Consider the following 54286-nt stretch of genomic DNA (forward strand, 5'->3'; position numbering starts at 1 on the left):
ATGGACCGGCGGCAGGGCCCGGTGCACAGCCTCCAGCACGCTCTCATATTGCTGCGGGCCCGATATCGAGAGCACGCCCGGATAGGCCGCCTCGATCTGCTCGGGTTCCGCGCCCATGCAGCCGGTGACGATGACCTTCCCGTTCTCCGCCATGGCCTCGCCGATGGCGCCGAGCGATTCCTGCTTGGCGCTGTCGAGGAAGCCGCAGGTGTTGACGATCACGATGTCGGCGCCGTCATGCTTTCGGGCCAGCTCATAGCCTTCAGCGCGTAGCCGGGTGATAATGCGCTCGGAATCCACCAGCGCCTTGGGGCACCCAAGCGAAACAAAGCTGATCTTGGGCGCAGCGGCCTGTTGCATATCTAAATCTGCCTGATTGATGAGCACGAACTAGTCCCAATTGTCCATAATTACAAGGCTTTGCGCCGGCTTTTGACGTGCTATGGATGCTCGGCCGGGTTAAGAGTTGATCGATGAGCGCTGAGTCATCGCCGAAAATCGTGATTGTCGACGAAAGCCCGATCCGGGCCGCGATCCTGGAAGAGGGGTTGCGGGAGGCGGGCTTTACCGGCGTCGTGCATATCAGCGAAATGCAGAGCCTGCTGGCGCGGATCTATGCGCTCGACCCCGACGTGATCCTGATCGACCTGGAAAACCCCAGCCGCGACGTTCTGGAACAGATGTTCCAGGTCAGCCGCGCGGTGCGGCGGCCGATCGCGATGTTCGTCGACCAGAGCGACGCGGCCTCGATCCAGGCCTCCGTCGATGCCGGAGTTTCCGCCTACATCGTGGACGGCCTGAAGAAGGAGCGGATCAAGCCGATTCTCGACCTCTGCATTTCCCGCTTCAATGCCTTCTCCAAGCTGCAGGACGAGCTCGATCGCACCAAGTCGGCGCTCGAGGAGCGCAAGGTGATCGATCGCGCCAAGGGAATCCTGATGAAGGTGAAGGGCCTCACCGAAGAGGAGGCCTATGTGCTGATGCGCTCCACCGCGATGCGCGAAAAAAAGAAGATCGGCGAGATCGCGCAGTCGATCCTGACCGCGTCGGAGTTGCTGAAATGACCACACCGCTGCATATCGGCTTCATTCCGCTGGTCGACGCGGCCGCGCTGATCATCGCCGTCGACAAGGGCTTTACGGCCGCTGAAGGGCTCGACGTCACGCTGGTGCGGGAAGTGTCGTGGTCCAACGTTCGCGACAAGCTCAATATCGGCCTGTTCGATGCGGCGCATCTGCTGGCGCCGGTGGCGATCGCCTCGAGCCTGGGGCTGGGCCACGTCAAGGTGCCGATCGTGGCGCCATTCAATCTCGGCCTCAATGGCAACGCGATCACGGTATCGCCGGCGCTGCACGCCGCGATCATGAGCGAGATCGACGGCGACCCGCTCGATCCGATGGCCACGGCACTGGCGCTCGCCCGCGTCGTGGCCGCCAGGCGCAAGAGCGGCGCGGAACCGCTGACGTTCGGCATGACGTTCCCGTTCTCCACCCATAATTACCAGCTCCGGTTCTGGATGGCGGCGGGTGGTGTCGATCCTGACGAGGACGTTCGGCTGGTGGTGCTGCCGCCGCCCTACATGGTGGACAGCCTTGCCAATGGCCATGTCGATGCGTTCTGCGTCGGCGCGCCCTGGAACTCGGTTGCGGTCGATCTCGGCGTCGGCCACATCCTGCATTTCGTCTCGGATATCCTGGTGCGCGCGGCGGAAAAGGTTCTCGCGGTCAGGCAAAGCTGGTCGGAGAAGAACCCGAAAGTGCTGGCCTCCCTGATCCGGGCGGCCGCCCACGCCGCCGAATACATCGAGGATCCCGGAAACCGTGCCGAGGCTGCCCATGTCCTGGCGCGGCCCGAACGGCTCGGCGTCGGCGCCGAGGTGATCCAGCGCACCCTCGACGGCCGACTGAAGGTTTCACCCGACGGCCAGCGGCGCGAGAGCGGCCGCTATCTGCTGGTCGGGCGCGAAGGGGCGGGCCGGCCCGATCCGGCGCAGGCCGCCTGGCTTTATGCCCAGATGGTGCGCTGGGGACAGACTGAGATGCGGCCTGACGCGCTGCGGACTGCCATGGCGGTCTTCAGGCCCGAACTCTATGACGCCGCCATGGGACGTCCGGGGGCGGCTTCCAATGCACATGGCGCCATCGGTGCCTTTGCCGGCCCCGCGTTCGACCCCGGAGACATCGCCGGGCATCTGGCGGCGTTCAAGATTGGGCATTGGAAGCCATAAGCCGATCGATTGAAGCGATATTAGGCAATTCTCTAGCCCGTCTATTTTATAGGCAGTCTGCTTAGCAATCATCTATGAAGCAGGCTTCATAGCTTCGAGCTCCTGCTCGGAACAGATTGAAATTTCGAAAGATTCCTCGCGACGCGACCTGGCACGCAACTTGTATGGTGCAGTGCGGTCGACTCGTCGCTGATGCCTGCCGACCCACGTCCAAGATGGATTTCCGCAGCAACGAAGCTGGTCGGACCGAATACAGGAATCTGAGCCGGCGCGACGCCGGGCCGATTCCTGAGCGGTCCACCCCATTCGTTGACGCCACCGACCGTGGCCGCAGGAGTTTCGTCCCGCATGAAAATCGAACCGATCGCAGTCGACTTTACCGACGAGCAGAAGCGCTACCTCGAAGGCTTTACCGCGGGCTTGCAGATAAGCCGCGTCGGGCGCGGCCTCGGTAACGCGGGAAAGGCGAATGCCGAACCGACGGGTCCGGATGCCGCCCATATCAAGGCGCAGGACAAGGTCACGGCCTCCGGCAAGAGGCTCGCCGACCAGGAGAAGTTCAAGCGCGAGGAACATCCGTTCGACGCTTATCCGCGGCTCAAGCAGCAGGCGCTCGATAACGCGCCGCCTAACCCTGCGGACAATTTCCGCTGGCGCTATTACGGCCTGTTCTACGTGGCGCCGGCGCAGGATTCCTACATGTGCCGCCTAAGGATCCCGAACGGCATCCTGAAGCACTGGCAGTTTGCGGGACTGGCCGATCTGGCCGAACGGCTGTGCGGGCCGTTCTGCCACGTCACCACGCGGGCAAATCTGCAGGTGCGGGAAATTCCGCCCAAGCATGCGGTGGCGTTGATCGAGGGCATTCAGGATCTCGGCCTCTGCTCGCGCGGCACCGGCGCGGACAACATCCGTAACGTCACGGGCACCCCGACGGCGGGGATCGATCCGCAGGAACTGATCGACACCCGCGAATATGCCCGCGAGTGGCACTACCACATCCTCAACGACCGCTCGCTGTACGGTTTGCCGCGCAAGTTCAACGTCGCCTTCGACGGCGCCGGCAAGATCGCCGTGCTGGAAGACACCAACGACATTGCATTCACGGCGGTCGAGGTGAGGGACGGCTTTGGTGCCGAGCCCGGCATCTGGTTTCGGCTGGGGATCGGCGGCATTACCGGTCACAAGGATTTTGCAAAATACACCGACATCATCGTCAAGCCGGCCGATGCGACCAAGGTCGCTGACGCGATCGTGCGCATCTTCATCGAACTCGGCGACCGCACCAACCGCAACAAGGCACGGCTGAAATACGTGCTCGACGGAATGGGGCACGAAAAATTCCACGCGCTGGTCGAGGAGCGGCTCGGCAAACCTTTCACCCGCGTGCCGCCGGAAGCACTCGCGCCGCGACCGGCGTTCGACCGCATGGCTCATATCGGCGTGCACAGGCAGAAGCAGGTGGGGCTGAACTGGATCGGCGTGTCACTGCCGCTCGGCAAAGTCACCTGCGAGCAGATGCGGGGGCTAGCCAAAATCGCGCAGGATCTCGGCGACGGCGAAATCCGGCTGACGGTGTGGCAGAACCTGCTGATTCCGGGCGTGCGCGACGAGAACGTCGAGCTTGCGGTCGCTGCTATCAAGGCGATCGGGCTTGCGGTCGAGGCTTCGCAAATCCGCGCCGGGCTGATCGCCTGCACCGGCAATGCCGGCTGCCGATTTGCGGCGGCGAATACCAAGCGCCATGCCGCTGAAATCGGCGACTGGTGCGAGCCGCGCGTCAACATCGAGACGCCGATCAACATCCACGTCACCGGCTGCCATCACTCCTGCGCGCAGCACTACATCAGCGATATCGGCCTGATCGCCGCGAAAGTGGATGTTGGCGAGGATGTCGATCCCGTCGAGGGCTATCATCTCTTCACCGGCGGCGGCTTTGGACCCGACGCCGATGTCGGGCAGGAGGTCTATCGCGACCTCAAGGCCGAGGATGCGCCGCGGACGGTCGAGAAGCTGCTGAAAGCCTATCTCACGCATCGCACATCGCCCGACGAGACGTTCCTGACATTTGCGCGCCGCCATGACGGCGAGACGCTGCGCAAGCTGGCCGATGCTGAGGTCGCTGAAGCTCAGGTGTCCGCATGAACCAGATCACGCCTCCGCCCAAGGTCGAGATCATTCCCTCGAACGCGCCGTTCTCCGAAGCGCAGCGCTCCTGGCTGAACGGGTTCTTTGCCGGGCTCCTGTCCGATGCGACGCCGTTGTCGGCTGAACACGGCGCTGAAGTCATGCAGGACGCGGCCGGCGATGGCGATGACGGCGAAGCGCCGTGGCACGACCAGACCATGCCGATCGCCGATCGCATGAAGCTGGCCGAAGGCCGGCCGCTGCGGCGGCGGATGATGGCGGCAATGGCACAGCAGGATTGCGGCCAGTGCGGCTATGACTGCCACAACTATTCCGAAGCGATCGCGAACAAGAGCGAGGCGCGGCTCAACCTCTGCGTCCCCGGCGGCAAGGAGACCGCGCGGATGTTGAAGTCGCTCTATGAGGAGATCGACAAGACTCCGGCAGCCCCGTCATCGGCGCCTGCGGCAGCGCCGGCTGCGGTTACAACGAAGGTCGCAAGCGAACCCGGCCGCTCGCGCGACAATCCCGCGAACGCAAAATTCCTGTCGCGGCGATTGCTCAACGGCAAGGGCTCGGAGAAGGAGACCTGGCATATCGAGTTCGATCTTTCCGGATGTGACCTCGACTATGTCGTCGGCGATTCGTTCGGCATCTTTGCGCGCAACGACATCGGCCTCGTCGATCAGATCATCGCACTGTTGGGCGCATCGCATACGACGGAGGTGAGGGGAAAGACGCTGCGTGAAGTATTGCGCGACGACGTTTCGCTGTCTCCGGCGCCGGACTCGCTGTTCGAGTTGATTTCGTATCTGACCGGCAGCGCGTTGCGCGAGAAGGCCCGCGCGCTGGCGCAGGGCGAGGATCCCGATGGCGATGCGGCAACGCTCGACGTGATGGCGGTATTGCAGAAATTCTCCCGCGTCCGCCCACATCCCGAGGCGTTTGTCGAGGCGCTGGAGCCGTTGCAGCCGCGGCTCTATTCGATCTCGTCGTCGCACAATGCGACGCCCGGAAGGCTATCGCTGACGGTCGACTGCGTGCGCTATGTGGTCAACAAGCGACGACGTTTGGGATTGGCCTCGACATTCCTTGCCGAGCGCATCAATCCCGGCGACGAGGTCAAGGTCTATGTGCAGAAAGCCCATGGCTTCGCGCTGCCGCAGGATCCCAAGACGCCGATCATCATGGTCGGTCCCGGCACGGGAATCGCGCCGTTCCGCGCCTTCCTGCTCGATCGCCGCGCCACCGGGGCACCCGGCAAGAACTGGCTGTTCTTCGGCCATCAGCGCAGCGATTGCGATTTCTTCTATGCCGACGAACTCAACGCAATGAAGACGTCGGGCCTCTTGACGCGGTTGTCGCTAGCGTGGTCACGCGATGGCGAGAAGAAATTTTACGTGCAGGACCGCATGCGCGAGGTTGGCCGCGAGGTATGGACCTGGCTTGCAGAAGGCGCCCATGTCTACATCTGCGGCGATGCCAAGCGGATGGCCAAGGACGTCGAGCGCGCGCTGGTCGACATCGTCGCCCAGTTCGGCGCCCGAACCACCGACGAGGCCGTCAGCTTCGTCGGGGAACTCAAGAAGAAAGGCCGGTTCCAGCAGGACGTTTACTAATTCGGGTTCCCGCTCGCTCAAATCGGCCCGAATAAAATTCTCGCTCTGGTCGGGAAGAGGGGAAATTTCCCCTCGAAATCGTGCTGCCGGAGCGCCCATATCGCTATTTTCGGTGGACATCTTGCGTCCGGACGCGATCGATATTCCATATGCAGCCCATGCCGCGTTGGAGATCGATCATGCGCGAACTATCGGCGGAAGCCCGCCTGCACCATTACGCACGCTCGGTGTCCCGCCGTTCCAGCACCGGCTTTCACACCGCCGCGCTTTACAGCGCATTCGCGCTCATTGCCGCCATCGTGTTCGGCACGTTGTCGGTGCACCCGTTCTGAGATCAACCCGCCGTCTTGAACGGCGCCACCGTAATCCCGGCATCCTTCAACGCCTGACGCACGCCGCGTGCGATATCGACTGCACCCGGCGTGTCGCCATGAATGCACACGGTGTCGGTGCGCATCTTGATCACCTTGCCTGTGACTGACACGACTGCGCCGTCCTGCACCATCCGCACCACGCGGTCGGCGATTGCTTTCGCATCGTGCAGCACGGCGCCCGGCTTCTTGCGCGACACCAGCGAGCCATTGTCTTCATAGGCGCGGTCGGCAAACACCTCATGCACCATCGGCAGGTTGGCGGCTTCTCCCGCCTGCACCAGTTTGGAATTGGCGAGCACGACGAAGATCAGGTTGGGATCGACCGCCTTGATCCCGTTGGCGATGGCTTTTGCAGTCATGTCGTCCTCGCAGGCGACGTTGGAGAGCGCGCCATGCGCCTTGACGTGGGTGACCTTGTACCCGGCGGCCGTCGCAATCGCCTGCAAGGCGCCGATCTGGTAAGCGATGAGATTTTCGATCTCCGAAGACTTCAGGCCCGGGATCGGCCGCCGGCCAAAGCCGTGCAGGTCGCGATACCCTGGATGCGCGCCGACCGAGACGCCGCGCGCTTTCGCAAGCTCAACTGTGCGGCGCATGATGTCGGCATCACCGGCATGAAAGCCGCAGGCGACGTTCACCGACGTCGCCAGCTCGATCATCGCGGCGTCATTGCCCATTTCCCACGCGCCAAATCCTTCGCCGAGATCGCAATTGAGGTCGATGGTTGTCATGTTGTCCGTCCGCTTCTCGTGAGTGGATTGGTAGTCAGTCCGGGCCCGCTATGTCGACCATCGATACCGCGTGCCAGGTTCCGGCATCGACCGCGCTGACGGCATGGCCTGCGACATTGGCATCGTGCAGCGCGTCGATGTTGAGATCAACGCTTTCGATGGCGCGCAGCCGCTCGGGCAGGGTGCGCAGCAGTTCTGCAAATTTGCGCGCCTCGGCTTGTGCTTCCGCCATGCTGATGGCGCGAAAGCGAAAGGCGTGTCCGGCGGGGATCTGCGCCAACCGCCCGAGATCGGCGGAAATCACCGTCGCGATCTTCGGATAGCCGCCGCTGGTACCGCGGTCCGGCATCAGCACGATCGGCTGGCCGTTGCCGGGCACCTGCAGGCTGCCGTTGACGGTGCCGTCGGAGACGATGTTATGGCCGTGGAGGTGCTTGAGGATGGGGCCTTCAAGCCGGTAGCCCATGCGGTCGCTGGTCGCCGATATCTTCCATTCGCTGTCGACGAACAGCTTTCTGGTCTCATCGGTGAATTCGTCGTCCTGCGGACCCCAGACTATGCGGATCGGCGCGTCGGTTGCCGTGGGCAGCTCGATCCGCCGCTCCGGCGCGCCGCTTGCGGTCTTCGCCGGCAGTTCATCGCCGGATTGCAGCGGACGCGCATAGGGGCTGCCGAGGCCGGCGCGAGCGTTGACGGCCAGGCTGCCGAACATCGGCTCGCCGATAACGCCGCCTTCGATCGCGAGATAGCTGAATGCGCCGCCGCGGGCAAAGCCGAGCGTCAGCGTCTCGCCATCGACGAGGGTTGCTGAAGCATCTGATGTCACGGCGCGGCCGGCGATATCCGCATTGCGCGGGGCTCCCGTCAGCGCGATGCGCACGGCGCCGCCGCGCGCCGTGAACTTTGCTCCGAACGGACCGATTTCGACGGCTGCCATGAACGGTTCATTGCCAACCAGCGTGTTGGCGGCCGCCAGCGCCAGCCGATCCATCGCGCCGCTCGGCACAAGGCCATAGCGCTGGGCGCCGGGACGTCCGCCGTCCTGTACCGAACTGGCCGGGCCGATCGAGGCGATGACGAGCTTGCTCATGAGGCGATCTGCTCGGCAATGAATGCGCCGGCTTCGGCGGCGCGATCCTGCTCCGCAAACGTCTTGGCATCGACGGGCGTGAAGGTGACGTTGTCGCCGGGCTCCAACAGGAAGATCGGATCGCGGTGAAGCTGGTAGGTGCGGACTGCCGTCCGTCCCAGAAGGTGCCAGCCGCTCGGGCCGGCGAGGCACTGCACGCCGGTCTGGACGCCCCCGATCGAGATGGTACCGGCCGGCGTCAGCAAACGCGGGTTCTGCCGCCGCGGCATGTGCAGGCTATCCGCAAGCCCGCTGAGATAGGACCAGCCGGGCGTAAAGCCGATCATGGCGACCCGGTAGTCGCCGGCGACATGCCGCGCCACGATCTCGTCGGGCGTCGTGTTGAGGGTTTTGGCGACGTCTTCTAGGTCGATGCCGTGCTCGCCGCCATAGACGACCGGAATGCGCCAGCGCCGGGTCTTTGTCATTGCCGGTACCGGCCGTTGCGCGCGCGCGAGAATCTTTTCGCCGAGTTTGTCGAAATCGATCTCTACGGGGTCGTAATGCACCAGCAGTGAGCGATAGGTCGGAACGGTCTCCGTGACACCCGCGATGGGATCAGCAGCCAGCGCGCGGTCGAGCGCCAGCACCCGCCGGTTGGCGGCATCGTCGATGTTGCGGCTGAATTCCACCGTGATGGCGCTGTCGCCACTCGGCAAAAGGCGGGGCGGGGGTAGCGTCGCGGCCATGGCCTCTAAACTGTCTCGCAGCTCTGGCTTTGTTTTTGAGCATGATCTCTTCGGAAAACCGGTGCCCACTTTTCCGGATCATGCTCGTGCTGGGTCGAAGCTGTAGCGTGTTTTGGGCGTGAGTGGAATTCGCTTCGCGCGAAATCCGCCAGTAAGTTCAATAAATTAATCTGCATTCCGATGATAAGATGTTGTGATCGCGCTTCTTTCCACCGGCCCTTGACGCGATGTCAGCGCTTCGCAAGATGCGCTACCTTTCATCCATCCTCCGGAGCCTGCATTCCAGATGTCCCTGTCCCCCGAAGCCATCGCAACCCTGTCCGGCGTGTCCACCGCCACCATCACTACCGTTCTTCTGAAGAAGGGCCTGCGAAACGTCTGGATGCGCGGCACCAAGCCGCTGCGGCCGGGACAGCCGCGGCTGGTCGGACCGGCCTTTACGCTACGCTTCGTGCCCGCGCGCGAAGATCTCGCCACGCCGGAATCCTGGTCGTCGCCGATTTCGACCCGCACTGCGATTGAAGCCATGCCGAAAGGCTGCATCGCCGTGGTCGATGCCATGGGTGTCGCCGATGCCGGCATCTTCGGCGACATCCTCTGCGCCCGCATGGTCAAGCGCGGCGTTGCTGCGTTGATCACCGATGGCGTGGTGCGCGATGTCGAAGGCGTGCTCGGCACGAACCTTCCCGTCTGGTGCGATGGCTTTGCTGCGCCACCATCTGTCGCGGGGCTGACCTTCGTCGGCTGGGGCGAGCCGATCGGCTGCGGCGGGGTTGCGGTATTTCCGAACGATATTGTTGTCGCCGACCAGGACGGCGCCGTGCTGATCCCGCAGGCGCTGCTCGACCACGTGCTGGCCGAAGGGCCGGAGCAGGAACGGATGGAAGCCTGGATCGTCAACGAGGTGAATAAGGGCGCGGCATTGCCCGGCCTCTATCCGATGAATGCCGAGACCAAGGCGCGCTACGCCGCGACGAAGAAATAACTTCAACAGGCAGAGGCAACTCCATGGAAATCCATCTCGCGGGCTCCCGGCCGACGCGCCGCGCGCCGACTGAATATTTCACCGGCACGGTGCTGCAGGACCCGATCATCCAGGCCGAGGCGCCGGCACGGTTGGCCTCGACGCGCGTCTCCTTTGAGCCCGGCGCGCGCACGGCGTGGCATACACATCCGCTGGGCCAGACGTTGTATGTGATCTCAGGCGTTGGCCGCGTGCAGGCCAAGGGCGGACCTATCCGGGAAATCCGGCCCGGCGACGTCGTCTGGATTCCGCCGGGCGAGAAACACTGGCACGGCGCCTCGCCGACCAACAGCATGACCCACGTCGCCATGCAGGAAGCGCTCGACGGCAGCTACGTGACCTGGATGGAGCACGTGACCGACGCGGAATATTCGGCGAAGGTGGGTTAGAGCGTTTTCCAGCGAAGTGGATACCGGTTCGCGTCAAGAAAACGCGTCAAAACAGGAATCTAGAGCCCGGTTCTGATTCAATCAGAACCGGGCTCTTGCCCGCAGCCTCAAATCCGCTGCGCGGTCCAGGTGCCCGAGCACAGAGCGGCGCGCCATGTGCCCGATCCCGTTGTGCCCGCGAGTCGGCCGTAACCGACGGCCCGCTTCATTCCGCTCGCAAGGGTGACGCGGATGGCGCCGGCCTCGGCGACGCGGCCGGAAGCCGTTACCGCCGCGCTGTTCGAGGCGACCTGGCCGTTGTTGATACCGATCGAGACCGACGCGCTGCTGCTGCAAGCGGCATTGGAAGAGGTGATCTGTACATTCCAGTCGCCGTCGAATGTTGCGGCTGCGGATGGCGTCGCAAAGCCCAGCGCAGCAAGCAGCGAAACGGCGACCACGGATTTCCGAGACTTTACCATGACGTGCCCCTTTGATTTGGACACGACCACGATCTCACAGCGGTTCCGTGACGACTGTGATTGCCATCACGCGTCAGGATTCCATGAAAAAGCCCCGCGCAGCGGCGGGGCTTTTGTCGAATGCGCAGCGGTTCCTGCTGGTCAGTTGACGCGGGTCCAGGTCTGGCCGCCGCAGAACATGCCGCCGAAGGCGCAGCCCTGAACGCGCAGACTGTCAGTGCCCTTGAGCGCGATCGTCGAATCGTAGGTGCTGCCGGTATTCGGATCGAAAATCCGGCCGCTCCACTTGTCCTTGCCGGGCTTCATGTTGATCAGGACCTGCTCGCCGTTCTGGTTCGACTTCTTGTCGACGGAATAGCCGCAGAGATTTGGGCCACACGGTTCGATCCGCACCTTGCCTTCCTTCTCCTCCGTCAGCCAGACGCCAAGCGGTGAGTTCGCAGGCGGCGCCGCCGAAGCTGCCGGAGCCGCAGCCTGCTTCTGTTGCGGCGGCGGTGACGCTGGCGCGGCAACGGGAGCTGGTACTGGCGGGACTGCCGGTGCGGCGTTCTGTTGCACCGGGGGAGCAGCGGGCGCTGCCGCCGCAGGCGCGGCGGCGTCTGCCGGTGCAACGGCAGCGGTCGTGCTCGAGGGTGTTGCTGTTGTAGTGGCGGGAGCGGCTGGAGCAGGAGCAGCAGGTGCCGGCGCAGCCGCAGGGGCAGCCGCTTGCTCAGCCGGTGCCGGGGCGGGCGGCGCTGGCGCAGTCTCGGGGGCGGCCTGCGGCGCGGTCTTTGCCTGCTGCGGGGCCTTCCTGGTCGGACGATCGAGATCGCCTTCCTCGCCACGCGCGCGTTTGGACTTCTTGCCGGTATTGTCGTAGACGCCGGGAATGGAAACGGTGCCGCGATCGGGATCGATCGTAATGGTGCGGCCGCCATACTCGAAAGTGTACTGCGCCTGCGCAGCGGTAACGGTGCCAGCCAGCAAGAGCGCGGCGATAGCAAGGCACTTCTTCATTATGACGACCTCCTGAACAGGGAATCCGGATTTCCCGCAGCTACTACGCAGCGGCAGCCTCACTCAACGTGATCCAGATCACTTTCAAACTATGAGTCGTGTACTAGCGGCTTTGGTTCAATTCGGCCGCAGCAGTCTAAATTGTGCCCAATGGGCGGTCAATTTCATCGAAAAATACGCTCGTGCAACCGAGAATCCATCGAGCCAGGCGACATAAATTTTCCTGAAGCTTCCGTCCTGGATAGCAACGTGCAGCCATTGATCGACAAAGGCCTTCTCGGCAAAGTCGAACGGGGCTTGTGCGGATGCACCGCGCAGAGCACGCCGGCGTGCTGCTTCTGCTCGTAGCGGGTCTCCAAAGCGTCCGGCATCATCGGCCGATCCGCAGCGTGCCGAGCTCAACCACGCAAGTTACGCCTCGCCGCTCTCCTTGCGGGCCAGATTGCCGGCGGCGCTGCGTCCGGTCATCTCGCTCTTCAATTGCGCAAAGCGCCGGCGCGCGTCGCTTTCGCGATCGTCCACCATCTGGATCGCGGCTTCCCGTGACATCGGCCCCGTGACGATCGGCGTGGAGTTCTCCCCGATGGTCTCGTCGACATAATAGTCGCCATTGTCGAGCCGGACCGTCCATTTGAAGCGGATCGCGGTCATCGGGCCGGGTCCGAACTTGCAGTAGCCGTGAGCCTCGATGGGCGGAGGAGATGTCGGGAGGGGCGGAGGGACCACCGGCATCTGCTCCGCGACCGCGGGCTTTTCGGGTTCGCGACGGTTTTCCGGCGGGTCAAGAATGCTGGCGATGGTCGCCAGGGCGTTGTCGGTCGGGTCGCTTTGGGTCACGATTCAGCCTCCGGATCGAGCCCGTTTGCGGAATCAGTATCCATCGCCGCCCAAGGCTCTTGCTTTGCTTCCGAATAAAGCCAGGCTTTGTCAATCCGTGGCTTTTTTGGGGCGTAGCTAGGCGCGTACCGGCGGTAATTTGTTCTTCCAGGGGCGCACCTGTTCAAGCTGACCGGCCAGCCGGAACAGGGTGGCCTCGTCGCCGAACCTAGCCGAGAGCATCATGCCGAGCGGCAGTCCGGCCTCGTTCCAGGCCAGCGGCACCGACATCGCCGGCTGCCCGGACATGTTGAACATGGAGGTGCCGGGCATGTAGCGGCGCAGGATCGGGGCGATATGCGACAGATCGTTTGACATGGTGTTGAGCTCGCCGATGCGTAGCGGAGGCGCACACAACGTCGGACACAGGAAGACGTCGCATCTCTCGAAGAAGGTAGCCAGCGAACGCGAAATCTGGAAGGCGGCGAGTTGGGCGGCCACGTAGTCGGTCGCCGAGCTCCTCGTCGCGTTGCGCGAATGCGCCAGCGTCAATATCTCGAGATCATTCTCCGTCATCTCCCGCCCGAGCCGCTGCTCGATCAAGCGCACCGTCAGCGCGGTGTTGCCGCTGACGATGGTGGTCATCACCGCGGCCGGATCGGCGGCAAGCACGGGCGCCCGTTCCTCGACGTGATGGCCGAGCCCGGCCAGTAGGCTTGCGATCTCACGAACGGCTGCCGCGATTTCGGGATCGATCGCGTCGCCATACGGCGATTTATCGGTGAAGGAGATACGAAGCTTGCCCGGGTCGCGGCCGACTTCTTGCGAAAACGGCCGCTCCGGCGGCGGTGCGACGTAGGGACTCGACGGCTCCGGCCCGTGGATCGCGTCCATCATCACCGCGCTGTCGCGCACGCTGATGCTCACGACATGGCCGCAGGAAAATCCGGCCCAGCCTTCGCCGCGATCGGGACCCAACGGATTGCGCGCCCGGGTCGGCTTCAAGCCGAATACGCCCGAAGCGGAGGCGGGGATGCGGATCGAGCCGCCGCCATCACTGGCGTGCGCGACCGGGAGGATACGGGCTGCAACGGCTGCCGCCGCGCCGCCGGACGACCCGCCGGAAGAATGCTCCAGATTCCAGGGATTGCGGGTCGGCCCGAACAGGCGCGACTCGGTCGTTGGCATCAGGCCGAATTCGGGACTGGAGCTCTTGCCGAAGATGGATACGCCGGTATCGAGGAAACGCCGCGCCAGCGTCCCGGTGTGGTCAGCCACGAAATCCTTCAGGACCGTGGCGCCTGAGGTCGTGCGCGTACCCTCCAGGAGGTCGAGATCTTTCAGGAGAAACGGCACGCCGGTAAAGGGGCCGTCGGGCAGGCCGTATTCGATCTGACGCTCGGCATAGTCGTAATGCTTGACGACCACCGCGTTGATCTGCGGGTCGACCTTCGCGGTGCGGGCGATGGCCTCATCGAGCAATTCCCTGGCCGAGACCTCCTTCTTCCGAACCAGTTCGGCCAGGCCGACCGCGTCGTAATCGCCGTATTCCTTGAAGGCCATGCACACACCTCACTTGCCGGCCGGCCGACAGACGGGCCATGCCTGGGGCCATTGACTGCGGACGACTTAGCCGAGGACGTCGCGATTGATCACGTTCTGGCGCAACGGATCGCCGTCCAGTACGCTCAGAATGTTGCGGGCGGTCTGCTCGCTCATCCGGTCCACGGCTTCCACCGTGACGCCGGCGACATGCGGCGCCATGATGACGTTCGGCAGAGCGAGGAGCGCCTGACCGGCCGGCGGCGGCTCCTGCTCGAAAACGTCGAGCCCCGCGCCGGCAAGGTTGCCGGACACCAGCGCGTCATGCAGCGCGGCTTCGTCGACGATGCCGCCGCGCGCCGTGTTGATCAGATAGGCGGTCGGCTTCATCCGCTTCAGCCTGTCGGCATTGAACATGCCGACAGTCTCCGGATTCTTGGGACAATGAATGCTGACGAAGTCGGCCCGCGGCAGCGCTGCGTTGAGGTCGGCGACCGGTTCGCATCCGGCGGCCTTGATGTCGGCGGGGAGCTTATAGGGGTCGAACACCAGGACGTTCATTTCCATCGCGAGGCAGCGCTTGGCGGTGCGCGTGCCGATGCGCCCAAAACCTACGATCAGAACCGTTTTGCCAAACAGGTCGTAGGGCAGCATCCCCAGTCGATCCGCCCATTTGTCGTCCCTGACGAGCGAATGCATTTCCGTTGCACGCTTGGCGAGCGTCAGCATCATGAACAGCGCGTGTTCGGCAACCGACGGCGAATTGGCGGTGCCGGCCACCATCAGCGGCACCTTGCGGCGGCTCAGCGCGGGGACGTCGACGGCGTCGAAGCCGACGCCGATCCGGGTCACGACCAGCATGGCTTTCGAGGACTCAAGCTCGGGCTCGCCAAAACGGGTGGCACCGAGAGCGACGCCGTGGACCGGCGCATGCTCCTTCAGCTTGATATTGAAATCCGTCTGCGAAATCATGTTGGGAAATTCGACGAGTTCGATGTCGTCTCGCGCGTGAAGTAGCGCTCTTCCCTGCTGCGACATCGATTCCGTGATGAAGATTTTCTTCTTGTTGGTAGTCATTTCCTGCCCTTAGGTCACGCAATCGCGCCGTCAAAGGACGACGCCGGTCACCTCGTTTAGCAGGTGCATATTGTTTAGGTCCACAGCCAATCGGAGGGGGGCGCCGTCCTGCGCGCCGGCATTGGGATTGACCCTGCCGCAGACCTGCGAGCCTTCCAGCGTAAAATAGATCAGCGTCTCCATTCCCATCGGCTCGGTGACGTCGAGCACGGTCTCGAAGGCCTCCACGCCGGGTGCAAGATGCGGCCGAGCCTCGGTGATATGCTCGGGCCGCAGCCCCAGCAGCAATTGGTCGGTGCGCGGAATGCCCTGATAGCGGGCGGCGCGGGCCGGCGGCAGCGGGAAGGCGATGCGGTCGGTCAACCGGACGTGCAACTTGCCGGCGAGATCCTCCAGCCGGCACGGAACGAAGTTCATCGCCGGCGAGCCGATGAAGCTGGCGACGAATTTCGTCGCCGGCTTGTGATAGAGCTCGTTCGGCGTGCCGATCTGCTCGATCCGGCCATGGTTCATCACTACAACGCGGTCGGCCAGCGTCATCGCCTCCACCTGGTCGTGGGTTACGTAGACCGTCGTGGTGCGGACCTTCTGGTGCACCTTCTTGATCTCGATCCGCATCTGCACACGCAGCTTGGCATCGAGGTTGGACAACGGCTCGTCGAACAGAAATACCTTTGGGTTACGCACGATGGCGCGGCCCATGGCGACGCGCTGGCGCTGGCCGCCGGACAATTGCTTCGGCTTGCGGTCGACAAGTTCGACGATGTCGAGCATGCGCGCGGCCTCGTCGATGCGGCTCTTGATCTCGGCCTTGGGGTAGCGCTTCAGCCGCAGCCCGAACGACATATTCTCCGCAACCGTCATGTGCGGATAGAGCGCGTAGTTCTGAAACACCATCGCGATATCGCGATCCTTCGGCGGCACGTCGTTGACGATGTCGCCGCCGATCATGATGTCGCCGTCGGAGATGTCTTCCAGGCCGGCGATCATCCGTAGCGTGGTCGACTTGCCGCAGCCAGACGGTCCCACTAGCACGACGAACTCATGGTCGGCGATGTCGAGGTCGATGCCGCGCACCGCCTCAACCTCGTCATAGCGCTTCACAACCTTACGCAACGTCACGTCAGCCATGAGATCAACCCTTTGTCGCACCGGCGGTCAGGCCGGCAATGTAATAGTCCATCAGGAATGCGTAGATGATCAGCGGCGGCGCTGCGCCGAGCAGGGCGCCGGTCATGATCTGCCCCCAGTTGAACACGTCGCCCTTGATCAGCGTGGTAATGATGCCGACCGGCATCACCAACTGGTCCGTCGAAGTCGTGAACACCAGTGGATAGAGGAATTGCGCCCATGACACCGTGAAGGCGAAGATGGTCGCCGCAATGATGCCGGGAAAGGCAACCGGAATGAATATCCGCGTCAGTGTCTGGATCCACGACGCGCCGTCGATGACGGCGGCTTCATCCAGCTCCTTCGGGATCGAGGCGAAATAGCCGATCATGATCCAGGTGCAGAACGGCACCGTCAGGGTCGGATAAAGGATCAGCAGCACGTACCATCTGTTGATGAGCTGGATGCCGGTCCAGTCGCCGATGACTGCGAACATCTTGAATAGCGGAATGAAGAGCAGTGTCTCGGGGATGAGATAGGTCAGGAATACGCCGGTCGCGAGCGTCGCCGAACCCCAGAACCGCATCCTCGACAGCGCAAAGGCTGCGGGTACCGATATCAGCATGGTGATGGTGACGACGAAGATCGATACGATCGCCGAGTTCCAGAAGAAGCGCAGGAACTGGTTCGACGTCAGTAGCGCGATGTAGTTCTCCAGAGTTGGATGGAACACCCACCACGGATTGGTGGCCGCCGAGATCTCCGCGCTGCTCTTCAGCGAGGTGATGAGCATGTAGACCGGCGGCGTCAGGAAGAAGATCGCGAAGATCACCAGGAAGAAATAGGACCAGCGCAACGCCCACGCGCGGTCGCGGCTTATGCTGCCGTACTTGGCCTTGCGGGTCGGTCCGGCCTTGTCGATTGTCACCGTGCTCATCAGGCTTCATTCCCGCGTTTGGAGATATCGCGTAGGATGAAGATGGCCGCGACCGCCAGGATTGGCACCATGAAGAGGGATACGCTGGCGCCGAGCGGTATATCGCTGCCCTCGATCCCGATGCGGAACGCCCACGTTGCGAAAATATGGGTGTGATCGAGCGGGCCGCCCGCGGTCAGGATGCGCACGATGTCAAAATTGGCGAAGGTCACGATCAGCGAGAACAGCGTCGTGATCGCGATGATGTTTCGCATCATCGGCAGCGTGACGTACCAGATGCGCTGCCACCAATTGGCCCCATCGATGGCGGCGGCCTCGTAGAGCTGTTCCGGCACGGATTTCAGCGCCGCCAGATACATGATCATGAAGAACGGCGCACCCACCCAGATATTGACGAGGATGACCGAGAATCGCGCCCAATAGGCATCGCCGGTCCATGGAATCGGGCCGATGCCGAAGAACGAGAGCGTATAGTTGAACGCGCTGTAGGAGGGATCGAACAGCCAGAGCCAGGCCAGCGTACTCATCGCCGGCGGGATCACCCACGGCACCAACAGCATGCCGCGCCACTTGCGCTGCCCCTTGGCCGGGATGTTGTGGACGAAGTGCGCAATGATAAAGCCGAGCACCGCCTTGAAGATGACGGCCGTGATCGCGAAGATGCAGGATTGCTGCACGACGAGCCAGAATGTCTCGCGCTTGAACAGGAATTCGAAGTTGCCAAGCCCGACGAAACGCGACATCGACTTGTTCAATGTCGCCAGGTGCAGCGCGTAGAAGGCCGGATAGATGACCAGCGTCGCGATCAGCAGGATCAGCGGAAGAGCCATCAAGAATGCGACAGTCGACTTGCGCCTGAGCGCATTGTGAAGACTGGAGCGTTTGCGCGCGGTTTGCGCGGCAGCCCGGTTCGGCCGCAATGCGACGTCAGCCATGGTGCGTTTTCATCCTATAACGTTTCTGTCGGCTTCGCCGGGCCTACGATTGAAGGTGGATAGGGAATGGCGGCCTGCGATCAGGCAGGCCGCCAGGGTATCCCCGTCCGTCAGCTCCGCATGAAGCCTTCGCACTCGCCTTCGGCCCAGGCGAGCACCTTCTCCATCGCTTCGCCCTTGGAATAGCGCAGGCACATCTTGGTGAGGGTCGCCTGCGTATAGATCTGCTGGGCGATCTTCGGTGGGGCGGGTGCCGCGGCGATCGAAAGAGTCTGGTGGTTGTGCGGGTTCGGATAGTGGTAGAGCGTGCCCTTTGGCGGCCCTTCCTCCTGCCAGACCTTCAGCGTAGTTAGCTTTTCGTAGCAAGGCAGGTCGTAGCCTCCGCTCGCCACACACATCTTCTCGATCGCATCCGCTTGCGAAAGCGCCCTGAGCACGCTCTTGGCCGCTTCCTTGTTCTTGGAGAACGACCAGGTGCCCCAGAAGTAGGAGAGGTAAGGCGCGTAGCGGCCTTTCGGACCGGCCGGGAAGCCATGGGTCCAGCACTGCTCGGCGACTTGCGGCGCGTCGCGCTTGGCCACGGCCCAGGCGCTCGGCGGGTTCATGATCAGGGCGCCCCTGCCGGAGACCAGCCATTTGTTGTTGGAAGAGTCGTCCCAGGCGCCAGCATCCGGCGGCAGGAAGGAGATCAGCTTCTTGTAGAATTCCAGTGCCTGGCGCACCGCGTCGGTCTTGACGGTGAGGTTGCCCTTCTCATCGACGAGGGCAGCACCGAACGACTGGAAGATCGCGCCGGCCGTATCGACGTTGTCGCTGGTCTCGCCAAGTCCGATGCCGAAGGGAACGCCGCCTTTCTGGCAGGCCTCTGCGGCCTTGAGAAAGGTTTCCAGGGTCCAACTGTCGGCCTTCGGCGGGGCGCCTGCGGGATACAATGCCTTCACGTCGATGCCGGCATGCTGCTTCATCAGGTCGATGCGGGAGCAGGGCCCCTTAATCTGGCTGCCGACGCTCGCGGGCACCGCGAGCCATTTGCCTTTGGACTGGCCAAGATATTTCACGGTACCGTTGGGTTCGCCGTTCTGCTTGATGAGGCCTTCCATGACGTCGTTCATGGGTTCCAGCAGTTCGGCCTGCGCATGCGGCCACCAGGTCGGCATGGCGAGAATGTCGTGGCCGGATTTCGCCTGTGCTTCGGCTGCGATGGTGAGCAGGTTCTTGTTGCCCTGGCTCGGGATGTAGTCGATCTGAACCTCGACCTTCTCCTTTTCCGCCCAGGCATTGACGATGTCGGTCGAGGCCTTGTTGGCGCCGGGAACCCAGTGGTCCCAGAAACCGATCGAGAGCTTGCCGGCGGCATGGGCGCCGCGCACATAAGGCGCGGTGATGAGCGCTGCGGATGACAGCGCTGTCGCAGCAACGAATTGTCGGCGAGAAAGCTTCCTGCGTGACATAACGTTTCCTCTTTGCTGAGCCAGATTTTGCTTCTTATTATTCTTCTCCGTCTGGAGTGGAGCCGCGTTGAGGCGGTGCCCAGCGGAGATTTTGTAATCGGATCAGACCAGAATTGTTTGCATCTGTCGAGAAAACACATCGCCGCTGTCATTGAACTAACGTTGCGTGGAAATTCCGGGCGGCGGGAGCGACGATGTCGTGGCCGCGATATCGTCAATAATCACGCGGCGATATTGCGCCGCACACTTTGCGTTCGAGCAGGGCGCAAATTGCGCCGCTGTCGATGGAAGGCGCGTGTAACTGCTTGCTCCGAAGATGTTTCCTGCCGGGAACCGCGCGGCGCAGCGGTGGACGAGTTTGGGGCGGAAACGATAGTTTAGGCAGCGAAAGATTCTCACGCGCCTCGGCAATTGCGCGTGGCAAATTTCTCGATCGACCATGGAGACCCGACAATGACATGTCCTCAGCAGCTTGCGCCGATGCTGTCGCGCTGGTGTTTTGTACTTGGCGCCATCGGCGTGCTGGCTCTTGGCGCGTGTGCGACGGCGAACGCGCAAGGGCTGGTGCAAGGCGTGCAGCAAGGAGCGCGCGAAGGCAACAAGGCTGCCGGTCCGGTCGGCGGCGTGCTGGGCGGAGCGATCGGCGGCGTCGTCGGCGTGGTCACGGGCGTCACCGGCGTTCTGACCGGGGGCAACAACAATACCAAGGGTGGACAGGCTCCGGCAGCGAAGGATTCCAAGCAGGGCGAGCCTTCCAAGCAGGGTGAGACCTCGAAGCCTTCGAAGGGGTCCAAGGCGACGAAGATCGCCAAGCAGCAACAACCGCAGCAACCGGCGGTCCTCACCCAGACCGGCGCACCGCAACTGACGGCCGAACAGATCGTCGCCAACAGCGACGCCAATATCGAGCGGATCAAGAAGGAGCTAAATCTCACGCCCGAGCAGGAGAAGCACTGGGCCGCGTTCAACAGTGCGATGCACTATCTCGGTCACAATGGCGCCGACCGGCTCAACCTGCGCATTGCACGCGCCAAGCGCGATCCTCCCGACGACATCATCGAGCAGATGCGCAATGAGGCTCAATTTCTCAATGATCGCGCCGTCGATCAGCGCAACGTGGCCGATTCCGCAGAGCCGCTATTTGCCAGCTTGGACGACAAGCAAAAGGCGGTCTTCATTCAGGAAATGGTCAACCTCAGCCACGAGCGCGGGCTCGACTAGAAGGGGGCGGCCGGACGAATAGCCGGGCACGCATGCCCTGGGGTAGGTTGAAAGGCGCGGCACCCGGCTATTCTGCCGCAGCGGCGCGGCTCCTCCAATTTCATTGCAATGATGAAGAAAACCGGACGAACTCGCGCCTTACTGATGGCTGACTTGCGGCGTTGTCGGGAACTTGGTTCTTTGGCGGACGGTGTTGCAGCGCGACATCACGCGCAGGTCAGGCGGCAGGAGCGAGCCCTCAGGCATTGGGAAAGTTCAGCTCCAGGCCGACGCCATCAATAGCCGGGGAAATCCAGCGGCGGACGGTCGCCATTCTCCAGCCCAAGCACATCGCAATAGAAATCCTTGGTGCGCTCGAGATCGGCGGGCTCAATGGTGTAGTGCTGCAGTCCGCCAGGTCCCATGGCCGTTCTCCCTAAACAAAGCTGAGGTCGGTATCGACGCCCATCATCCAGGCGCCGACGGTTTCAAAATGCCGGAGTTGGCCTTGCAACTGCTGGGTCACGGTATGGATGTCGCGGAACCGCCGCTCCAGCGGATGGTTCTCGAAGATCGCAGTAGCGCCTGCGGCGTTGTAGGCGAAGTCGACCGCCTCGCGCGCCTTGTGGATAGCATGGGTCGAGGCCATGCGTATGTTCATGCGCTGCGCGACCGTGATGGTGGCGCCGGCGGTGAGATCCTTCCAGGTGTCGGCCATCGATTGCAACACATAGCCGCGCGCGGCGCGCAGATTGACTTCCGCCTGGGCGAGGTTGCACTGGACCACGGCATTATCCCGCAACGAGATCCTCGCGCCACGCGGCACCTTGTTGCGCATCGTATCGACGAAGTTGTCGAGGGCGGTGCGGGCGATGCCGCAGGCGACACCGGCAAAGCCGACCTGATAGCAGGTGTGGTTGCTCATGCGGTAGAGCGGGCCGCGCTCGCGGCATTCCCGGTCGAACTCACGGGTAATCGAATGGTCGGCGCGCACGAAAAAGTCGTTGAGCGCGAACTGGTCGCTGGCGGTGCCGCGCAGGCCCACGGTGTTCCAGATGTCGGTCCACTCGACGTCTTCGGAGCGTACCAGCATGGTGCGCTCGAGCGGGGCTCCATTGGCGTCGTATCTGGGCGAACCGTCGGCCGCATAGATCGGGCAGTGCGCGCCGAGCCAGGTCGCATGCCGGCCGCCGGATGCAAAGGACCACACGCCGGTTACCCGGTAGCCGCCGTCGCATTCGACTGCGCGAACCCTGGGGCCGGGGCCCCATGCCAATACTGCGCGCGGATCGCCGAAGATCGCCTGCGCCACCGGCAGATCGAGATAGGCCGCGGACATCGCGCAACCGCCGGCCTGGCTGAGACACCAGGCGGTGGAAGCATCGGCCTTGGCAATGGTTTCGATGACGTGGAAGAAAGTCATGGGATCGGTTTCGATCCCATTGGTCGAGCGGGGCAGCAACAGCCGGAATAATTGCGCATCGTGCAGCTTGTCGAGCAGCGCCGGCGGCAGCCGGCGGGTCGTCTCGACGTCGTCGGAAGCTGCCGCGACGTCAGACCGTATGGCTTCGGCCCGGGCGATCACTGCCTGGTCGCCCGCGAGATCGGCAGAGTTTGCGATCGGTGTATTCAAGGCCATGCTTGCCGGTTCGTCGCGTCGCGTGCCTCATCGGTGGATAAGGCTATCGCGCCGTCGCCATGATCGGCAAGTCCATAGCGCCGCGGAGCACATCTGCGTAAAATCGATTGAGATATCGTGCCGCTCTGCACATCGTGCCGCTCTGCACAATGAGCCCGACGATCACGTGGACCGTGTGGGACGATTTGGCCCGTCGGCTGGCCATGCCCCGTTCCGGCCTCCCCGCGAACGCGTCCGACTTGTTTAAGGTTTTGCGCTAACCTCGCGCATTGGCCGGAATCTATGCGGCGGGGCGAGACGACATGGAAGAGAAGCGAAAATTTCCGCGAACGGAGATCGAGGAGCCTGCCTATGTTTCGTCGGGCGGCTCCGTGATGCGCTGCGTCGTGCGGAACATCTCACGCGAGGGCGCTGCGATCGATGTCGACAACCCTGCCTTCGTCCCGCAGCATTTTCGTCTGGTGATGGCCAAGGATCCCACAATCGTGCACGAGTGCCGGGTAGCATGGATCCAGAAGAATCGTATCGGCCCGACCTTCACCAAGATGGTGGACGCGGTTGCGGATCGGCCAACGTCGAGCGGGACGTGCTGAGTACCTGCGGCTCGATTTTGCCGTCCAAGTTTCTCGAACGGCATCGCGCTTCCAGCGTTCTCATGGATGAAGAACGTCGGCATCGAATCCCTCTTCAGAGCCTCAAGAGGCAAGGCGGTGCGCAAAGATAGATAACAATCGCGTTTGACTTTCCGCACCACAGTCGGCAGGTTTGTAACCAACAACCATTGCCAACGCCCGCAAGAGGCGAGGTGCCGAGCAGGACGACGAACGTCCGCCGGTTCGGGGAGCGGGGGATACGCCAGTACAACATGCGACCTCCCTCGCGGTGAGTTACACCAGTGGGAGGAGTTTATGCGCACAATCGTCAAGTTGGGAGCGATAGCGGTCGCTGCGGCGATCGGACTGGGAACGGCTTCGGCTGTGGCCCAGGACAAGAAGGTTCGTATCCAGATGCAGTCGAACTTCGCTTCGACGCTGGCATTGCTGGGACCGAACGCAAAATACACAGTCGATCAGATCAACAAGCTGTCGGGCGGCAGCATTGAAATGAAGTTCTTCGAGCCCGGCTCCCTTGTGCCGCCGGGCCAGGCGTTCGACGCCGTGGCGTCGGGCGCGCTCGATGCCGCCTGGGCTACTCCTGGCTTCTGGACCGGCAAGGACATCGCCTTTGCCGTCTACTCGACCGTGCCGTTCGGTCCGGGTATCCCCGAATACCTCGCGTGGATGAAGGAAGGTGGCGGCGAGAAGGGGATGCAGGCGCTCTATGCCAAATTCGGCATCCATTCGATCATGTGCCACCTGATCCCGCCGGAGGCGTCAGGCTGGTTTCGCAAGGAGATCAAGACGCTCGACGACATGAAGGGGCTCAAGATGCGCTTCTTCGGTCTCGGGGCCAACGTCATGCAGAAGCTCGGCGTGTCGACGCAGCTACTGCAGGCGGGCGAAATATTCCAGGCACTGCAACTCGGCACGATCGACGCCACCGAGTTCTCCATGCCGGTGATGGATCTCAGCCTCGGATTCCACCAGGTGGCGAAATTCTACTACTTCCCCGGCTGGCATCAGCAGGCGACGGTCGGCGACCTCATCATCAACAAGGCCAAGTGGGATAGTCTGTCGGCGACCCAGAAGGCCCAGGTCGAGGCGGCTTGCGACCAGACCGTGCTCAAGGGCATCAGTATCGGCGAGTCAGTGCAGGGCCCCGCGCTCAAGGACATCGAGGGCAAGGGCGTCAAGCTGATGACCTGGAGCCCCGAATTCCTCGCCGCATTCGAGAAGGAATGGAAGGTCGTCGCCGCGGAACAGTCAGAGAAAAGCCCGGAATTCAAGAAGGCTTGGGATTCGCTCAGCAAGTTCCGCACTGAATATTCGGCGTGGCGTGATCGGGGCTATCTGAAGTAGGCGCCCCACCGCGTGTGGCCGCCTTCGGGCGGCCGCATCCTTCTTCACCAACACGATTTCCTACGAGAGACTGATCCCGCAGCCATTGCGCTCACGCGGGCGGTCCGGGAGCAGCGGTCGATGCAGGTAATGCTCGGAATAAGCGACGCGATCGACCGTGTTCTTGAGAAAATCGCGCGCGGATTTGGTTGGCTATTCCTCGCTCTCGTGGCCGTTATCTGCTGGGACGTGCTGACCCGCAAGATCGGATTCCAGATTCCGGGATTTGGCTCGACACCGATCCAGGAGCTCGAATGGCACCTGCACGGCCTCCTGTTCCTGCCTTGGCTGGGCTATGCCTATATCCGTAACGTTCACGTCCGCATCGACGTGTTCACGGCCAACAAGACGCCGCGTCAGCAGGTCAAGCTCGAGCTCTTCGGGCTGATTGTGTTCGCCATCCCCTATTGCCTTGTCGCGACCTACTACGCTTATCTCTTCGCGCAGGTATCCTTCCTGCAGAATGAGAGCTCCGACGCGCCGAACGGATTGGCCTATCGCTGGATCATAAAGTCCTGCCTGTTTCTCGGCCTGGTGCTCCTCGACGCCGCCGTCGCGTCAGTGCTGATGCGCAAGCTCGTTCAATTGTTCGGGCCTCCCGAGATCGCCGCGCGCGCCGCCCCGCCCGTGACTCGCGTCTAGGGGAGGCGAGACATGGAATGGATCGCCGACCACCTCTCCATCCTCATGTTCCTGGTGCTCACGGTCATCATGTTCGTGGGTTATCCGGTAGCCTTCGTGCTCGGCGGCGTCGCCCTCGGCTTCGGCGTGCTCGGCATCATGCTTGATGTCTTCCGGCCGGCCCAGTTCGGCAGTCTGATCCCGCGCATCTGGGGCCAGGCGGTGCAGAACCAGGTTCTCATTGCCGTGCCGATGTTCATCTTCATGGGCACGGTCCTGGAAAAATCGGGCGTGGCCGACGAGTTGCTCAAGGCCCTGCAGGTGATTACCCGCCGGATTCCCGGGGGACTCGCCATGTCGGTGACCCTGCTGGGCACCATCATGGCTGCGACCACCGGCATCGTCGGCGCGTCGGTGATCATGCTGACCCTGGTCGCCTTGCCAACGATGCTCGCGAGCGGCTACTCCAAGGAGCTGTCGGTCGGCACCATCGCCTCGGCGGGTACACTCGGCATCCTGATTCCGCCCAGCATCATGCTGGTCATCATGGGCGACCTGCTGACGATCTCGGTCGGCACGCTGTTCACCGCGGCGATCATTCCCGGCCTGATAATGTCGGGCGTCTATCTCCTATATATCTGCACCTTGGCGGCCGTGAAGCCCAGCTTGGCTCCGCCGCTCGCGGCGAACGTCGGCCCCCAGGGCGGGGCCGAGCTGATGCAGATGGTGCTCCGCAGCTTCCTTCCGCCGGCGTTCCTGATCTTCGTCGTGCTCGGCTCGATCTTCGGCGGCTGGGCGACGCCGACCGAGGCGGGCGGCACCGGCTGCGCCGGCGCGCTGCTGCTGGCGTGGTGGAACGGGCGCCTCAACAGGAAGATGCTGTCGGAAGTCATCGAGAGCTCGGCGCTCACCAACGCGCTGGTGTTCTTCATCATCTTTGGCGCCACGCTCTTCTCCTTCGTCTTCCGCGCCTTGGGCGGCGACGATCTGGTGGGTGAGCTGTTGAAGGCCGTTGGTATCAACACGGGCTGGGAGATCCTGATCTTCGTGATGGTGCTGGTCTTCATCATGGGGTTCTTCTTCGACTGGCTGGAAATTTGCCTGATCGTGTTGCCGATCTTCGCGCCCATCCTGAAGAGCGTCGACTTCACGCCGCACCTTGCTACCAACAAGGATTTCATGGCCTGGTTCGTGATTCTGGTCGCCGTGAACCTGCAATCGGCGTTCCTGACACCGCCCTTCGGCTTTGCGCTGTTCTACATGAAGGCGACCGTGCCGAAGTCGGTGACGATGGTTCACATCTATCGCGGCATCGTTCCGTTCGTGATCCTGCAGATGGTGGCGCTCGCCTTGTGCATCATTTGGCCGGAGACCATCCTCTGGCTGCCGCGCTATTTCGGTTTCCTCGACTGAGTGGCGTCACCTTCGGCGCCGCACCGAAATAAGGACAAACGCGCAGCGAGGCCGCCGTTACTTCTTCAGCAGCGGCCTGATCCGCTCTTCCAACTCCTCGAACGACATCGAGCCCTGCAGCCGCACGCCGTTGAGAAAGAATGTCGGCGTTGAGGTGACCTTCAGTTCGCGATGGGCGTATTGCTGATCGGCATTCAGCTTATCGAACTGCGCCTGGTCTTCCTCGCAGGTCTTGACGTCCTGCTCGCTCATACCGTGCTGCTTTCCGACATAGATCAAGGTATCCTTGGTCTGAGCCATCAGGCGGTCCTGCAGCTTGAACAGCATCTCGACTGCGCCGAGGTATTTTTCGGAATCGCCTTTGCCAATGCAGCGCGCCAGTATCGAAGCTGCGGCGGCTTTGATGTCGAGCGGAAATTCGCGGAATACGAAACGCACTTTACCGGTATTGATATATTTCGACCGCAACATTGGGAACACATTCTGGCCGAAGGCCGCGCAATGCGGGCAACTCATCGACGAATATTCGGTGATGGTGATTGGTGCTTTCTCAGATCCGATTGCAATGTCCGGCAGCGACACCGGCTTGGCGACTGCTGCGGCAATCGCACTTTGTGCCAGGGCAGTGCCCGGGGTGACCGGCGATGCAAAAGCGAGGAGGGCGGCGAAAGCAATGCGGCGGCGAACGTTCAACGGTTACTCCGAACGGATTTCGAGAGGCGAGCGGGTAAGGCCGCGGCTTATCGGCTATTCTACCGGTTTCGCACGCCAAAGGCCATCTAAGCCGGATCGCAGTTGACCGTGAATTGCTCGCGATCCAATCATAGGCAACACGCGCAAGCCAAACTCTGCAGACAACAAAGAGAACGTCATGATTCAGCACACGGCGCTTTTGAACGAAACGCAGACAGCGGATGCCATGTTGCGGGCGCGGGCCCGGCGGGTCGTTCCCGGCGGCATGTGGGGCCACCTGAATGCCGCGCGGCTCCCGGAAGGCTATCCGCAATTCTTCGCTTCCGCGGAGGGCTGCCGCGTGCGCGACGTCGACGGGCGCGAATACATTGACTTCATGTGCAGTTGGGGGCCGATCCTGCTCGGCCACCGGCATCCCGAAGTTCAGGCGGCGGCAGAGGCGCAGGCCGCCAGAGGGGACTGCTTGAACGGCCCGGGCGAGATCATGGTGGAGCTTGCCGAGGACCTCGTCGCCATGCTGCCGCATGCCGATTGGGCAATGTTCCAGAAGAATGGCGGCGATGCGACCACATGCTGCGTGACGATCGCCCGCGCCGCCACTGGACGCCGCAAGGTGCTGGTCGCGCGTGGCAGCTATCACGGCGCGCTCCCATGGTGCTCGCCGAGCGTTGCCGGCGTGACTGCCGAGGACCGCGCGCATCTGGTGCACTTCGAGTACAACGACGTGCAGAGCTTGCGAGCAGCGGTCGAGGAAGCGGGCAAGGATCTCGGCGCGATCCTGGTGACGGCTTTCCGCCACGACATGGGACGCGATCTCGAATTGCCGACGAAGGAATTCGCGGCAGTCGCGAGGGCGGCGTGCGACGCTGCCGACGCCGCTCTGATCATCGATGAGGTGCGGGCCGGTCTGCGGCTCGACATCAAGGGGAGCTGGGAAACGCTCGGCGTGCGTCCGGACCTGTGCGCCTGGAGCAAAGCGATCGCCAACGGCTATGCGCTGGCTGCCGTTACCGGCAACGATCGCTTTCGCGAAGCCGCCACCAGGGTATTCGTCACCGGCTCGTTCTGGTGCGGCGCGGTGGCGATGGCCGCGGCGCGGGCGACGCTGCGGATCGCGCGCGAGACGGATGTGCCGGGCCACATCTACGCGATGGGCTCGAGGTTGCGCGAGGGATTGGCGTCGCTAGCGAACGAGCATGGCATCGCGATCCGCCCGAGCGGCCCGCCGCAGATGCCGCTGATGCTGTTCGATGCCGACCCGGACGCAATGAAGGGCAAGGTGTTCTGCTCAGCCGCGCTGCGGCATGGCGCGTTCTTTCATCCCCAGCACAATATGTTTCTGTCCTCGGCGCATTGCACATCCGATATCGACGAGGCGCTGCAGGCGGCCTCGCACGGCTTCAAGGCCGTCCGCGAGTTGGAGGCGAAGTCCAATCGATAGGTCCTCGGCAATCAACCTGGGCCGATTTGGGACTTGCGAGCCGAGCATCAAATAAAAAATGCCCCGCAACGCGGCCTCTACGACCGACGATGACGGGGCAGTCTTAGGAGAAAACGGCGAGATCGCCGAATGATGATGCTGGACATCGTCGTCCGGCATCATGCGAGCCAATACTCGACTCTTTCGGCGGCGTTGACGTTGACCTGGATCAAATAGACGATACGTCGGAACTTCGACCATTCAGGAGGTCGGGTCGTCTATCAACGGCTGCGGACGGGCGAAGGCTTCCAGTAGTTCCTTCCGGTCCATGACGATCTCACGGCCCCGGATACGCAAGCCATGTTCCGTCAGCAGGGCAAGATTGCGCGACAGATTTTCGCGCGTGGTGCCGATGTGCGAAGCCAACGTGCCGCGATCAAACGGAATTACGACCGATTCCTGGCTGCCATCCCGGCGTGCCTCGGTCAGAATCCAGTTGGCAAGGCGCTCGACGCTCGAGCGCGCCATGTAACCCTTCAATTTCTTGACCGCCCCGCGGTAGGCGAATGCCAGTTCCCGCGCCACGATCCGCGCGAAGGCGACGTCCTGGTCGAACGTCTCACGGACGTGCCGGGTTTGGCGAACTGATGCGCCGGGTCAGCCTCGAACAGGTGCCGACTGCCATCCTCTCCCGGCAGACCGCCGGAACGCGCGGCAAGTGCCTGATCGTCAATCTGCCGGGACGCCCTTCGGCCATCGACATCTGCCTGAACGCGGTATTCCCCGCAATTCCCTACTGCCTCGATCTGATCGGGGCGCGACGAATAGAGGTCAATCCAGATGTCTGCACAGCATTCCGTCCTGCCGCATAGTGCAGCCCTGCGGCTGCAACCGGCTTTGGTGGCGATCGTCTACGCCAACGAGGCCTATCCGCAATCAACCTTTGAACGGATCGTTGGGGATTGCCGCCGTCGCGGACTCGGGGTGGCGGGCGTACTGCAATACCCGGTCTGCTCGGAAGCGGCCGACCATTGCGATGTCGTGCTGGAAGAGCTCACCACCGGGCTGCGGACGGATCTGTTCGAAGACCGCGGGCCCGGCGCCAGCGGATGCCGGCTCGACGAGGCGGCGCTCGCTGAAGTGAACGGGCAGGTGGCGCGTTCGCTCGATGCCGGTCCCGAGCTTCTGATCCTCAACAAGTTCGGCAAAGTGGAGGCCGAAGGCCAAGCTACATCAGCTCAGCCTCGCCGGCGGATTCGTTGTCGTCGCGCCGGATGTGAAATCCATCGAGCGCGGCGCGCAGGTACGCTGGCGGCCGTTTGCGAGATAGAAGTAAGGCCGGTCATCCCAGCACGTCGCTGGCGGTTGCGAGTTTCTGAGAACGAGCGCAGCAGGACAGCCGACCGCGCGGACGCGCAATCCTCGGGCATCAATTCACGGTCAGGGCATTACGCAACGCGGTTCCAGGCGTGCTTGCCGGGGGCGGGCGTATAGCGCTCCAGATTTTCGAACTCGTCATGGCCCGCCAGGTGCATGACCTCGACGCAATCGGCATTGAGGCGCTCGTTGTCGACCAACCGCTCCGCCAACACCAGCGCCTGGGATGGGCCGACCGATTGCACTTCGATCTGGCGTTGCAGGCATTTGAAGCTGTGGCCGTCGGAATTGCAGAGATCCTTATAGAAGGAGACGCGATATTTGTTCATCTTGCACTCCCATCCTTCGGGCATCCTGTCGCCCAGCTTACTCTCAGGCGTCCATGTCCGCCAGCCGCTGGCGGTTGCGCAGCACGATTTGACGTGCGCTCGAAAATGCCAGAATGCCCTGGTCGCTGAGCTGCGAAAGCGCCCGCGAAACGGTTTCCAGCGTCAGGCCGAGATAGTCGCCGATATCGCGGCGGCACATCGGCAGGGCCATCATACCCGCCCTGGTGAGCCGGCGGTCCATTTCCAGCAGGAAGGTGGCAACTTTTTCCATCGCGGTCTTGCGGCCCAGAAGCAGCATGTGATCTTCGGCGTGCCGGAGGTCGCTAGCGGTCATGGTCCAGAGGTTATGGGCGACCTGGACATTCGAACCCGCGGCGGCTTCAAGGCTGCGGCGCTTTACCAGGCGAACCGTGGTGTCGGCGATCGCTTCAGCCGTCAGGCGATGGGCCGAGCCGGCATCGAGACCGAATACGTCGCCCGGCAGGTGGAACGCGCCGATCTGGCGCCTTCCGTCGGTGAGGAGCTTGTAGGTGCGAACCGCGCCGCGGACCACCTGATAGACATATTCGGAAGGCTCGCCCTCGCCGTAAATTTCCTCATCCTTGCGGTAGGAAAACTCGCTGGCAATCACACCCGCGCAGGTCGCGATCACGTTGAATTGGTCGACGGCCGGAACACCCTGGGTGCGTGGGGCGGAGAAAACCTTGGCTGGTGAAACTGCCGGGGCGGTGATCGTCTGGGTGAGCATTTGCCATCTCCTCGATGCGGGATGGCTTTGATGTATCCGGGATTTTTGCAGCCGGATATTTGGGTCGATATCCTAAGGAGGAGCCCTTACGGGGTTTTACGGAGCGAATCCTGGCCGGGGCCTCAGGCCTGGTCTGCCGCATTCGGCGTATTGATCGCGTTTCGAACGCAGTCGACCAAACTGCCCTCCAGGTTGGGTTTCAGAAGCACCTGGCGCACTCCGGCCGAGCTGGCCTTGGCCGAGATGTTTTCGTCCGGATAGCCTGTGATCAGAATGATCGGGGTGGGGACGTGAAGCCTTCGCAGCCGGATGGTCAGCTCCAAACCGTCGAGTTCCGCCATCTTGTAGTCCACAACAAGACAATCCGCGCGGTTTCGGGTGGAAGATCCGAGCAGGGCAATCCCGCTGCGGAACGTGCGCACGTCAAACCCCTCGGTCTCGAGTAGAAATCGCAGCGATGTCCGGACGTCGTAATCGTCATCGACGACGTAGACCATCGATTTCCGGGGCGGAATGCCGACTTCGGACTCTCTGGTGGCGCTATTTCGGATGTCGGTCATGCCGACAAAATAGATATTTTCCGAGTTCCCGAATTGACTTGGCTCAATCATCGACGATCCCGGCACGGATCGCAAAGCGCACCAGTTCGGAAAGGTTACCGGCCTGCATCTTGGTCATGACATTCGCCCGATAGACCTCCACCGTGCGCGGGCTGATATCGTATTCCCGGGCGATTGCCTTGTTCGATTGCCCCGTCACCAACCCCTGCATGACCTGGCGTTCACGCTGGGTAAGGCTGGCGACGCGGGCAGCCATATCGGCCGACAATGACTCGCTTTTCGACCCGCTTTCGCTCTCCGCAAGCGCGGTCTCGACCATGCCGATCAGCCGGTCGTCCTCGAATGGCTTCTCGAGAAAATCGAGGGCGCCGAGCTTCATCGCTTCGACGGCGAGGGGGACGTCGCCATGGCCGGTCATGACGATCACGGGAAGCTTGCGCGAGCCCGAATTCAGTTGACGCAGCAGCTCCATGCCATCGATGCCCGGCATGCGCACATCCGTGACCACGCAGCCGGCCTCCAAGTTCGCAATCTCGTTCAGGAAAGCCTGCGCGGAATCGAAAAGGTGCACGCTGAAGCCGGCCGAACCCAGCAGGAAATCCAGCGAATCGCGCATCGCCGGATCGTCATCGATGACGTAAACTTTAGCGTTCTGCGGCATCGGTCATATCCTTGGCGTGCGCGGCGGGCAGCGTGAAGCGGAAGGTTGCGCCACCCGATCTGTTGGTTTCGGCCCACATCCGCCCGCCGTGGGTTTCGATGATGGTGCGGCTGATGGAAAGGCCGACGCCCATGCCGGTCTCCTTCGTCGTGAAAAATGGCTGGAAGAGGTGCTCAAGCGCATCGCCTGCAAAGCCGGTCCCGCTGTCCGAGACGGCAATTTCGATCATATCGTCTACGGCCCTGGTGTTCGAGGCAATCAGCTCGCGATGCGTCGAGGCCGCCATCGCTTCCAATGCGTTGCGGAACAGGTTGACCAGGACCTGCTGAATCTGAACTCTGTCGGCAAGCACCAGGTCGCACGTCGGGTCCAGGTTGAAGCGCAGAAACACGCCCTGTTCCCGGGCGCCGGTGAGACCCAGCGCGCCAGCCTCCTCGATCATCTTTGAAAGGCTTTCGACGCGTTTCTCGGATGCCTCGCGCGCAACGAAATTGCGTAGTCGCCTGATGATGTCGCCGGCGCGGATCGCCTGCTCGGCGGCGCGATCCAGCGCCGCTTCGATCTTCGGCGCGTTGGCGTCGTTGCTGCCCGCCAACAGGCGGCGCGACCCTTTCATGTAGTTGCTGATAGCCGACAGCGGCTGATTGAGTTCGTGGGCCAGCGCGGAAGCCATTTCGCCCATCGCGCTCAGACGGGAGACGTGGACCAGTTCGGATTGCAACTCCTGCAACCGCGCCTGGGTCTGTTGCTGTTCGGTGAGATCGCGAACGAAGCCCGTAAAGAAGGGCTTCCCACCCGAATGCATCTCGCCGATGGTGAGATGCATGGGAAATGTTGTGCCGTCCTTGCGCATCCCTGTGACGATACGCCCGATGCCGATGATGCGCCGTTCGCCTGTCTTCAGGTAGCGCCTGATATAGCCGTCGTGACGACTGCGATCCGGCTCCGGCATCAGTTCGCTGATGTTTTTCCCGATCGCCTCGGGTTCGCCGTAACCGAACTGGCGCTCGGCGGCGCTGGAGAAAAACTGCATGATGCCATGCTCGTCGATCACGATCATCGCATCGGGAATCGTATCCAGGATCGAGCGAAAGTGCCTCTCGCGCATCCTGACCGTATCCTCGAGGCGCTTCTCTCGGTTGATATCGAGCATGATGCCGCTGAGCCGTGCAGGGGTGCCATCGGCGCCATGGATCGTCGTGCCAAGCATGCGCACCCAGTGGCCCTCGCCCGAATGCCGGTTCACGCGGTACTGAATGTCGAAACTGCAGCCGGTATCGATCGACTGTTGCACGGCTGTTGCCGTGCGATCGCGATCCTGCACATCGAGCAGGGAAAGAAAGAGATCGTAGTCGACAAGCGCGTCCGGATCGACGTCGAACAGCTTGCGCGTAGCGCTGGACCAGCTCAACTTCCGGGTCGACAACTCGAGATCCCAGGCGCCGACGCCCGATCCCTCGGTGCCGCTGCGCGCATGATGATCGAGTACCGCTTGATCTCGAAAGGGTCGGTCGGCGTCGAACATGTTTCGCCTTCCAGGCTGCTCTTGCTTATCAGATATCTCATTCAGGCGAACGTGTGAAATAGCTGCGCGGCTCCAATTGTCATTCGGCTCTATGTAATTGATATTCTAGATGATTTTGAGGAATCTCGGCACGGCATTGTGTCCCGAAAGAGATCGCTTGCGATTCTCCGCAAGAGGCGAGGCACCCTTGATCTAGGTCAGGTTCGAACCGGGGCAGATCTCTAGAATTCAATCGATGGGCGAAACGCCTGGAAGGCAATTCATCCAAACGCGCGGAGCAGATTATGGACTACAAGACCATCATGGTCAGCTTGGGGCTGGACGGACCCAACCATGCCTGCCTCGCCGTAGCGGGAGATCTTGCCGAACGATTCGGGGCTCGGATCGTCGGCATCGCCGCGTCGGACCTCAGGCCGCCAATGTATTTCGCCGAAGGCGGCTTTGCCCAGAAGCTCTTCGAAGAGGAGGCTGCCGCCATTCAAAGGCGGCTGTCGGAACTCGAGGGTGAGTTTCGAAGCGCCGTGAAGAGCCGTGCGAGATCCGTCGAGTGGCGTTCCGCCCGCGCGCTGCCGGTGCCTTACATACTTCAGCAGGCAAGGGCTACCGATATCCTCGTGGTCGGCGCGCTTGCCGATTCGATTGCGGTAGATCCCAGCGCCGCGGTGGATCCGAGCGACCTGGTGATGCAGGCCGGCCGACCGCTCATTGTGGTGCCTCCCGTGGTGCAATGGCTCGATTTGCGAAGCGTACTGGTCGCCTGGAAAGACGCGCGCGAAGCACGCCGGGCCGTATTCGACGCGCTGCCGATCCTGGCTGCGGCAAAGGAGGTCACGATTGTCGAAATCCCCGAACAGGCCGGCCAACGCGCTGATGCGATGTCGCGGGTTGCCGATGTGGCCGCGTGGCTGCGCGGCCACGGCATCGTCGCGAACACGGTCGTCCCCGACAAAGCTTCCGGCGTCACTGAACAGATCGACAACATCGCCGCCAATGTTGGTGCAGGCGTCGTGATAGCCGGCGCCTACGGCCACTCGCGATTCCGCGAACGGGTGCTTAGTGGCGTGACGCGCCATCTTGCAACGGAATCGCGCCGCTGCGCGTTCCTGTCCCGCTAGGATGTACGAATGACGAGGAATCGCCGTGCATAGATTTCTTGAAGCAACCGCCGGTCAGTTCATGACGCCTGACGTAAAGACGGTGGAGCGTGAGACCACCATGCGAGAGTTGCAGAGAATGTTCGACGAGGATGATTTCAACTGCTATCCGGTCCGCGATGGCGACGACGTCGTCGGCGTCGTCAGCCAGTTCGACTTCTTGAAATGCTTCGCGTTCAATCCCGGCCGCATGGTGCCGGCCTATGACGATCTCTTGTCCAGGACGGTCAGCGACGTCATGACGCCCACATTTATCTATGTCGATCCGGCGACCAAGTTGACGAGAGTACTTCAGCTGATCGTAGACCATCGGATGAAGAGTCTTCCGGTGCTGGATGTCGCGCAACGGCTGGTGGGAATTATTGCGCGCAAGGACATCATGCGCGCGTTGACCGAGACCGCGCGGAGGTAGGGGCGCGCTCTTCCTGCGGGAGGTGCCGGCGATTGGCGCGCGACACAATGCCGACGAGCTTGTCGTCCTTCATCACCGGCAGACGCTTGACGTCATTGGTCTCCATCGCAGTGACGATCTCTTCCAGCGTCGCGTCTTCGGTGATGGTGATCGGATCGCTGGTCATGACGTCCGACACCTTGCGGCCGTGCTCATGAACGTAATCGGTAGCAGTGTCACCCAACAGGAATTTGAGCCAGCGGCCGCGCTTGCGCTGCGTGCCGATCTCGTTGCGGCGAATGAAGTCGCCCTCCGAGACGATACCGACCAGTTTGCCGGCGGCATGGATCACCGGAAGTCCGCTGACATGACGCCGCAGCATGGTATTGGCGGCCTCGAGGACGGTGCAGTCCGGTGCGATCGTGACGACGGATCGGGTCATAATCTGATGGACACGCATTCGGCGATCTTCTGTTCCATGCCGTCAAGAAATGGCAGAACGCCGCGGCTGGCGCTGCGCTGCCGACGTAGCCATGTTAGGAAGGTCCGCGCGGGTTCGATTGACGAGGATCAAGCGTGACCCGTTCGCACCGGATAGGCTGGACACGCTTGCGCGAGGATGTCGGACGAAATGCACGCCATGGTCCTGAAAGCGCCCGGCGCGCCACTGGAGTTTGAGCTGCGCGCGGATCCGGTACCCGGGCCCGGCGAAGTGCGCATCACGGTCGGTGCCTGCGGCGTATGCCGCACCGATTTGCACGTCGTCGACGGAGAATTACCGAATATATCCTATCCGATCATACCGGGGCATGAGGTGGTTGGCCGAGTGGATGCGCTCGGTCCCGGTGTGACGTCTCTAAGGATCGGCGAAAGGGTCGGCGTTCCCTGGCTCGGTCATACCTGCGGCGAATGTCCCTATTGCCGGAGCGGTCGCGAAAACCTTTGCGACCGCCCACTCTTCACCGGCTACACCCGCGATGGCGGCTTTGCCACGCATCTCGTCGCGGATGGCAGCTATTGCTTTCCACTCGGCGAGGCCGATGACGACGTCGCTACCGCTCCTTTGCTATGCGCGGGTCTGATCGGCTGGCGCTCGCTGGTGATGGCGGGCGATGGAAAGCATCTCGGCATTTTCGGCTTTGGTGCAGCCGGCCATATCGTCGCGCAGGTGGCTCGCTGGCAGGGACGTTCGGTCTATGCATTCACCCGTTCGGGCGACGTCGCGGCGCAGCGCCTTGCGATATCGCTCGGCGCCGAATGGGCCGGCGGGTCGGAGGAACAGCCGCCGATGCCGCTCGACGCAGCTATCATCTACGCGCCGGTCGGCTCGCTCGTGCCATTGGCATTGCGTGCTGTGCGCAAAGGCGGGCGCGTAGTCTGCGCCGGCATTCACATGTCGGACATTCCTTCATTTCCTTACCATATGCTGTGGGAGGAGCGGCAGTTGCTTTCGGTTGCCAACCTGACGCGCGGCGACGGCGTCGCGTTTTTCAAGGTTGCGGCGCAAGCCGGCATCAGGACGCACACCAGCGTGTTTCCGTTGCGGCAAGCGAATGAAATCCTCTCGAAACTGCGCGCCGGGCAGATCACGGGCGCCGCGGTGCTGCAGCCATGACTGTGAGATCGCGCGCCGACACTGTCGTAGCCGAGGCTGAGAAGCAGCAGCACGTGCTCGATTTCCTCGATGGCTCCAGCTTCGGTGCGGCGGGGGGCGGCAAACGGATCGACACCCATGCCTCCATGGTGTTTCTCGGAGCCGATCGGGTATTGAAGATCAAGCGCGCCGTGCGCTTGCCGTTCCTCGATTATTCGACACTGGAGAAGCGCAAGCGTGCCTGCGAGGAGGAGCTGAAGGTCAACGCCGTCAACGCTCCCGAACTCTACCGGCGCGTTATTCCCATCACGCGCAATTCCGATGGCGGCCTTGAAATCGGCGGCTCGGGCACCGCGGTCGAGTGGGCAGTCGAAATGACGCGGTTCGACGAGAAGCAGTCGCTCGACCGCATTGCTGCATCGAAGACGATCGATCCACCGCTCGCGACGGCGGTGGCCGATGCGGTACTGCGATCCCACGACAGGGCACCGCGCGCCGGCGGCGAAAGCTGGCTTGCCTCCATTCTACCCATCATCGACCGCAATACCGCAAAGTTCAGAACCGTGCACGGACTTGATTCCGTTGCGATCGATCAACTCGATTCCGCCAGCCGCGGTTCTGCAACGACATTGCAGCCGCTGCTCAGACGGCGTGCCGGGCAGGGGTACGTGCGCCGTTGCCACGGCGATCTCCATCTTGCCAATATTGCATTGGTAGACGGCCGGCCGCTGCTGTTCGATGCCATCGAATTCGATCCCGTCATCGCCACGACGGATGTCCTCTACGATTTTGCCTTTACCCTGATGGATATGATTCATTTCAATCAAGGCGCGGCGGCAAACGCGGCGTTCAATCGCTATTTTGCGCAGGCGAGGGACGAAGATCTCGACGGCCTGCGCCTGCTGCCGCTGTTTCTCTCGGTGCGGGCAGCAATCCGTGCCCATGTATTGTTCGTGAAGAGCGAACATGGCGGAGAGAGCGACGCAGTGTGGCAAGAGGCCAAGCGTTACTTCGATCTGGCGAGACGTCTGATTACGCCCAAGCCGCCGATGCTGCTGGCAATCGGCGGACTGTCGGGGACGGGGAAGTCGGTGCTTGCACACGGGGTCGCGGGTCTGATCGAGCCTCCACCCGGCGCGGTCATCGTCCGCTCGGATGTCGTCCGCAAGCGCCTGCTTGGTACCAGCGAAACCACCGCCCTGCCGGAATCTGCCTATCAGTCCGCAACGACGGAGCGCGTATATGCCGCGCTTTCCAGCACTGCGCAGCGTGTGCTCACCCAAGGCTGTTCGGTCGTGCTCGATGCCGCCTATCTGCAGGAGGCGGAACGGACGGAAATCGAGAGTCTCGCGGCCGCGCACAGTGCCCGCTTCGTCGGCCTTTTTCTGACGACCGATCTCGCGACGCGGCTGGCGCGGATCGAGCAGCGCAAGGGCGATGCGTCCGACGCGACACGGAGTGTCGCCCTGAAGCAGGAGACTTTCGCGATCGGTGCGATAGAATGGCATATGATCGATGCCTCGGGGACACCGGAACAGTCGCTGCGCGGCGCCCGCGTTTTCCTGCCTTTGCTGCCGGACGAGTCTTGACGATGAGAGGTCGCCCAACCCGAACGTCCGGCCTGCACAAGACCTCTGCGGCAGGCCTCGACTGTGCAACCGCATTCCAGACGATCGCGCTCGACTGCATCGCTTCTATCAAAGCCCACCACAGCAGCGCATGCGCCGGCGACGCCGAGGCGGTGCATCAGATCCGGGTCGCGATCACGCGGTTGCGCGCCGCCGTGGCGTTCTTCGCGCCGATCGTGGTCGATGCGGAATGGCTTCGGCTGAAGAAGGAGATCGCCTGGCTGAATGGTCCGCTCGGCGCCGCGCGTGACAGCGATGTCGTTATGGAATATGCGCGCCGCAAGCGATACCGTGCTTGGGCTGACCGCATGGTAGGCGAGCAGCTCGATCAGCACCAGACCCGAGATCACCGCCACCTGGTTCGCTCCCTGCGCTCTGCCCGGACGCAACGTCTGGTCGCGGCCATCGCACGCTGGATCAGACAAGGAGCGTGGCTGGAGCGCTACAGACGGCGCAAGAACGCGGAGACTCTGCAATCCTATTGCATGCGCGAGCTCAACCGCTGGCACGAACGGCTGGTCCGCAAGGGGCGGCAGCTGAAGACTTTAGGCGCGTCGCGCCGCCACCGGCTGCGGATCAAGGTCAAACGCTTCCGCTACATGCTGGAGGCGCTGACGGAAATCGTCGCGCCGGATGGCCGCGGCGAATTGCATCACCTCCACAAGCCGGCAAAACGGCTGCAGCGCGCATTGGGCGACCTGCGCGACCTTAAGCGCTTCGCCGGCCTTGCCAACGGATCGCCACAGGCAGAGAATGGCAAACGAGGCAGGAAGCTTCCGCCGGGCTATCGCCCTCGAAAGGCAAAGCTGCTCGGCGCCGCCATCACGGCTCATCGCGACCTCGAACACATCGGGGTCCGCTGACGTCGTCGTTCGCATGCGCTACCGCTCGGCATTTCGAGTTTGATGTGCGTCAACTTCGGCCATCGGTCCGTCGGTTACCTTGCCGGCAGCAACCGGACGGGGGCCGCGCGCCCTCGCGAAATGTGCGGGAGAATGGCGATGTTCAGGAACATTCTGGTTCATATTCCCTCCGAGCGCCCCGTCAGGCCAGCGATCGACGCCGCTGTCGCCCTGACCATTGCGCGGCGGTCGCATCTCGATGCCGTAGCCATCGGCTACGAATCGATGGGCGCTGCCGGGATGATCGCGGAAGGCGGCGGCGCCGCCGTTGCCGCCGTGATGGGGGCTGAACAGGAGCGTGCCCAGGAGCGGGCAAATGCCGCGATCGCCGTGTTCGAGATCGAGGCCAAACTCGCGAACATTGCCTATGGCACCCGGACCTTCACGGCGATTCCCGCCGAAGCCGGCCAGACCCTCGGGGCGCTTGCCCGCCTTTACGACATGACTGTCGTCCTGCAGCCGGACTCCACGAAGGCCAGCTACGACAATGAGATTCCGCAGCAGATTCTGTTTAATTCCGGCGGTCCGATGCTGATGGTTCCTTACATTCACAAGGGGCCGCTCGACGCCCATCATGTCGGAATCGCCTGGGACGGCAGCCGTCCCGCAGCCCGCGCGTTGCACGATTCTATGCCGTTTCTGATGGGCGCAAAGGCCGTGACCGTGATCGCGATCAATGAGGAGGCGGGTGAAGCCTCCTCTGACCAACTCGCTGCGCATCTGGGGCGGCGCGGCATTGCGGCCCGGGTGCAGCGGCTGATCACGGACCACAGCAACGTTCAAGGCGCCATTCTGTCGGTCGCCGCCGAAAGCAATATTGGCCTCCTGGTGATGGGCGGCTACGGCCATTCGCGGCTGCAGGAGCGAATTCTGGGCGGTGTCACGCGCAGCATGTTCGAGTGCATGACGGTGCCGGTGCTGATGTCGCACTGATCTTCTTGCCTTGGTCGCAGTCGCAATGACGCCAGTTTAACGCGGCTCAATGTTCGGTCCGACACCAGTCAATAGCATTTCGTCGGAAGTTCAGAAATCGGAGATTATCATGTCAGAGCTGTCTGAGCGGGCTGCTTCCGGATCCTTTCCAGCAGCCGCAAATGCGGAAGCGGAAGCCACCAAACTGAACCAGGGCGCGCTGGAGTTCATGCTCGGTGCCCAGAGGATGATGTTCGAGGAAATGGTGTTTCTCGGCGACGAGATGCTGGAGCGAACACGGACCGAGATGCACTTGTTCACGGAGTTCGTCGCGAAGATGGCGAGCGCGCATTCGGTACGGGACGTCAGGACGATGTGCCAGGAATGCGGCCAGCATCAGCTCGACTTCCTACGCCGCGACTCCGAACGGCTGTTCAGGCACGGCGAGCGGATGATCGCGGCCACGTCGAATTTGATCAGTGGCCGCTCCCTGAACTGATTGGCCAGCAGCATGCATCGGAAATCGCCCCTGCCGACGGCGGAAGTTGCCGTATTGCCGTTTAGCGCCCGCGAAGCAGGCCAGGGCGATGATTCGCCACTGGCTGTGCCGGTCGAACCACATGTCTCGCCACCGACGGAGGGCTCGCGCGGCACCGAAACATACCAGGCCGACCGCGCCTTGCATGCCATGCTGGCACACCTGAGCGGCGGCCTTTCGCCGGCCGCGCTGTTGCTGGCTTATACGGATTGGTTGTTGCACCTCGCCTGGTCGCCACAGCGACGGATCGAGATTGCGCAGGGAGCCCTGGTAGACACCAAGCGCCTTCTCGAAACCGCACAGCGCTTCTTCGCGCCCGAGCAAGCACCGTGGTCGCTGGTCAAGCCGCAGCCGCAGGACAAGCGCTTCAGCCGGCCGGATTGGGAGCACCCGCCGTTCAATGTGATGGCGCAGGCCTTTCTGCTCGGCCAGCAATGGTGGCACGATGCGACTACCGGCGTGCGCGGTGTGGCGAAGCAGAACGAGGCGATCGTCGAATTTTCGATCCGCCAGATGCTGGATGTGATGTCGCCTTCCAATTTTGCTGCGACCAATCCGGAAGTGCTGCGCAGATCGTTCGAAAGTGGCGGCAACAATTTCGTGCGCGGCTGGCAAAATTTCTGCAGTGACTGGATACGCCTGGCGTCGGCCGGCCTTGGCCCCGTCACGACCGGAGATTTCGCCGTGGGCGAAGCCGTCGCCACGGCGCGCGGCAAGGTGGTGTTCCGCAACGAGCTGATCGAGTTGATCCAGTACTATCCGACCACCGAAAGAGTGCATCCGGAGCCGATTCTGATCGTGCCGGCCTGGATCATGAAATACTACATTCTCGATCTGTCGCCGCAGAACTCGCTGGTGAAATATCTTACGGGCGAAGGCTTCACCGTGTTCATGATCTCGTGGCGCAATCCTGAGGCCACCGACCGCGAGATCGCCTTTGACGACTATCGAAAGCTCGGCGTTGAAGCTGCGCTCGATACGATCGGCGGTGTCGTGCAGGGCCGTCAGGTGCATGCGTTGGGCTATTGCCTTGGTGGGACGCTGCTGTCGATCGCTGCCGCCACCATGGCGCGCGATGGCGACAATCGGCTAAAGTCGATCAGCCTGCTCGCCGCGCAAACCGATTTCACGGAGGCCGGCGAGCTGACGCTGTTCATCAACGAAAGCCAGGTTGCATTCCTCGAGGACATGATGTGGGAGCGCGGGGTGCTCGACACCACGCAGATGGCCAGCGCATTTCAATTACTGCGCTCCAACGATCTGATCTGGTCGCGGCTTACCCGCGACTATTTGATGGGGGAGCGGGCGGCACGGAGCGATCTGATGGCCTGGAATGCCGATGCGACCCGCCTGCCGTACCGGATGCATTCGGAGTATCTGCGCAAGCTGTTCCTCAACAACGATCTTGCCGGAGGACGATATCTCGTCGAGGGCAAGCCGATCTCGCTGTCGGACATTCATACGCCGATGTTCGTCGTGGGCACCCTTCGTGATCACGTCGCGCCGTGGAAGTCCGTGTACAAAATTCACTACCAGGTCGATGCCGATGTGACCTTCCTGCTCACGAGTGGCGGCCATAATGCGGGGATCGTCGCGCCCCCCGGCGAACCCGGGCATACCTATCGGATCAAGACGAAGGGAGCGGATGCCACGTATACCGGCCCCGACGAATGGCTGAACATGGTGCAGCCGGTCGAAGGTTCATGGTGGCCGGAGTGGACCAAGTGGCTCTCCGCACGATCCGGTGAGCCGTCTGAGCCGCCGCAGATGGGCGCTGGAACTACGAAAGCGGAGAATCTGCCTGATGCGCCCGGCGACTACGTTCGCCACTGATCCCGATCAACCACCGCGCCGAATGCGATTTGTCATGTCACCTGGACAGTTCCGGGCCAACTTGTCGTTCAAACGTCACATTGCGATGAACATCTGTCTGGGCTCACAGTAGGCCGCGACCTTCCGGTACTGGAGAACGATGTCCACCTATCGTCTGACCAATCTGCTTTCGCCGCATTCCGTCGCGCTGGTAGGGGCAAGTCCGCGCCATGGCTCGGTAGGTCGTGCCATTCTCAACAATATCCGCAAGACCGAGTTCAAAGGCGAATTCGGCCTCGTCAATCCGCGCTATCATGAGATCGATGGTGTCGCGGCCGCTGACAGCATCGCAAAGCTGTCTTTTGCGCCGGAACTCGTTGTCCTCACTGCGCCGGCCCGCACCATCGCCGGCCTGATAGATGAAGCGGGCCGTCGCGGCGCGGCGGGCGCCGTCATCGTCAGTGCCGGGCTCGGGCATGGTCCGGGCTCTCTGGCGGACACGGTGGAGCGCGCCGCGCAGAAATACGGCATGCGGCTGATCGGCCCGAATTGCCTCGGCATCATGATGCCGGGCGTCAGTCTCAATGCGAGCTTTTCCGCCAATATGCCGACCGCTGGCCATTTGGCGCTAATCTCGCAGTCCGGCGCCATTGCCGCCGGCATGGTGGATTGGGCGGCACAGCGGGCTGTCGGCTTTTCCGGCATCGTTTCGATCGGCGACCAGCTCGATGTCGATATCGCCGATCTGCTCGACTACTTCGCGCTGGATGAAAAGACCCACGCCATCCTGCTTTACATCGAGGCGATCAAGGATGCCCGTAAGTTCATGTCGGCAGCGCGGGCCGCCGCCAGGATCAAGCCGGTCGTGGTCGTCAAGTCGGGCCGCATGGCACAAGGAGCGCGGGCGGCGGCAACGCATACCGGCGCGTTGGCAGGGGCTGATGCCGTCTACGACGCAGCGTTTCAGCGCGCCGGTATCCTGCGCGTATCGGATCTTCGCGAATTGTTCGACTGCGCCGAGACGCTCGGGCGGGTCAAATCGCCGCCGGGAAAAAGGCTCGCGATCCTGACCAATGGCGGCGGCATCGGCGTGCTGGCAGTCGACCGGCTGGTCGAGCTCGGCGGTATTCCCGCGGCTCTCTCATCGGCGACCCGCGAGACGCTGGGTGCTGTTTTGCCGCCGACATGGTCGAAATCGAACCCGGTCGATATCGTCGGCGATGCCGATCCCGCGCGCTATGCCGCAGCGCTCGAAGCGTTGCTGGCCGATCCCGAAAACGACGCCGTGCTTGTCATGAACGTTCAGACCGCGATTGCGCGTGCCGACGAAATCGCCGTGGCCGTGACCGGCGTGGTGCAGAAATATCGCGCCGGACATCGCATGCTACCAAAACCCGTTCTCGCGGTCTGGGTCGGCGCGGAACCGTCGATCGGGGATATCTTGAGCGGGGCCGGCATTCCGAATTATCCGACCGAAGACGACGCCGTGCGCGGCTTCATGCATCTGGTCCGCCATCGTGAGGTGGTGGAGGCGCTGGCGCAGGTTCCGCCAGCCATGCCGAGCGAATTCGCTCCCGCTGTCGATGCAGCGCGGCAGATCGTTGCCGCGGCGCTGGCCGACGGCCGTTCATGGCTCGATCCGATCGAGGTCAAGCGGCTCCTTGACGCCTACGATATCGCCGCCGTGCCGACCTTTGCCGCCGCCGATGCCGAAGAGGCGGTCGCGCATGCGAATGCGATCTTTGCGCAGGGGGCGACCGTCGTGCTCAAGATCATGTCGCGCGACATCGTCCACAAATCCGATGTCGGCGGAGTGGTGCTCAATCTCACCAGCGCCGATGCGGTGCGCAAGGCGACGGCCGACATTCTCGCGCGGGCAAGATTGCTGCGGCCGGAGGCGCGAATATCGGGCGTGATGGTGCAGGCGATGGTGGTGCGGGCGAAGGCACGCGAGCTCATTCTCGGCCTTGCCGACGATCCGACCTTCGGCACGGTCGTCGTGTTCGGCCGTGGCGGAACGGCAGTCGAGATCATCAACGACAAGGCTTTGGCGCTGCCGCCGCTCGACCTGCAACTGGCACGTAGCCTGATCGAGCGCACCCGCGTCTCGCGGCTGTTGCGCGCCTATCGTGACGTGCCGGCGGTGAAGCAGGACGCCGTCGCGATGGTTCTGGTCAAGCTGGCGCAGATGGCTGCCGACATTCCCGATATTCGTGGGCTCGACATCAATCCGCTGCTGGCGGATGAGGCGGGCGTGCTCGCGGTCGACGCACGGGTCGTGATCGGGCGCGTGGAGCGGAAGTCCCTAGGCTCGGGCCCTGCGAATTTTGCCGTCCGGCCTTATCCCTCGCAATGGCAGCGTCACATCGAGGTCAAGGACGGCTGGCGCGTATTCGTTCGTCCGATCCGGCCTGAAGACGAGCCGCTGATCCACGAGATGCTGAAACACGTCACGATGCACGACCTGCGGCTGCGGTTCTTCGCCCCGATGAAGGAATTTTCCCATGAGTTCATCGCTCGTCTGACCCAGCTCGATTACGCCCGGGCGATGGCCTTTGTCGCGTTCGACGAGGCGAGCAACGAACTGGTCGGGGTGGTCAGGATCCATTCGGACTCGATCTACGAGAGCGGCGAATACGCCATTCTCCTGAGATCGGATCTCAAGGGCAGGGGGCTTGGCTGGGCACTGATGCAGATGATCATCGAGTATGCAAAATCCGAGGGGTTAAAGGCCATTTCCGGCGACGTCCTCGCCGACAATACGGTGATGCTGGCGATGTGCCGCAGCCTCGGCTTCGAGGTGAAATCGGACCCGCAGGAGCACGACATCTGCACCGTCAGGCTGAAGCTTTAGTTGTCGTCAGCGCACAGGCATGCGCCTGTACGCCGCCATATGCGAGAACGACGACCGCGGTTGGCCGTCAGTGCGAAAACAGGATCGGGAGCGGCGGCTTCGATAGCAGGCTCTTGGTGGCGCCGCCGAGGATAAATTCGCGCCACCGCGAATGCCCATAGGCGCCCATCACGAGAACGTCGACCCGATGCGAAACTGCATAGGCTTCGAGCACCTCGCCGATTCGCCGGCCGTCGGCATCGACTTTGTCGAGCACCACATCGATGCCGTGGCGCGCAAGGTTTTTGGCCAGTGCTTCGGCGGAATGCTTGCTGTCCAACTTCTTTTCGTTGGTGACCGTGACGATCCGCACCTTTCTGGCCTTTTCGAGCACCGGCATCGCATCAGAAATCGCACGGGCCGCGGCGCGGCTGAAATCCCAGGCGACAGCGACCGTCCCCAGCTCGAACGGACGGGCCCGTGGGCTCTCGGGCAGAACGAGGGTAGAACGGCCCGATCCGAATATCACTGCTTCTGCGTACCACTGGTCATAGCTTTCCGGCACCGGCACGATGGTGAGGTCGCGAAGTCGCGCGTAATCCACCAGGAGATCCGGCACGGCGAAGGTCGGGCATCTCTCGAGAATGCTTTCGTGCAGAATGCCGGCCTTGTTTGCGGCGACATCGAATGCGGCCAGCATGTCCCTGGCGCTCTTCCGGCTCTTTTCCATTTCGCCTGCAATGATCCCGGGAATATCGGCGGTCGATCCGGAAAGGAAGTGCCCGGGGACTTCTACGTGCACCTCGCAAGCTACCGCCGCCAAGTGAGCGCCGAGGGTTGCGGCGATCGCAACCGCATCCTCGGCGACCGAAGCCGGGGTGGGATCGGGATAACTCGTAAGTGTCAGCAGAATGTCCTTGAACGCCATGGGGCTCTCCTTTTTCTGGAACTACGTTACCGTGCCGTCGGATTAGCCGTTTGATCCATCGCAAGCGGCTGCGTCGGCCGGAGCTGCCGTGATCACGATCGACATCGTCGCGAAGGCAACCAGGATCGGCTCATGCAGCACCTCGATCGCTATGCGGATCGGCGTCCGCCGATCCGGTTGAGGCAGTTCGTTGTGTCCTTCAGCCTGCAGCCGCGCCGCTGCATCGGCTTCACTGAGGCCGCGAAACTGCTGCCCGGACTTCAAAAAAATGAGACACTATGCCTCGTGATTGGCTTGGATTGACGTTCGCAAGATGGAGGGTGTCTCGACCTTTATGGCGTACGGCTTGAGCTCGATCCTTGCAACCGAGAGACGGCGATATAGATCGCGCCGGCGCGCGAGCGGCCACCAATCGTAGAGGAAGATTTCGAGAGGCCGCCAGTTGGCAACCCAGCCAAGGATCAAGAAACTTTCTTCAGCCAATCTCTTGATCGCGGAATCTGCCAGATAGCCCGCAGCCAGATGCGCCAGCAAAAGGCAGGCAGTTAGAATTGACGCGCCAATAGCGAGAGAATATCGGCCTATTCGAAATAGCTCGTTTAGTTCACGTTGAACGGCAGCGGCGCGGCCGCAAAAATACCGACTGACGGCCTCTGCTAGCTCCCTCGACGCCATGACCTGCGCTTGAACTGCCGGAACGTGCACCACAATGCTGATGGGACGATTGACCGGCATCTCTTGTGCCCACCCTACGATAAAATTCTCGGCCTCCTCAGCAAGATCTTTCTCCCGAAACGGGAAGGGGTCGAGCGTATGAAACAGTTGCGCAATGTCGTTTACTCGAACTTCGATCAAGTTCTCCGTCTTCTCGGACGCCGTCTCATTATTTGTCGCCATTGACGGTTGCCTTGCTTCGAGCGGGTCGAAACGTCCCGGCAATCAAAGATACGACACCGCCGTCACCCGATAGGTGTGCATCTTGCCGCCTTCGTTGAGGGAGACATACTCGCCGACCACGAAGCGTTCGTCGGCGAAGTGATAGCCGACGTCGTCGGGCGCGCTGGTCTCGCCGTCATCATAGTGAAAGGCCCAACCGCCGCCGGGACGGTGAACCAGATGACCGTGCTTGTCCTGCTCGTCCGGGCGCTGGCGCACGACCCGGCAGGCGTCGCGATGCTCGCGCCACAATCTTGCATCGATGCGGTCCTCGGAATCGAGCGGCGCCACGATGACATAGGCCACCTCGGCGTCGCCTTCGGGATGGCCGGGCTCGCGGGCCAGCGCAAGACGGAATTGCCGGAATTGCGGGGGCAGGGAAGCGTTGAGGATCGGCTTAGGCTGGGTCTTGGCTCTGGTCTTGGACATCTCGTGTAGCTCCTTGGTTTTTCTGGCATAAGGCTGCTGCCTCCGCCGTAATCAGCTCGGCTCAACTGCGGCCTTGGGCGCAGGGGGCGTCGCCTTGGACTTCCTCAGGCTTTTGATGATGATCGTGATCAGCGGCACCAGTAGCATTGGCAGCGCGCTGTTAAGCGGGTGCTGCACCATGCCGTTGAACTGGGATTGCAGTGCTCGGGCCTCGTTCTGCAGCGCTTCGACCGCGGAACCGTGAATTTCGGTGGCCAGCTCGAGTTCGCGGCCTGCGGGCGGTCTCCCGCCAACCACGAACAAGATAGCCGCGATCACGAAATTGGCGACACCGAGAATTGCGGCTGCGGAAATCGCGCTCCAGATCTGCACGAGCGCGAAATAGGCCGACAGTTCCAGCATCAACAGGCCGAACGCCGCGATCAGCGCCGCGAATGCCCGCAGGCCGAGCCCGACCAGCATGTGCCGCATCCGGATCTCCGCGATGATGCGGTCGGTGCGCCAGAGTGCGCGCAGATGCCTGACGACGTTCTCGCTGTTCACGTTAGTGCCTCCTCAGCATGAAGCCGATCGCGACGCCGAGCGCGAAGGCGGATGCCAACGCTGCAATCGGTCGCGCTGCAATCAACCTCTCGACATGCTCTTCTTCCTCGCTCAAGGTTTCGCCGAGTTCGCGCAAGGCCGCCTTGATCGGTTCGGCGAGTGCCTCGGATCGGCTGTTCGCGGCCTCGAGCATATCGTCGGCATGCATGTTCAGGAGTCGTGACGCCTCGCTCTTGAGCGCCTGCAACTCTTCGCCCAGCCCGCCTGATTTGAACATCGCGCTCGCCTCGCTTTCCTTAGCCATCGAATTCTAGGTGAGGCGGCACGCGTGCTGTTTGATTTGGGTCAACCAGAAGCAGCCAGTACTTTGAGGCAGGTCAACATGGATGTCGTGCCGGCGGCCTAGGAAATGAGAGCTATCTGATTGAGGAAATATCATCGTGGCGACTGCACCTCTGCTAACGGTGACGCCATCGGGCGATGCGCTTGAATTGCGTCCGGGCGGCTCCTGGACGGCTTCGAATGCAGCGACGCTCGAACGGCTTTCCAATGACGTCGCGCCGCAGCTCGATCGGGCCGCTGCCGTCAAGGTCGATATGACCGGGGTGTGCGAACTCGATACGCTCGGCGCCTGGTTATTGGAGAAGATATCGCGGCGGATCACTTCCGCCGGCCACCGCGCCGATATCATCGGTATAGCCGACAATTATGCCGGCCTGATCGACGAGGTTCGGCAGGTCAACCGGCGAACGTCGGCTCCGGTGGGGGCGCGCAATCCCGTCATGGCCAAGCTCGAAAATATCGGCCGCGCCACGATCGCCTCGAGCGAAGATATCGCCGCATTCCTGCAAATGCTGGGCTCGCTGTGCGTTGCCATCCTGGGCGTCCTGCGCCGGCCGCGATCGCTGCGACTGACATCGCTGACCTACCAGCTCTATCGGGTCGGCTGGCAGGCGATACCGATCGTCGTGCTGATCACCTTCCTGATCGGCGCCATCATCGCGCAGCAGGGCATTTTCCATTTCAGAAAATTCGGCGCCGATTCCTATGTCGTCGACATGGTCGGCATTCTCGTGCTGCGTGAGCTTGGTGTCCTGATCGTCGCCATCATGGTCGCCGGGCGCTCGGGCAGCGCCTACACTGCCGAACTCGGCTCGATGAAGATGCGCGAGGAAATCGACGCGCTGTCGACCATGGGGCTGGACCCGATCGAAGTCCTGATGCTGCCGCGGATCCTGGCACTGGTTTGCGCGCTGCCGATCCTGAGCTTCATCGGCTCGATGGCGGCGCTCTACGGCGGCGGTCTCGTCGCCTGGTTCTACGGCGGCATGGGGCCGGCGATCTTCATCGCGCGGCTGCACGATGCCGTCTCCGTCACCCATTTCGAGGTCGGAATTATCAAGGCGCCGTTCATGGCGCTGGTGATCGGCATCGTCGCCTGCAGCGAGGGTCTGCGGGTGAAGGGCAGTGCGGAGTCGCTCGGCAAGCAGACCACCACGTCGGTGGTCAAATCGATCTTCCTGGTGATCGTGCTCGACGGCCTCTTCGCGGTGTTCTTTGCATCGATCGGAATGTAGCTATGCAGGAGCGCGTCGGACAGTTTGCGATTCGGGTGCGCGATCTCGTGGTCGGTTTCCGTCGCCATATCGTCATCGACCACCTTACGCTGGACGTGCAGCGGGGCGAGATCCTCGGCCTGGTCGGCGCCTCCGGCGGCGGCAAGTCGGTATTGATGCGAACCATCATCGGCCTGATCCCGCGGCTGGGCGGCGAGATCGAGGTAATGGGTTCGTCGATCGATCACGATCGCACCACGCGGAGCGCGGCCGGACGATGGGGCATCCTGTTCCAGCAGGGGGCGTTGTTCTCGTCGCTTACCGTGCGGCAGAACATCCAGTTTCCATTGCGCGAGAATCTGGTGCTGTCGGACGCCCTGATGGATGAGATCGCGACCGCCAAGCTCGAAATGGTCGGGCTCAAGCCGGAGGATGGCGACAAGTTTCCGTCCGAGCTCTCCGGCGGCATGACCAAGCGCGTGGCGCTGGCGCGCGCGCTCGCGCTCGATCCCGCAATCGTGTTTCTCGACGAGCCGACCTCGGGACTCGATCCGATCGCCGCCGGCGATTTCGATGCGCTGATCAGGACACTGCAGAAAACGCTGGGTTTGACGGTGTTCATGGTCACCCATGACCTCGCAAGCCTCAATACTGTCTGCGACCGTGTCGCGGCGCTAGCCGACGGCAAGATCGTCGCCATCGGGCCGATGCGCGAACTGCTCCAATCCGAGCATTCCTGGGTACGAGCCTATTTCCACGGCAAGCGTTCCCAAATGCTGCAACCAAAAGCGAGCTAACGAGATGGAAACCCGCGCTCCCTTCGTCATTGTCGGCGCCTTCGTGCTGGCAGCCATCATGGCTGTATTCGGGTTCGTCTATTGGCTGCAAAACACCGGCGGGCTCGGCCCACGCTCCAGCTATCGCGTGCAGTTCGAGGGGTCGGTGCCCGGGCTCCTCGTCGGGGCGGCAGTGCTGTTCAATGGCATTCGGGTCGGCGAGGTGACGGAGCTTGGCCTCGCCCCCGGCAACCCGCGCGGTGTCAATGCGACCATCTCGGTCGCTTCGACGACGCCGGTGCGTGCCGACACCAAGGTTGGGCTGGAATTCCAGGGACTCACCGGCGTACCTGTGATCGCGCTTGAAGGCGGCACCCAGGTCGCCCAGAGCGGCGAGGTACCGACGCTGGTCGCCGAGCCGGGCGCAGGGCAGGGCATGACGCAGGCGGCGCGCGACGCGCTACGCAAGGTCGATACGGTACTGTCTGAGAACTCGGGGGCGCTGAAAGACACGATCACTAACTTGAAGGTGTTCTCGGAGGGCCTGGCCCGCAACACCGGCAAGCTCGACGGGATCGTCGCCGGACTCGAGCGCATGACCGGGGCGACCGCCCCGCCGCCGAAGATCACCTATGATCTGCGCGCGCTGCAGAGCTCGGGCGCGGCAAGCAAGGTCATCAATGTACAGTGGGCGATTCCGGAGCCGACGGCGGTTGCGATGCTGGAGACGCAGCGCTTCCTGTTCTCGCCGGCGCAGGAATTCCCCGGATTTGCAGAGGCGATGTGGGCCGATGCGCTGCCGAAATTGATTCAGGCGCGGCTGATCGAGAGTTTTGAGAACTACGACATCGCGCATGCGCCGCTGCGCATGGCCGATGTCGGGCAGATCGAATTCCAGTTGCTGATCGATGTCAGGCGGTTCCGCATCGCCATCGAGTCGGGCCCTGTCGCCGAAATCGGATTGTCGGCCAGGATCGTCGACAAGAACGGCAAGGTGGTCGCTTCGCGGCTGTTCGAGGAAAACGAGAAGTTCGCTACCGTCACGCCGCCCGAGGCTGTCACTGCATTCAGCGCGGCGTTCGGGCGAATCGCAAATGACATGATCGCCTGGACGGTACAGACGTATTAGGCGAGGGCAGGCCTTGCGTCAGCCCGGCGCTGGCTCGCCCGGGCGCAGAACGAGACGAACTACTCGAGGGTCTTCAGGTACGATAACAGGTCGCCGATCTGGTCCGGCTCGAGTTGGAAGGTCGGCATTGTCGGATGGCCGGTATAGATGCCTTCGGCCAGTGCCTCTCCGAGAGTCTCGATCGGATAACGCTTGTGCAGCGTCCGGAACGGTGGCGCGATCTTGAGCGGGCTCGGCGTGACCTTGTCGATCGAGTGGCACTTCGCGCAGTTGTTCAGCGCGAAGGTCTTGCCGCGCTGCTCCTGTGGCGAAGCCGCCGCGGCCGGCATCAGGGTGGCGAGTGTGAACGCCAGCGGCATCAGAGATCGTCCGATCATTGCACCTTCAACTCCGGGGAAAAGCGCGGTTTTCCAGGCCACAGCCGCACTGTGAGGATTAAATCGCCGGCCAGTTTGATCTGGATCAATCAGCGGGCCGCGGATCCGCTACAATGAAACATATCTCCTGATGCTGGAGTGTGAGCCGTGGCCGCTCCGGGAGATAGGGCGTCAATCCGGCGTCCCAACGGGCAGGGGCAATGATCCGAACCATCTCTCCGAATCGGGCAAGTTTCGGCCGCTGCTCGGCCTGTACCGTTCGGTCGCTCAGCATCTGCAACGCGCTTGACCAGGACGATCTTGCCGAGTTCGAGCGGATCGCCCGTCATGTTCATTTCGCTCCCAACGAGGCGCTGTTCACGGCGGGCCAGATCGCACGTTCGGTCCACAGTCTGACCGCGGGTGTCGCACGTCTATACAAGCTGTTGCCGGATGGGCGGCGGCAGGTGATCGGCTTTGCGCTGCCAGGCGATTTTCTCGGCGCGGCGCCGTCCCATCGCTACAGCTTCTCGGCGGATGCCATCGATTCCGTGACGGCGTGCCGCCTCTCCAGGGAGGCGTTCACGCACTTCATTGAACAGAGGCCGCACTTCCTGATTCGGATCAACGAGTTCGCGGCGCGGGAACTGATGCTGGCGCAGGAGCAGATGCTGCTGCTGGGCCGGCGGACCGCGGAGGAGAAGGTCGCGTCCTTCCTCATGGGTTGGCGGGAGCGTCTGGCTCAGATCGGCGATGAGCGACAAACCATTGCGCTGCCGATGAGCCGGCAGGATATCGCGGATTATCTGGGCCTGACGATCGAAACCGTGAGTCGGACACTGACCCGGTTCGAGCGCGAAAAGATGCTCATCATCGTCGCCGGCGGCGTCCGGTTGCTGGACCCGATCCGAGCTGCCGCCATGGCCGCGGCATGAGAAATCGCGCGTAAACGGCGATGCGTTTGATCCAGGTCAAAGCCCCGCCTAAGGCCCGCAGGCATGCTTTCTCCATCATAGGGGATCAGCCGCATGCCAACCGAATCTTTACTCATTACCGTCTGTGTCGTTGCGATGTTCGTGGTCTTTGCAGCGGTGCTGTTCTGGGGTGACCTGCAGACCCGGCCGAAACAACTGGCCAAGTCCTCCGCCACCAAGCGCCGCCCGTTCTGACCGCTATCCGCTGGCCGCGCCGACACATTCAGCAGGCCGTCTGATCTCCCTTCATTCACGTCAAGGCGCCGGGCGCGCTTCGCGCTTTGGTGGCGCGTGATCCTGCGAGGTCTCGTTCTGACGATGATATCCGCGGCTACGGGAAGATTGACTGCCGCCATCGGCCGCCTGTTACGGACAATCGCCGGATTCGGGTGCTTGGCCGAGCCGAAAAGGGTCACCCGCGCGGAGCTGAACGAGCTCGAAGTTTCTCAGGAGCGGGCGAAGGCAACGCAGGCTTATCTGCCGATTGGCCCGTCATGCTGCTGAATTCGCCTCGAGCGCGATCCGCATCGTTACGAAATACGCAAAACAGCAAGAAATTGACTTCGATCAATTTCGCGGTCGCGTAGCTGTGATCAGTGAGACCGTATCCGCAGAAGAGAAGCTAGCCCATGACCCAAACTTCAACCGCGAAATCGATGACACACGGCGAGGCCGGTCTGGCGCTGGTCTTTTCGCTCGTGGCGTTTTTGTGCCTGTTCGCTGTGGCCAAGGCGCAGGATACGGCATTTGCCTTCCACGCCGCACTGTCGTCTGCCGCCAGCCTGTGGGCGGTCATAGCGATCGTCAACCGATACTACGCCCGCCCGGCATCGCTGCCGCCGCAGCAAATCCATGGCCGCCCCAACTATAACATGGGCCCGGTCAAGTTCTCGGCCGTCATGTCGGTGATCTGGGGAATCGCAGGATTCGCTGTCGGGCTATTGATCGCGTCCCAGCTCGCGTGGCCCTCGCTCAATCTCGACCTGCCATGGACCAGTTTCGGCCGTCTGCGGCCGCTGCACACATCGGCGGTGATCTTCGCCTTCGGCGGCAACGTGCTGATCGCAACTTCGCTCTA

General features: G+C 62.5%; 59 protein-coding genes and 3 pseudogenes (2 of these 62 only partly in view). 31 read left to right on the forward strand and 31 right to left on the reverse strand.

Annotated elements, in window-relative coordinates; all coding sequences use genetic code 11:
- On the reverse strand, positions 1–360 hold the 5' portion of the coding sequence (rimO, locus tag LMTR13_RS19960) for a 30S ribosomal protein S12 methylthiotransferase RimO (protein ID WP_065729319.1). The gene continues 966 nt to the left of window position 1, outside the view; only the first 360 of its 1326 coding nucleotides appear in the window; its start codon is at positions 358–360; its stop codon lies beyond the left edge, outside the window.
- A gap of 113 nt (positions 361–473) precedes the next feature.
- On the opposite strand from rimO, the gene LMTR13_RS19965 reads away from it, so the two are divergent.
- The 5 genes from LMTR13_RS19965 to LMTR13_RS19985 all read left to right on the forward strand — a co-directional run bounded on the left by LMTR13_RS19965 (position 474) and on the right by LMTR13_RS19985 (position 6305).
- Entirely contained in the window at positions 474–1064 is a 591-nt protein-coding gene (locus LMTR13_RS19965; protein ID WP_028346026.1) for an ANTAR domain-containing response regulator, read from the forward strand.
- The gene (locus LMTR13_RS19970; RefSeq protein WP_065729320.1) at positions 1061–2227 is read left to right on the forward strand and encodes a CmpA/NrtA family ABC transporter substrate-binding protein; all 1167 of its coding nucleotides are present in this window, start codon (positions 1061–1063) and stop codon (positions 2225–2227) included. Before LMTR13_RS19965 ends, LMTR13_RS19970 begins: the two co-directional genes overlap by 4 nt.
- 348 nt (positions 2228–2575) lie before the next feature.
- A complete protein-coding gene (locus LMTR13_RS19975) occupies positions 2576–4372 on the forward strand; it encodes a NirA family protein (protein WP_065729321.1) in 1797 nt (598 codons plus the stop codon).
- Positions 4369–5973 carry a sulfite reductase subunit alpha gene (locus LMTR13_RS19980; RefSeq protein ID WP_065729322.1) on the forward strand — a complete coding sequence of 535 codons (1605 nt, stop codon included), beginning with the start codon at positions 4369–4371 and terminating at the stop codon, positions 5971–5973. The genes LMTR13_RS19975 and LMTR13_RS19980 overlap by 4 nt, the downstream gene beginning before the upstream one ends.
- Before the next feature lie 179 nt (positions 5974–6152).
- Positions 6153–6305, forward strand: coding sequence for a hypothetical protein (locus LMTR13_RS19985; protein ID WP_197520871.1), 153 nt, complete (start codon positions 6153–6155; stop codon positions 6303–6305).
- 2 nt (positions 6306–6307) lie between these two features.
- Here the strand turns inward: LMTR13_RS19985 and LMTR13_RS19990 are convergent, their stop codons facing one another.
- Genes LMTR13_RS19990 through pxpB form a run of 3 tightly spaced genes read right to left on the reverse strand, consistent with a single transcriptional unit; the run spans position 6308 to position 8896 of the window.
- The gene (locus LMTR13_RS19990) at positions 6308–7078 is read right to left on the reverse strand and encodes a LamB/YcsF family protein (RefSeq protein WP_065729324.1); all 771 of its coding nucleotides are present in this window, start codon (positions 7076–7078) and stop codon (positions 6308–6310) included.
- A gap of 34 nt (positions 7079–7112) precedes the next feature.
- The gene (locus LMTR13_RS19995; protein ID WP_065729325.1) at positions 7113–8168 is read right to left on the reverse strand and encodes a 5-oxoprolinase subunit C family protein; all 1056 of its coding nucleotides are present in this window, start codon (positions 8166–8168) and stop codon (positions 7113–7115) included.
- The gene (pxpB, locus tag LMTR13_RS20000; RefSeq protein WP_065729326.1) at positions 8165–8896 is read right to left on the reverse strand and encodes a 5-oxoprolinase subunit PxpB; all 732 of its coding nucleotides are present in this window, start codon (positions 8894–8896) and stop codon (positions 8165–8167) included. The genes LMTR13_RS19995 and pxpB overlap by 4 nt, the downstream gene beginning before the upstream one ends.
- Positions 8897–9182: 286 nt before the next feature.
- Between pxpB and LMTR13_RS20005 the strand changes: the two genes are divergently transcribed.
- The gene (locus tag LMTR13_RS20005; RefSeq protein WP_065729327.1) at positions 9183–9881 is read left to right on the forward strand and encodes a ribonuclease activity regulator RraA; all 699 of its coding nucleotides are present in this window, start codon (positions 9183–9185) and stop codon (positions 9879–9881) included.
- Positions 9882–9904: 23 nt separating this feature from the next.
- Positions 9905–10309: a (R)-mandelonitrile lyase gene (locus tag LMTR13_RS20010; protein WP_065729328.1), complete on the forward strand. Its 405-nt coding sequence runs from the start codon at positions 9905–9907 to the stop codon at positions 10307–10309.
- A gap of 107 nt (positions 10310–10416) precedes the next feature.
- Here LMTR13_RS20010 and LMTR13_RS20015 read toward each other — a convergent pair whose 3' ends face one another.
- The 10 genes and pseudogenes from LMTR13_RS20015 to LMTR13_RS20055 form a co-directional block, all read right to left on the reverse strand.
- Positions 10417–10770: a hypothetical protein gene (locus LMTR13_RS20015; protein WP_065729329.1), complete on the reverse strand. Its 354-nt coding sequence runs from the start codon at positions 10768–10770 to the stop codon at positions 10417–10419.
- A gap of 141 nt (positions 10771–10911) precedes the next feature.
- Positions 10912–11766, reverse strand: coding sequence for a DUF2147 domain-containing protein (locus LMTR13_RS20020; RefSeq protein WP_065729330.1), 855 nt, complete (start codon positions 11764–11766; stop codon positions 10912–10914).
- A gap of 198 nt (positions 11767–11964) precedes the next feature.
- Positions 11965–12140 (reverse strand): annotated as a pseudogene (locus LMTR13_RS39420) (transporter substrate-binding domain-containing protein); the annotation flags it as partial.
- A gap of 37 nt (positions 12141–12177) precedes the next feature.
- On the reverse strand, positions 12178–12603 hold the full coding sequence (locus tag LMTR13_RS20025; protein ID WP_065729331.1) for a hypothetical protein: 426 nt from the start codon (positions 12601–12603) through the stop codon (positions 12178–12180).
- Between the two features lie 117 nt (positions 12604–12720).
- Complete coding sequence (locus tag LMTR13_RS20030; RefSeq protein WP_065729332.1) at positions 12721–14145, reverse strand: amidase; 1425 nt, start codon at positions 14143–14145, stop codon at positions 12721–12723.
- A 66-nt stretch (positions 14146–14211) separates the two neighbouring features.
- A complete protein-coding gene (locus tag LMTR13_RS20035; RefSeq protein ID WP_065729333.1) occupies positions 14212–15201 on the reverse strand; it encodes a hydroxyacid dehydrogenase in 990 nt (329 codons plus the stop codon).
- Positions 15202–15231: 30 nt separating this feature from the next.
- A complete protein-coding gene (locus tag LMTR13_RS20040; protein WP_065729334.1) occupies positions 15232–16332 on the reverse strand; it encodes an ABC transporter ATP-binding protein in 1101 nt (366 codons plus the stop codon).
- A gap of 4 nt (positions 16333–16336) precedes the next feature.
- On the reverse strand, positions 16337–17248 hold the full coding sequence (locus LMTR13_RS20045; protein WP_065729335.1) for a carbohydrate ABC transporter permease: 912 nt from the start codon (positions 17246–17248) through the stop codon (positions 16337–16339).
- Positions 17248–18183 (reverse strand): carbohydrate ABC transporter permease, encoded by a 936-nt coding sequence (locus LMTR13_RS20050; protein ID WP_065729336.1) that lies wholly within the window; start codon positions 18181–18183, stop codon positions 17248–17250. Before LMTR13_RS20050 ends, LMTR13_RS20045 begins: the two co-directional genes overlap by 1 nt.
- 110 nt (positions 18184–18293) lie before the next feature.
- Positions 18294–19634 (reverse strand): ABC transporter substrate-binding protein, encoded by a 1341-nt coding sequence (locus tag LMTR13_RS20055; protein ID WP_065729337.1) that lies wholly within the window; start codon positions 19632–19634, stop codon positions 18294–18296.
- 453 nt (positions 19635–20087) lie between these two features.
- On the opposite strand from LMTR13_RS20055, the gene LMTR13_RS20060 reads away from it, so the two are divergent.
- Positions 20088–20855, forward strand: a complete 768-nt coding sequence (locus LMTR13_RS20060) for a Spy/CpxP family protein refolding chaperone (RefSeq protein ID WP_065729338.1) — start codon at positions 20088–20090, stop codon at positions 20853–20855.
- A 275-nt stretch (positions 20856–21130) separates the two neighbouring features.
- Here the strand turns inward: LMTR13_RS20060 and LMTR13_RS40875 are convergent, their stop codons facing one another.
- Together LMTR13_RS40875 and LMTR13_RS20065 are read right to left on the reverse strand one after the other, a co-directional pair.
- Entirely contained in the window at positions 21131–21259 is a 129-nt protein-coding gene (locus tag LMTR13_RS40875; RefSeq protein WP_156795688.1) for a VOC family protein, read from the reverse strand.
- Positions 21260–21270: 11 nt separating this feature from the next.
- Positions 21271–22473 (reverse strand): acyl-CoA dehydrogenase family protein, encoded by a 1203-nt coding sequence (locus LMTR13_RS20065; RefSeq protein ID WP_065729339.1) that lies wholly within the window; start codon positions 22471–22473, stop codon positions 21271–21273.
- A 302-nt stretch (positions 22474–22775) separates the two neighbouring features.
- Between LMTR13_RS20065 and LMTR13_RS20070 the strand changes: the two genes are divergently transcribed.
- The 4 genes from LMTR13_RS20070 (at position 22776) to LMTR13_RS20085 (ending at position 26504) form a co-directional block, all read left to right on the forward strand.
- Positions 22776–23066, forward strand: coding sequence for a PilZ domain-containing protein (locus LMTR13_RS20070; RefSeq protein ID WP_065729340.1), 291 nt, complete (start codon positions 22776–22778; stop codon positions 23064–23066).
- Between the two features lie 315 nt (positions 23067–23381).
- On the forward strand, positions 23382–24431 hold the full coding sequence (locus LMTR13_RS20075; RefSeq protein ID WP_065729341.1) for a TRAP transporter substrate-binding protein: 1050 nt from the start codon (positions 23382–23384) through the stop codon (positions 24429–24431).
- A gap of 120 nt (positions 24432–24551) precedes the next feature.
- A complete protein-coding gene (locus tag LMTR13_RS20080) occupies positions 24552–25112 on the forward strand; it encodes a TRAP transporter small permease subunit (RefSeq protein ID WP_065729342.1) in 561 nt (186 codons plus the stop codon).
- A 12-nt stretch (positions 25113–25124) separates the two neighbouring features.
- Complete coding sequence (locus LMTR13_RS20085; RefSeq protein ID WP_065729343.1) at positions 25125–26504, forward strand: TRAP transporter large permease; 1380 nt, start codon at positions 25125–25127, stop codon at positions 26502–26504.
- A 57-nt stretch (positions 26505–26561) separates the two neighbouring features.
- Here the strand turns inward: LMTR13_RS20085 and LMTR13_RS20090 are convergent, their stop codons facing one another.
- On the reverse strand, positions 26562–27197 hold the full coding sequence (locus LMTR13_RS20090) for a DsbA family protein (protein WP_065729344.1): 636 nt from the start codon (positions 27195–27197) through the stop codon (positions 26562–26564).
- 178 nt (positions 27198–27375) lie between these two features.
- Here LMTR13_RS20090 and LMTR13_RS20095 point away from each other — a divergent pair, with 178 nt between their 5' ends.
- Positions 27376–28638 (forward strand): aminotransferase class III-fold pyridoxal phosphate-dependent enzyme, encoded by a 1263-nt coding sequence (locus LMTR13_RS20095; RefSeq protein WP_065729345.1) that lies wholly within the window; start codon positions 27376–27378, stop codon positions 28636–28638.
- A gap of 240 nt (positions 28639–28878) precedes the next feature.
- Here the strand turns inward: LMTR13_RS20095 and LMTR13_RS20100 are convergent, their stop codons facing one another.
- Positions 28879–29202, reverse strand: a complete 324-nt coding sequence (locus LMTR13_RS20100; protein ID WP_236843032.1) for a helix-turn-helix domain-containing protein — start codon at positions 29200–29202, stop codon at positions 28879–28881.
- 47 nt (positions 29203–29249) lie between these two features.
- On the opposite strand from LMTR13_RS20100, the pseudogene LMTR13_RS20105 reads away from it, so the two are divergent.
- Both LMTR13_RS20105 and LMTR13_RS43700 read left to right on the forward strand, forming a co-directional pair.
- A pseudogene (locus LMTR13_RS20105) lies at positions 29250–29489 on the forward strand (molybdopterin-binding domain-containing protein); the annotation flags it as partial.
- The gene (locus LMTR13_RS43700) at positions 29458–30111 is read left to right on the forward strand and encodes a DUF2478 domain-containing protein (RefSeq protein ID WP_083219095.1); all 654 of its coding nucleotides are present in this window, start codon (positions 29458–29460) and stop codon (positions 30109–30111) included. The pseudogene LMTR13_RS20105 and the gene LMTR13_RS43700, both read left to right, overlap by 32 nt.
- Here the strand turns inward: LMTR13_RS43700 and LMTR13_RS20115 are convergent.
- From LMTR13_RS20115 to fixL, 5 genes are all read right to left on the reverse strand, one after another.
- Positions 30066–30323, reverse strand: coding sequence for a hypothetical protein (locus LMTR13_RS20115; protein ID WP_065729347.1), 258 nt, complete (start codon positions 30321–30323; stop codon positions 30066–30068). The two genes, LMTR13_RS43700 and LMTR13_RS20115, sit on opposite strands and share 46 nt — an antisense overlap.
- A 43-nt stretch (positions 30324–30366) precedes the next feature.
- A complete protein-coding gene (locus LMTR13_RS20120; protein WP_065729348.1) occupies positions 30367–31071 on the reverse strand; it encodes a helix-turn-helix domain-containing protein in 705 nt (234 codons plus the stop codon).
- A 122-nt stretch (positions 31072–31193) separates the two neighbouring features.
- Entirely contained in the window at positions 31194–31568 is a 375-nt protein-coding gene (locus tag LMTR13_RS20125) for a response regulator (protein WP_236843033.1), read from the reverse strand.
- Positions 31569–31674: 106 nt separating this feature from the next.
- Positions 31675–32292, reverse strand: a complete 618-nt coding sequence (gene fixJ, locus LMTR13_RS20130) for a response regulator FixJ (RefSeq protein ID WP_065729349.1) — start codon at positions 32290–32292, stop codon at positions 31675–31677.
- On the reverse strand, positions 32276–33817 hold the full coding sequence (gene fixL, locus LMTR13_RS20135; RefSeq protein ID WP_065729350.1) for a sensor protein FixL: 1542 nt from the start codon (positions 33815–33817) through the stop codon (positions 32276–32278). Before fixL ends, fixJ begins: the two co-directional genes overlap by 17 nt.
- A 284-nt stretch (positions 33818–34101) precedes the next feature.
- Between fixL and LMTR13_RS20140 the strand changes: the two genes are divergently transcribed.
- Positions 34102–34932 carry a universal stress protein gene (locus LMTR13_RS20140; protein WP_065729351.1) on the forward strand — a complete coding sequence of 277 codons (831 nt, stop codon included), beginning with the start codon at positions 34102–34104 and terminating at the stop codon, positions 34930–34932.
- A gap of 25 nt (positions 34933–34957) precedes the next feature.
- Positions 34958–35383 carry a CBS domain-containing protein gene (locus LMTR13_RS20145; RefSeq protein ID WP_065729352.1) on the forward strand — a complete coding sequence of 142 codons (426 nt, stop codon included), beginning with the start codon at positions 34958–34960 and terminating at the stop codon, positions 35381–35383.
- Between the two features lie 31 nt (positions 35384–35414).
- On the opposite strand, the pseudogene LMTR13_RS20150 reads toward LMTR13_RS20145, so the two are convergent.
- A pseudogene (locus LMTR13_RS20150) lies at positions 35415–35822 on the reverse strand (CBS domain-containing protein); the annotation flags it as partial.
- 171 nt (positions 35823–35993) lie between these two features.
- Between LMTR13_RS20150 and LMTR13_RS20155 the strand changes: the two are divergent.
- From LMTR13_RS20155 to LMTR13_RS20185, 7 genes are all read left to right on the forward strand, one after another.
- Entirely contained in the window at positions 35994–36977 is a 984-nt protein-coding gene (locus tag LMTR13_RS20155) for a zinc-dependent alcohol dehydrogenase family protein (RefSeq protein ID WP_065732829.1), read from the forward strand.
- Entirely contained in the window at positions 36974–38545 is a 1572-nt protein-coding gene (locus tag LMTR13_RS20160) for a bifunctional aminoglycoside phosphotransferase/ATP-binding protein (protein WP_083219097.1), read from the forward strand. Before LMTR13_RS20155 ends, LMTR13_RS20160 begins: the two co-directional genes overlap by 4 nt.
- A 2-nt stretch (positions 38546–38547) precedes the next feature.
- Positions 38548–39447: a CHAD domain-containing protein gene (locus tag LMTR13_RS20165; protein ID WP_065729353.1), complete on the forward strand. Its 900-nt coding sequence runs from the start codon at positions 38548–38550 to the stop codon at positions 39445–39447.
- Positions 39448–39585: 138 nt separating this feature from the next.
- The gene (locus LMTR13_RS20170) at positions 39586–40419 is read left to right on the forward strand and encodes a universal stress protein (RefSeq protein ID WP_065732831.1); all 834 of its coding nucleotides are present in this window, start codon (positions 39586–39588) and stop codon (positions 40417–40419) included.
- Positions 40420–40528: 109 nt separating this feature from the next.
- Positions 40529–40897, forward strand: coding sequence for a hypothetical protein (locus LMTR13_RS20175; protein ID WP_065732832.1), 369 nt, complete (start codon positions 40529–40531; stop codon positions 40895–40897).
- 12 nt (positions 40898–40909) lie between these two features.
- Entirely contained in the window at positions 40910–42769 is a 1860-nt protein-coding gene (locus tag LMTR13_RS20180) for a PHA/PHB synthase family protein (RefSeq protein ID WP_083219478.1), read from the forward strand.
- A gap of 139 nt (positions 42770–42908) precedes the next feature.
- Positions 42909–45602, forward strand: a complete 2694-nt coding sequence (locus LMTR13_RS20185; RefSeq protein ID WP_065729354.1) for a bifunctional acetate--CoA ligase family protein/GNAT family N-acetyltransferase — start codon at positions 42909–42911, stop codon at positions 45600–45602.
- Between the two features lie 67 nt (positions 45603–45669).
- Here the strand turns inward: LMTR13_RS20185 and LMTR13_RS20190 are convergent, their stop codons facing one another.
- The gene (locus tag LMTR13_RS20190; RefSeq protein ID WP_065729355.1) at positions 45670–46509 is read right to left on the reverse strand and encodes a universal stress protein; all 840 of its coding nucleotides are present in this window, start codon (positions 46507–46509) and stop codon (positions 45670–45672) included.
- Positions 46510–46551: 42 nt separating this feature from the next.
- Entirely contained in the window at positions 46552–46719 is a 168-nt protein-coding gene (locus LMTR13_RS20195; RefSeq protein ID WP_236843480.1) for a hypothetical protein, read from the reverse strand.
- Here LMTR13_RS20195 and LMTR13_RS42615 point away from each other — a divergent pair.
- Positions 46642–46812 (forward strand): hypothetical protein, encoded by a 171-nt coding sequence (locus LMTR13_RS42615; protein ID WP_236843534.1) that lies wholly within the window; start codon positions 46642–46644, stop codon positions 46810–46812. The genes LMTR13_RS20195 and LMTR13_RS42615 overlap by 78 nt on opposite strands.
- Here LMTR13_RS42615 and LMTR13_RS20200 read toward each other — a convergent pair.
- Genes LMTR13_RS20200 through LMTR13_RS20215 form a run of 4 tightly spaced genes read right to left on the reverse strand, consistent with a single transcriptional unit; the run spans position 46786 to position 48694 of the window.
- The gene (locus tag LMTR13_RS20200; protein ID WP_065729357.1) at positions 46786–47406 is read right to left on the reverse strand and encodes a hypothetical protein; all 621 of its coding nucleotides are present in this window, start codon (positions 47404–47406) and stop codon (positions 46786–46788) included. The genes LMTR13_RS42615 and LMTR13_RS20200 overlap by 27 nt on opposite strands.
- 42 nt (positions 47407–47448) lie before the next feature.
- Positions 47449–47874 (reverse strand): hypothetical protein, encoded by a 426-nt coding sequence (locus LMTR13_RS20205; protein WP_065729358.1) that lies wholly within the window; start codon positions 47872–47874, stop codon positions 47449–47451.
- A gap of 51 nt (positions 47875–47925) precedes the next feature.
- The gene (locus tag LMTR13_RS20210; protein ID WP_065729359.1) at positions 47926–48417 is read right to left on the reverse strand and encodes a phage holin family protein; all 492 of its coding nucleotides are present in this window, start codon (positions 48415–48417) and stop codon (positions 47926–47928) included.
- Between the two features lies 1 nt (position 48418).
- Positions 48419–48694 carry a hypothetical protein gene (locus tag LMTR13_RS20215; protein ID WP_065732834.1) on the reverse strand — a complete coding sequence of 92 codons (276 nt, stop codon included), beginning with the start codon at positions 48692–48694 and terminating at the stop codon, positions 48419–48421.
- A gap of 163 nt (positions 48695–48857) precedes the next feature.
- Here LMTR13_RS20215 and LMTR13_RS20220 point away from each other — a divergent pair, with 163 nt between their 5' ends.
- From LMTR13_RS20220 to LMTR13_RS20230, 3 genes are read left to right on the forward strand one after another with little or no spacing between them, the layout of a single operon-like run.
- The gene (locus LMTR13_RS20220; RefSeq protein WP_065729360.1) at positions 48858–49994 is read left to right on the forward strand and encodes an MlaE family ABC transporter permease; all 1137 of its coding nucleotides are present in this window, start codon (positions 48858–48860) and stop codon (positions 49992–49994) included.
- 2 nt (positions 49995–49996) lie between these two features.
- The gene (locus LMTR13_RS20225; protein WP_065729361.1) at positions 49997–50770 is read left to right on the forward strand and encodes an ABC transporter ATP-binding protein; all 774 of its coding nucleotides are present in this window, start codon (positions 49997–49999) and stop codon (positions 50768–50770) included.
- Between the two features lie 4 nt (positions 50771–50774).
- Positions 50775–51878: an ABC-type transport auxiliary lipoprotein family protein gene (locus tag LMTR13_RS20230; RefSeq protein WP_065729362.1), complete on the forward strand. Its 1104-nt coding sequence runs from the start codon at positions 50775–50777 to the stop codon at positions 51876–51878.
- Positions 51879–51937: 59 nt separating this feature from the next.
- On the opposite strand, the gene LMTR13_RS20235 is transcribed toward LMTR13_RS20230, so the two are convergent.
- Positions 51938–52255, reverse strand: a complete 318-nt coding sequence (locus LMTR13_RS20235) for a c-type cytochrome (protein ID WP_065729363.1) — start codon at positions 52253–52255, stop codon at positions 51938–51940.
- Positions 52256–52455: 200 nt separating this feature from the next.
- Between LMTR13_RS20235 and LMTR13_RS20240 the strand changes: the two genes are divergently transcribed.
- The 3 genes from LMTR13_RS20240 to ccoN form a co-directional block, all read left to right on the forward strand.
- The gene (locus LMTR13_RS20240) at positions 52456–53169 is read left to right on the forward strand and encodes a Crp/Fnr family transcriptional regulator (RefSeq protein ID WP_065729364.1); all 714 of its coding nucleotides are present in this window, start codon (positions 52456–52458) and stop codon (positions 53167–53169) included.
- A gap of 93 nt (positions 53170–53262) precedes the next feature.
- Positions 53263–53403, forward strand: a complete 141-nt coding sequence (locus tag LMTR13_RS41745) for a hypothetical protein (protein ID WP_197520873.1) — start codon at positions 53263–53265, stop codon at positions 53401–53403.
- A 434-nt stretch (positions 53404–53837) separates the two neighbouring features.
- On the forward strand, positions 53838–54286 hold the 5' portion of the coding sequence (gene ccoN, locus LMTR13_RS20245; RefSeq protein WP_065729365.1) for a cytochrome-c oxidase, cbb3-type subunit I. The gene runs 1201 nt beyond the window's last position; 449 of the gene's 1650 nt are visible here — the first part of the coding sequence; the start codon lies at positions 53838–53840; the stop codon falls past the right edge of the window.

This window comes from Bradyrhizobium icense (assembly GCF_001693385.1).
Lineage (GTDB): Bacteria > Pseudomonadota > Alphaproteobacteria > Rhizobiales > Xanthobacteraceae > Bradyrhizobium > Bradyrhizobium icense.

What these genes read in the sequence shown, in the direction of transcription:
- LMTR13_RS19980 (WP_065729322.1), top strand. Translation starts at nt 4,369, where the DNA reads ATGAACCAGATCACGCCTCCGCCCAAGGTCGAGATCATTCCCTCGAAC.
- LMTR13_RS20050 (WP_065729336.1), bottom strand. Translation starts at nt 18,183, where the DNA reads ATGGCTGACGTCGCATTGCGGCCGAACCGGGCTGCCGCGCAAACCGCG.
- LMTR13_RS20085 (WP_065729343.1), top strand. Translation starts at nt 25,125, where the DNA reads ATGGAATGGATCGCCGACCACCTCTCCATCCTCATGTTCCTGGTGCTC.
- LMTR13_RS20065 (WP_065729339.1), bottom strand. Translation starts at nt 22,473, where the DNA reads ATGGCCTTGAATACACCGATCGCAAACTCTGCCGATCTCGCGGGCGAC.
- LMTR13_RS19995 (WP_065729325.1), bottom strand. Translation starts at nt 8,168, where the DNA reads ATGAGCAAGCTCGTCATCGCCTCGATCGGCCCGGCCAGTTCGGTACAG.
- LMTR13_RS20030 (WP_065729332.1), bottom strand. Translation starts at nt 14,145, where the DNA reads ATGGCCTTCAAGGAATACGGCGATTACGACGCGGTCGGCCTGGCCGAA.
- LMTR13_RS20215 (WP_065732834.1), bottom strand. Translation starts at nt 48,694, where the DNA reads ATGTTCAAATCAGGCGGGCTGGGCGAAGAGTTGCAGGCGCTCAAGAGC.
- LMTR13_RS42615 (WP_236843534.1), top strand. Translation starts at nt 46,642, where the DNA reads ATGCAGCACCTCGATCGCTATGCGGATCGGCGTCCGCCGATCCGGTTG.
- LMTR13_RS20060 (WP_065729338.1), top strand. Translation starts at nt 20,088, where the DNA reads ATGACATGTCCTCAGCAGCTTGCGCCGATGCTGTCGCGCTGGTGTTTT.
- LMTR13_RS20180 (WP_083219478.1), top strand. Translation starts at nt 40,910, where the DNA reads ATGCATCGGAAATCGCCCCTGCCGACGGCGGAAGTTGCCGTATTGCCG.
- LMTR13_RS20240 (WP_065729364.1), top strand. Translation starts at nt 52,456, where the DNA reads ATGATCCGAACCATCTCTCCGAATCGGGCAAGTTTCGGCCGCTGCTCG.
- LMTR13_RS20225 (WP_065729361.1), top strand. Translation starts at nt 49,997, where the DNA reads ATGCAGGAGCGCGTCGGACAGTTTGCGATTCGGGTGCGCGATCTCGTG.
- pxpB (WP_065729326.1), bottom strand. Translation starts at nt 8,896, where the DNA reads ATGGCCGCGACGCTACCCCCGCCCCGCCTTTTGCCGAGTGGCGACAGC.
- LMTR13_RS20205 (WP_065729358.1), bottom strand. Translation starts at nt 47,874, where the DNA reads ATGTCCAAGACCAGAGCCAAGACCCAGCCTAAGCCGATCCTCAACGCT.
- LMTR13_RS20155 (WP_065732829.1), top strand. Translation starts at nt 35,994, where the DNA reads ATGCACGCCATGGTCCTGAAAGCGCCCGGCGCGCCACTGGAGTTTGAG.
- LMTR13_RS20125 (WP_236843033.1), bottom strand. Translation starts at nt 31,568, where the DNA reads ATGGTCTACGTCGTCGATGACGATTACGACGTCCGGACATCGCTGCGA.
- LMTR13_RS19975 (WP_065729321.1), top strand. Translation starts at nt 2,576, where the DNA reads ATGAAAATCGAACCGATCGCAGTCGACTTTACCGACGAGCAGAAGCGC.
- LMTR13_RS20170 (WP_065732831.1), top strand. Translation starts at nt 39,586, where the DNA reads ATGTTCAGGAACATTCTGGTTCATATTCCCTCCGAGCGCCCCGTCAGG.
- LMTR13_RS20040 (WP_065729334.1), bottom strand. Translation starts at nt 16,332, where the DNA reads ATGGCTGACGTGACGTTGCGTAAGGTTGTGAAGCGCTATGACGAGGTT.
- LMTR13_RS20005 (WP_065729327.1), top strand. Translation starts at nt 9,183, where the DNA reads ATGTCCCTGTCCCCCGAAGCCATCGCAACCCTGTCCGGCGTGTCCACC.
- LMTR13_RS41745 (WP_197520873.1), top strand. Translation starts at nt 53,263, where the DNA reads ATGCCAACCGAATCTTTACTCATTACCGTCTGTGTCGTTGCGATGTTC.
- fixJ (WP_065729349.1), bottom strand. Translation starts at nt 32,292, where the DNA reads ATGCCGCAGAACGCTAAAGTTTACGTCATCGATGACGATCCGGCGATG.
- LMTR13_RS20175 (WP_065732832.1), top strand. Translation starts at nt 40,529, where the DNA reads ATGTCAGAGCTGTCTGAGCGGGCTGCTTCCGGATCCTTTCCAGCAGCC.
- LMTR13_RS20140 (WP_065729351.1), top strand. Translation starts at nt 34,102, where the DNA reads ATGGACTACAAGACCATCATGGTCAGCTTGGGGCTGGACGGACCCAAC.
- LMTR13_RS20185 (WP_065729354.1), top strand. Translation starts at nt 42,909, where the DNA reads ATGTCCACCTATCGTCTGACCAATCTGCTTTCGCCGCATTCCGTCGCG.
- LMTR13_RS20035 (WP_065729333.1), bottom strand. Translation starts at nt 15,201, where the DNA reads ATGACTACCAACAAGAAGAAAATCTTCATCACGGAATCGATGTCGCAG.
- LMTR13_RS20020 (WP_065729330.1), bottom strand. Translation starts at nt 11,766, where the DNA reads ATGAAGAAGTGCCTTGCTATCGCCGCGCTCTTGCTGGCTGGCACCGTT.
- LMTR13_RS20015 (WP_065729329.1), bottom strand. Translation starts at nt 10,770, where the DNA reads ATGGTAAAGTCTCGGAAATCCGTGGTCGCCGTTTCGCTGCTTGCTGCG.
- LMTR13_RS20190 (WP_065729355.1), bottom strand. Translation starts at nt 46,509, where the DNA reads ATGGCGTTCAAGGACATTCTGCTGACACTTACGAGTTATCCCGATCCC.
- LMTR13_RS20160 (WP_083219097.1), top strand. Translation starts at nt 36,974, where the DNA reads ATGACTGTGAGATCGCGCGCCGACACTGTCGTAGCCGAGGCTGAGAAG.
- fixL (WP_065729350.1), bottom strand. Translation starts at nt 33,817, where the DNA reads ATGTTCGACGCCGACCGACCCTTTCGAGATCAAGCGGTACTCGATCAT.
- LMTR13_RS19990 (WP_065729324.1), bottom strand. Translation starts at nt 7,078, where the DNA reads ATGACAACCATCGACCTCAATTGCGATCTCGGCGAAGGATTTGGCGCG.
- LMTR13_RS20235 (WP_065729363.1), bottom strand. Translation starts at nt 52,255, where the DNA reads ATGATCGGACGATCTCTGATGCCGCTGGCGTTCACACTCGCCACCCTG.
- LMTR13_RS20230 (WP_065729362.1), top strand. Translation starts at nt 50,775, where the DNA reads ATGGAAACCCGCGCTCCCTTCGTCATTGTCGGCGCCTTCGTGCTGGCA.
- LMTR13_RS19965 (WP_028346026.1), top strand. Translation starts at nt 474, where the DNA reads ATGAGCGCTGAGTCATCGCCGAAAATCGTGATTGTCGACGAAAGCCCG.
- LMTR13_RS19985 (WP_197520871.1), top strand. Translation starts at nt 6,153, where the DNA reads ATGCGCGAACTATCGGCGGAAGCCCGCCTGCACCATTACGCACGCTCG.
- LMTR13_RS20075 (WP_065729341.1), top strand. Translation starts at nt 23,382, where the DNA reads ATGCGCACAATCGTCAAGTTGGGAGCGATAGCGGTCGCTGCGGCGATC.
- LMTR13_RS20010 (WP_065729328.1), top strand. Translation starts at nt 9,905, where the DNA reads ATGGAAATCCATCTCGCGGGCTCCCGGCCGACGCGCCGCGCGCCGACT.
- LMTR13_RS20095 (WP_065729345.1), top strand. Translation starts at nt 27,376, where the DNA reads ATGATTCAGCACACGGCGCTTTTGAACGAAACGCAGACAGCGGATGCC.
- LMTR13_RS43700 (WP_083219095.1), top strand. Translation starts at nt 29,458, where the DNA reads ATGTCTGCACAGCATTCCGTCCTGCCGCATAGTGCAGCCCTGCGGCTG.
- LMTR13_RS20080 (WP_065729342.1), top strand. Translation starts at nt 24,552, where the DNA reads ATGCAGGTAATGCTCGGAATAAGCGACGCGATCGACCGTGTTCTTGAG.
- LMTR13_RS19970 (WP_065729320.1), top strand. Translation starts at nt 1,061, where the DNA reads ATGACCACACCGCTGCATATCGGCTTCATTCCGCTGGTCGACGCGGCC.
- LMTR13_RS20055 (WP_065729337.1), bottom strand. Translation starts at nt 19,634, where the DNA reads ATGTCACGCAGGAAGCTTTCTCGCCGACAATTCGTTGCTGCGACAGCG.
- LMTR13_RS20165 (WP_065729353.1), top strand. Translation starts at nt 38,548, where the DNA reads ATGAGAGGTCGCCCAACCCGAACGTCCGGCCTGCACAAGACCTCTGCG.
- LMTR13_RS20070 (WP_065729340.1), top strand. Translation starts at nt 22,776, where the DNA reads ATGGAAGAGAAGCGAAAATTTCCGCGAACGGAGATCGAGGAGCCTGCC.
- LMTR13_RS20045 (WP_065729335.1), bottom strand. Translation starts at nt 17,248, where the DNA reads ATGAGCACGGTGACAATCGACAAGGCCGGACCGACCCGCAAGGCCAAG.
- LMTR13_RS20115 (WP_065729347.1), bottom strand. Translation starts at nt 30,323, where the DNA reads ATGAACAAATATCGCGTCTCCTTCTATAAGGATCTCTGCAATTCCGAC.
- LMTR13_RS20200 (WP_065729357.1), bottom strand. Translation starts at nt 47,406, where the DNA reads ATGGCGACAAATAATGAGACGGCGTCCGAGAAGACGGAGAACTTGATC.
- LMTR13_RS40875 (WP_156795688.1), bottom strand. Translation starts at nt 21,259, where the DNA reads ATGGGACCTGGCGGACTGCAGCACTACACCATTGAGCCCGCCGATCTC.
- LMTR13_RS20120 (WP_065729348.1), bottom strand. Translation starts at nt 31,071, where the DNA reads ATGCTCACCCAGACGATCACCGCCCCGGCAGTTTCACCAGCCAAGGTT.